This is a genomic window from Streptomyces sp. NPDC001970 (assembly GCF_053594115.1).
The window spans coordinates 1-47,489 of the sequence record NZ_JBSFDW010000051.1 but is presented as its reverse complement, the minus strand read 5'-3'; the positions used below and the strand labels follow the sequence as shown (position 1 = coordinate 47,489).

Sequence of the window (47,489 nt, the reverse complement as noted above, 5' to 3'; positions counted from 1 at the left end):
CTCACGCCGTTCCATCAGCCCCAGCACCGACGGCATCGCACCCTCCTCGATCAACAGCAAGCCGTCCGCTGCCTGCCCCTACCCCTCCGCGATCACGCCCCGCACACGAAGAAGCCCCTGCTCATCGAACAGGGACTCCCTTTGCCACAACGCACTCAAGGAGTCCGACAGGAAAGCAGTGAGGTGGGCGTGACGGCACGGGGCGGGGGCGCCGGTACGGGGGCCGTGACGCGGCACAGCGACGCGAGGAGCGGCAAGCACGGCTGATCGCCGCCGGGCTGGAGCTGTTCGGCACCACCGGCTACGCGGCCACGTCGGTGAAGAACATCTGCCGGGAGGCCGGGCTCACCGAGCGGTACTTCTACGAATCGCTGCGCGACCGGGAGGATCTGCTCGCCACGGTCTACGACGAGCTGATCCGCGGGGTCCAGGTGGCGACCTTCGCCGCAGCCGACCAGGCCGGTCCGGAGCTCGAAGCGCAGGTCCGCGCCGGCCTGGACGTATTCGTCCGCACATTGACCGACGATCCGCGCAAGGCCCGCATCGTGCTTATCGAGGTGGTCGGAGTCGGCCCCCGCCTCGAACAGCGCCGCCACGCGGTCATGCACGAGTTCGCCGACTTCATCGCCGCCGTCGCGCTCCGGCACATGGGGACACGGACGACGCCGAAACTGCCCATGCTGGCGATCGCACTCGTCGGCGGCGTCAACGAACTCCTGGTCGACTGGACGCTCGGCCGCCAGCAAGGCAGCGTCGAGGAGATCGTGGATCTGTGCACCCTGCTGATCGTCGCCGCATACGACGCAGTGGCCCGTCAAGCCTGAGCACGCCACCCCCGGCGTTCATCGCGACGGGGCCGGGAGGAGGCCAAGGACACCGCGCCGTCGCCGGGCCGAGTTGGCCGTGGCCGAGCAGGAATGGATGGAGTGGGCCATCCGCCCGCTCGCGGTCGGCGAGGTGCCGGCCCCCGATGAGACCGGGCAATGCCACGCCCAAGCAGTCCGGACCTCGCCGGGCATCGAGGAGCAGGCCGGAAACACGTCGGCGCGGCGAAGGCGCACGTGCCGGTGTGGCACGAGGGGCTCGCCTGAGGAGCGCCGTCGGCATCCTGCAGGCCCTCGCCGATCGGGCCCGGCTCGGCCAGTGTCGACGGTCAGCCAATTTCCCGCCCCGAACGTCACGTAATGGGCCATGAGGACGCTGACGTCGCAATCGTCGTGGACATGGGGACGGTGACCGTGCGTCGAGATCCCCAGGGCGCCAGAGGTTCGGTGGCCGCCCGATAGCCAGAGCGTCGTTCAGGCTGGTCAGGGCTGTCCAGGGTGGCTGTGAGGCCAGCGCGGAGCGCCGCCGAAGGCGCCCTTGACTGGCCGGATCAGCCGCACACTCAGCAGTCGGGCGGCCCGTCACGACCCCAGCCCAGGTGGGGAATTACGCGACGCTGATCATGCAGATCGTGGGGAATTGCATGACCGCTGACAGCCAAGGCCCGGCGATCTGTCAGGAGATGGCCGACTACCTTGCTGCAGCGCAGCCGTCGGCCCACATCCGCGTGATGCGCCAGTGCCGCTCGCGCAGCCGGGCCAGCACGTCCGACCCGGTGCGCGACGAAGGCCCGGATCGCACTGGAGCACCACCCCCAAGCCGTGCCGGCGGACGCCGCGGCCGCACAGCGAAGGCGGCACGCCATGCCCGACCTCGCCCCGGAGCAGCGGCTCCAGAAACACAAGACCCAGCGCGACTGGCTCCGTTCTCAGCTGCAGCAGACCGAGAACACCATCCAGCAGCTCGAGCGGCAGGTACTAAGTTGGTGGCCCCGCGTGCGGCGTGAGGAAGGTCAGGAGTGTCATCAGATGTGCTCAGGGCAGCCTGTACTCGGTGCGCTCGGGGTCGGGGCGAACGATCACCCCTTCGTCCGTCAGATCACGCAGGGCCCGTCGCGCCTCCTTTTCTGCGGCCTGCTGACTGGTCGGCTCGTAGCCGGCTACGCGCAGCGCCAAGGCGGCACGCGGCGGGTCCCACGTGCCGCCCAGGGCTCGTATTACTGCAGCCAAGGCTTGCTTGTGCGTCAGGGGCTTGCCCATCATCCGGTCCTTCCCGCGGGGGTGGTACGCGAAGACACGTTGCCTGGACGGCAGAGGTAGTCGGTCGCCGGGCGACGTACCGTCGAGCGTTCGCGAACGACGAGAGCCGCTGGGCTGCTGTCTTCCGGACTCCGGTCACTGCAATAGCGTCCGGTGCGATTGTCGGCAGTCCATGGCCGGGGAAGCAAGAGAAGGGGCGTTGGAGCCTTGGTGCTCGCTAGCAGCGTTGTGCTGACTGGATGCGAGACGCAGAGCGGCACGGGAAGCCGGACCAATGAGCCCGCGCCTCCCTTGGCCACTCAGCATGGCAAGCCGCTGTCGAGACCGAGAGCGGTGTGCCGATGACGACGAAGATTCTGCGCCCGCATCAGCGAGAAGCTGTCGATGCCATCGTCCGGGCGTTGGACGCGCAGGCCGGTACCGGCCTGACGGAGCGCGGCCTGCGCACCCAGGTCGTGATGGCCACCGGTAGCGGAAAGACACTGGTGGCGCAGCGCACCGCGGAGGAACTGCGCGCAGCACGGGTGCTGGTGCTGGTGCCCTCGCTGGACCTTTTGACGCAGACCGCTGCGGCGTGGCGAGACGGTGGCCGGACAGGGCCGAGGGTCGGGGTGTCCTCGCTGCGTGGCGACGAGGCCGGCTTCCCGAATACCACTGACGCCGAAGAGCTGGCGCTGTGGTGCCGGGATTTGGAGAAGGTGACCGTGTTCGCCACGTACGCGTCGCTGGGCCTGGGTACCCTCGAGCGCGCCCACCGGGCGGGACTTGCGGCCTGGTCGCTGATCTGTGTGGACGAAGCGCACCGGACGTCCGGCACGATCGGGAAACCATGGTCGGTGGTGCACGACAACCTGCGGGTGCCGGCCGACCGCCGCCTCTACATGACGGCCACGCCCCGGCTGTGGCAGCTCGGCGAGGACAACGGGGTTGTGCGGCCTGGTGAGCTGGTGGCCTCCATGGACGACGATGCGGACGGCGTGTTCGGGGCCCGCTGTCACACCCTGTCCCTGTCGGATGCGATCGATCGGCGTATCTGTGCCCCGTACCAGGTCGTGGTGGTGGAGGTGACCGATCCGGCCTACCAGTCGGCGGTACTGCGGGGCGTGGACGCCACCTCGGAGGAGATGCGCGGGGCGCGGCTCGCCGCGCTGCAGACCGCGCTGGTCAAAGCAGCCGCCGAGCAGGACCTTGCGCGCACGCTCGTCTTCCACCACCGCATCGTCGAAGCCGAGGCGTTTGCGGCCGGTCTGCCGCAGGTGGCGGCGAAGCTGCACGCAAGCGAGCCGGAGCTGTACCCGCAGACCATCTGGGCCGACTGGCTGTCCGGCGACCACAAGCCGCGATACCGCCGACGGGTGCTGGACGAGTTCGCCTCCCGCACCGCCAATGATGGCACGGTGGTGGAGAAGTCGTTCCTCAGCTCGGCGAAGGTCCTCGGCGAGGGCGTCGACACGAAGAGCTGCGACTCCGTGTTCTTCGCCGACGTGCGCGGCTCCATGCCCGATCTCGTGCAGGCCGTCGGCCGCGCCCTGCGCATGCACCCCGACGAGGACAAACTCGCCTCCCTGGTCGTGCCCGTACTGCTCGCCCCGGGCGAGACACCGGAGACGATGATCACCTCCAAGTCGTACGACGGCCTGGCCCGCCTCTTGGAAGCGCTGCGTGCACACGATGCCCGCGTCCTGGAGACCCTCGCCCAGTCTCAGGCGCCGAGCCGCTACACACCCGTCGACGAGCGGTCCGAACCCAAGCCAGGCACAGGGGAGGTCAGCGGCCTGGCCGCCGGCCTGTTGCGGTTCTCCACCCCCAGGGACCCCGCTCAGCTGGCCGCGTTCGTCGAGCTGCGCGTCATCAATCCCGAGCAGGAGCACTGGCGGCGGGGCATCGACGCCGCCCTCGCCTACGCCCGAGCCCACGGCGACCTGCGTGTTCCCTATGGCTTCGCGATGCCCGACAGCGACGACTGGCCGGGGGGCCTGGCCGGCTTCCCGCTCGGCCGGTGGATCGCCGAAGCCCGCCGCGCCAACGGCCAAGGACGACTCGATGAGGACCGCATCGAGCAGCTGCACCGGCTCGGCATGGTCTGGTCACACTTCGACACCGCCTTCGCCGAAGGCCTCGCCGCCGCCCGAGCATGGGCCGGCGAACACGGTCACCTGCTGGCCCCCGTGGATGCCACCTGGGACGGCTACCCGGTCGGGGTGTGGTTGAAGAACCAGCGGGCCGCCGCACGCCGCGCCGACCTCGACACGCAGCGCCGCGAAGAAGACCTGCTGCCGGAGGTGAACGACAAGGGCGCGCTCGCCGCATTCAGTGACGAACGGCGCGAGGCGCTTGAGGAGATCGATCCGTCTTGGTGTCCGGCCTGGCCGGTTGCCTGGCAGCGCCGCTTCCACCTCACCCGGGTCCACCTGCAGGCCAGGCGGGCACTTCCGCTCGCGCCTGGCGAGACTGTCGTGCAGGGCGAAGACCTCGGGCAGTGGGTCCAGGCGCAGCGCACGGGCTGGGACAGTCTCAGCACGGTCCAGCAGTGGATGTGTGAGCAGGTTCTTTGGATCGAACCGGCCGGTGAGGACGAGAAGCCGAAGCCGCATACAAGCCAGGCGGAGAAGTGGGCCATGCATCTCGCTGCGGCCCGGCAGTTCTTCGAGCGCGAGGGACACCTGCGGGTGCCGAGGAAGCATGTCGAGACGATCACCGTCGGCGGGAGCGACAGCAAGGACCAAGACCAGCGGGAACTGCGGCTGGGTGCGTGGGTGAGCAACCAGCGGTCCCGGGCCGCCACGCTGAAACCGGAGCGGATCGAACAACTGTCCCAGCTCGGGATGCGCTGGGCGTAGTTGCCGGCGGCCACACCGCGGGGCCCTCCAAGGCGCCCGACGCTGGGAAGGCGCACGCGACTGCCGCCTGTCGGTATTCCGCTGGATCACGCGCTACAACACCCGCAGACGGCACAAGAGAAACTGCCAGCTCAGCCCCGTCGCCTACGAGACACAGCACGCAGCTACACTCACACTTGCCGCATAAGAACACGAACTGGTGTCCACTTCTCGGGTGGAACCCCCGCCCTCGACTGGGACAACGCCTGGCGCCTCGACACCGGCAGATCGGATCACCTGGACCGCGAGGTGATCGACGTCTCGGTCCGCTTTGCGGCGCGGATCCCTGTCCGGCCGGTGCGACTGATCGCTGAAGGTTGCGGTCTTCCACGGGCCGAGGTCGAGAGACTGATCAAGGAGGGGAAACTCGTTTCGGCAGTCCGGCTGAGCGGCAGGCTCTCCGGCGACTTCGGCTTCACGCTCAAGCGCTGAGCCCTCCCCGGGACCAGGGGCCTGTCCGGCAAGATCCGCCGGACAGGCCCTACTGGGACCAGCCGCCGACGCCGTCCAGACGCCTCGACCCGATGGCACACCGGGTATCCGGTGACGGCGGCGCGGTGACCGCAACCGGATGGATCGTTTGTTCGTCCGCAGTGTTGAAGCCGAACCCACAGCATCGAGAGGCGGCTATGTCGCAGCCCCCGGAATCCCTCGTCGAGTACTGCTTCATCATCACCTTCAGCCACCGTGAACGGGATCTGATGACCTTTTCCGGCACCTACACACCCGTGCTGGGCATGAGCAGGCATGACGTCTTTAGCACGATCCGCGCCGATCACCAGCGGCAGCTGCCTTCGCATTTTCAGAGCCATTGCCAGGTGACGTTCTTCTCACTGGAACGCAATGAGCTGACGTGACCGGTGGTCCGCCGGACGGAAGTGGGTCCCCAGCGGCCCGTAGGTGGCGGCCTGTTCCATAAAGTTCAAGCTGGCGAGATTTGCCTACTTGCGGCTTTACGACAGGGTGGGTGGACAGTGCCGACGCCGACCAATGGCGCCAGGAAGTGCAGCAGATCCTCCAGGACCTCGACACTGGGTCTGTTCCATAAAGTTCAGTACTGGCCAACACGTTCCGGCAGGACGGGGGTTGGGGGACATCCGTGTCAGATCGCGCGTCTGTATGCTCAATGACGGAGTTAACGCAATTGTTGGCCCGATATCCGTGTCACCGGGGATCGGGCGGTGTGGTTCTGCGGGGCGGACGTCACCGTCAAGGGCCTTCGTGAGGTTGGTCCGTGGAGAGGTTGTTCGCTGCCGCGGCCTCTCTGCGGCGGGCGTCGATGACATCGGCTCGGATGCGGTCCTCGATGGCGGCGGCTCGAGTGTTGGCGCCGATGGCCTCGTAGAAATCGCCCACCATGATCAAGGGGGTGTAAAGGCCTTTCAGCGCCTGGGCTTCGAGCCAGTCGTTGCCGAGCTCCTGGGAGATTGCGACGGCCCGGAAGAGGGCGTCGATGACCTCGTAGGCCCGGGCCACCGGCCCGTCGTCTTTACGCACGTGCAGCGCAAAGACGAAGCCGAGGTTGGTCAGCACCCGGGCTTCGTTAAAGCCGTCGCCCAGCTCGCGGTAGACGGCGGCGGCCCCGGTGAGCCTGCCCCGTCCTCGCCGCCGGGGTACGTATAGGCCATGCCGGTCAGCCCCGCGCGGAGGGCGTACCGGGACCGGGGTCGGTCGGCGGGGTGGTGGTGACGGAGATCCCGGAGAAGTCCCGGCCCTGCAGCACCGGCCCGTGGAAGGTACCTCCGCTGATCTCGCTGTGCACCTCGCCGTCGCCGGTGCGCACCAGCCTCGCCTGCTCGTGCCACCGCTCCAGGTCGGCGCGGAAGTCCGCGTCCACCGCAGCCCGCACCGCCAGCGCGGTACTCAGCACCTGCGCGCACGCCCGATCGGCCGGCGCCCGCTCCAGCTCCGCCAGCTCCACCTCCCCCATCGCGGAAGCATCCTCGGCGTCCTGGCCGCCCCGGACGGGCGCCGCACCAAAGTACTCAGCCCCGCCCACCCCTGCCGACCGATCTCACCGCCGGCGCCACCCGCCAACGCCGCCAGCAGCCCCACCGATACCGGATCCAGCCCGCACCACCCTCCCCACCTACACGCCGACCGGAATAGACACGCATACGAGGAACCACATTCCGGCCACACGGCAAACCCGAACTGCCGCCCACCACCACAGGCCACAAACCGTGGCTCCTGCACGCCTCGCGCCGCACGACGCCGGGGTGGCCCTCCTCCAGGTGAAGAGCTTTGGAGGAGAAGACAGCTCGATGGACTCCCCCGGGCGCGTGGTGCTCGACGTGACCCTCTGGAAGTAGGACTGACGGACGCCGACGAGGAGGCCCAGCCCCCTTCCCCGGGGCACACCGGCAGTGCCGGTCCCGCCTACGGGCCGAAGGATGTCGGGCCAGGGCGCCTCAGCGAGGGAAGCAGGCCGGAGTGTTCGACGTCAGCTCACATGTCCGGTTATCCCCGCTCGAAATCTTGTACCAGCGGAAGGCCGGCACGGTCTGGTAGGTCCCGTTGATGTTGTAAATCCGGTAGGTCGATTCAACCATCAGGGCGTCGGTGTCCCAGTTCGTCCCATTGATCTGATCGTCCGCACGACCGGACGGCAGCCAGTAGGTGCGGCACCAATAGGTGGTGCCGTTGGTGGCCGCGCACCGCTCTGGCAGGTTCGGTCCCGAGAATGTTGCGATCTTGACGGTGTAGCTCGAGGGAAGCCGGTTAGTGACGTCTCCGTCAAAGACACCGGCGGAGGCGGATTGCGCGGGTGCCACCACCGATGTTGTGACGGCCGCCCCCAGGGCGAGGGCCAGGACCAGGCGCAGACGTGTCGTGCCGTCAGCCCCGCTGGTGCGGACCGGCCGGCGTGTATTGCTCGGCCTGCTGCCAGCTCGCGGGGATGCCAAGCGCGGTGGGGGCGTCCGCGATCCCCGCGCCCAGGCGGGGGTCGGCGCCGGGCAGGGGCTGGCAGGCGGTGCGCAGCAGCAGGTACAGCAGGTCGGCGCGGGCCGCGGTCCGCGGCACCGCCTGGGTGCGCAGATGGTCGTGGTGGGCGAGCAGCAGCGCCGCCAGTCCGGTGACGTGGGCGGCGGCGATCGCCGTGCCGTCCACCGCGGCATAGCCGTCACCGAGTGCGGTGGCGATGACCGCCGTGCCGGGCGCGACCAGGTCCACTCCCGGACCGGTGGGGGTGAACGGGGCCGGGTAGGGGCCGGGCCACGGCGGCTGCACCCAGGTGAGCGGGCTGCTCACGGGATAGGTGCCGGTGTGCGCGATCGCCCCCACCGCCAGCACCCCCGGCAGGGTAGCCAGCTGAGTGAGGGGGCCGGCGGTGTCTCCCGCCGGGGCGATGACCGTGGTGCCGGCGGCGTGCGCATCGGCGAGTTTCCAGGCGGCCAGCTGGGACTGTACGGGATAGGCGAGGCTGATCTGGGCGATGTCGATGTCGTGGGTGATGCAGTAGTCGACCGCCTCGAGCAGGTCGCTGAGGTGCCCGCCGGGGAACAGCTTCAGCGCATGCACCTCGGCCTCCGCCGCGATCCCGGCGATGCCGGCGTTGTTGTCCGCCGCGGCGATGATGCCGGCGCACCACGTGCCGTGCCCGGTCACATCGAGGCCCCAGGTGCCGTTGCCGGCGCCGGTGAAGTCGTGCCCGTGCTGGACGGTGTCCTTCAAATCGGGGTGGGCGGTGTTCACCCCCGAATCGAGCAGCGCGATCTTGATGCCGTGGCCGCGGTAGGTCGGCGGGATCTGGTTGAGCCGCATTGCCTGTGCACCCCAGCCTGTGAGCGCCTTGCCGGGGAAGCCCTCGAAGGTGTCCGACAGGGCCTGCACCGTAACTACCGCCTCGCCGTTGTCGGCGGGTTGGGGGGTGCCGGTGCGGGCCGGCCAGTAGTCGGCCACCGGGCGGACGTAGAGCGCCTGGAGCGTTTCGGGGGTGTCTGCGGCCAGGGTCATGGTGACGCGTCCGTCCGGGCCGGTGACTCCGTGGACCGGGCCGCCGGTGCCGATGGCCCACACGTGCGCGCCGGCCACCGCGTCCCCGTCACTGCCCACCACCCGCAGGGTGAGATGTTCGGGCTCCTCCAGGGTGACCGCCAGCATCGGGTCCAGTACCGGCACCGGGCCGACACCCACCGGCGGGGTGGGGGTGTAGGAAAGCGGCTGGTCGATCTCCACGACCACCTGCGGGTTCCCGGCCAGGGCGCGGGCCCGCTCCTGGGGCATCTTCACGACCGCGACCGGGGGGCAGGCCGGGTGCGGATCCGCGATCGCCCCCAACCCGCGGGAACGGGACGGCCGCACCTGCGCCACGGGTTCCACATCGGGGTCCTCCTCCAGCAGCTTGAACAGCGCGGAGGCCTCAATCGGCGGCACCCCAACGGCAAGCAGCCCCAGCGGCCGGGGCGCCACCAGATAGCGGCCCCACCCCGCCCGCGCACCCCGACCCTGGTACCCCAGCGCCTGCGCCTCCCTGCCCATCCGTCCGGCTGGCTCACCTGCCCCGCCCGCAGCCGCCGCCGACTGCCCGGCCTCACCCGCCGCGCCCTGCGCACGCGGGGTCTTCCCGCCCTTGCCGTTGCCCGGCTTCACACCGTTGCCGCCCTGCTCACTCATTCAGCCAACCGCCATCTCAACGTAAAGCGTCGTCGTACGCCCCGGATCTTCAGTGGCTGGCCGGGGAGCGGGCGTCCATGAGCTCCCCGGCCAGCGAACCCGCCGCGCGTTTGCCTCGCCCCGCCGCGGCATCCGGCCAGGCAGGCCCGCCTTCCCACACGGGAGGGAGAACGAGCGCTACCCGGCCGGGTGTCTCACATGCCCAGAGGCGACAGCTGCCCGTACTGCGGCTGCTGCCCGAACATCCCCTGGCCCGGGAACTGGCCGAACTGGCCCTGCGGCTGCATGCCCGGGAACTGGCCGAACTGCTGCTGGCCCTGCTGGCCCTGGCCCTGCTGGCCCTGCTGGCCCTGCTGCACCAGCGTCAGGATCGCAATAGGCAGCGCCTGCTGCACGGACTGCTCCACAGCGCTCCGCACGCCCTGGAGCAGGGTGTGGTGCAGCGCGACAGCCAGGTACGGGTGCGCCTGGTGGGCCAAGCCCTGCTGCTGCAGCTGCTGCTGGACCTGCTGCAGCTGCTGCAGCGTCTGCTGCAGGCGCTGCGCCACCTGCTGGCTCGCCTGCTGGCAAGCCTGCTGGATCGACTGCTGGACCACCTGCGCGATCTGCTGCTGCGGCTGGCCGATCTGGCCCCAGGGCTGCTGCTGGCCGAACAGCTGCTGCTGGTTGTAGGGCTGCTGGGTCTGCGGCTGGCTGATCTGCTGGGGGGTGTAGACGGACATGCTGAACTCCTCCTTGAGCCTGGCGGATGCACACGATGAACGGCGCGCCGAGAAGCCCGGCCGCCGCCACCGAGCAGCAAACCACCAATCGACCAAGAACACATTCCGGGACATACCGCCAAGCGGGGAGCCGCGTAGTGGACGCGTTGACGATCGCGGCAGTCAGGGCATCCGCTCTGCTCACAGACGTGTCGACCAGACAGGAGGAGTGGGTGGCCGCAGCAGGCCGCCGGGCGCAGACTGGAACCATGAGCGTGGACCCCTCCTGAGGCGCTCATGACGTTCTGCCTCTGCTGGCCCCGATGCTCGCGGTGATCGGACCACCGCCCAGGCCGGAGACCGAGGCCGAGTACGCCCACGAAACACTCTTCGGCGGTGCCCGGGTCATCGCCCATCTGCCCGGGGACGGAAGCCTGCGGCTTCTGTCCCAGGCCGGGATGGACGTCACCGCCCAGTACCCCGAACTCGAGGCGCTGTCCGGCCTGCTGCCCGGACCACAGGCGGTCCTCGACGGAGAGATCATCACCCTCGACAGCGTGGGGCGGCCGTCGGTGGAGCGGTTGCAGCAACGGATGAGCCTGCACCACTCCGAGGCGGTCACCCACGCCCTGGAAGACCCGCCCGTCCGGCTGATGATCTACGACAGCCTCCACCTCGGCGAACCGACCGTGCAGCTTCCCCACACCGCCCGCCGCGACCTCCTCGACGACCTCCCTGACTGGTGCCGGCATCACGGTGCCCGCGGCCTGGCCCGCACTCGCCGCCCAGGCCATGGAACGGAGCGCCAGCGAGGGCTTCGACGGCGTCGTCGCCAACACCCAGCCCCTACCTGCCCAGCCGCCGCACCCGCGACTGGATCAAGATCAAGCACCTGGGGGCGTCGGGGAAGTAGCCCACGGGGTTTGCCGGCCCCATGACGCCGGTGGTGGATGGTCAGGTCGCGTCCCGGCCCGGCGGCGCCAGGCCGCCGGGCGGAACGTGAGTGCTCAGCGCGAGACCGTCTGCGCGTCGTGCTGCCACGACAGGATCCGGTCGTCGTACGGCTGGGCCGCATCAGGCCGGAAGACGATCGGCTTCGACTCCGCACGGCTGCGCCGCCTCGACCCGTTCGGGCCGAGGTTTCCCGCCCGGATGTTCCCGCGCAACGTGGCGTAGGCGTCCACGACCTTCTTCACCACCCGGACAGCCGGTTGGGCCGCAAGCCCGAACTCCGCCTTGAGTCGGGCATAGACCAGCTTTTGCAACTCGTTACGGGACGTGGCGCCGCGCTCGTACGCCACCACCCGCCACCTCGGGCGACGGCAACAGCTTCACCTGCACCACGACCTTCACCCCATCAACCTAACCGCCACCACTGGCAGCTACCGAAAGCACAGGTCACGACAGACACGGAGGAACTCCGCCGCTTCGCGGCTCCGCTCCAAGGACCCATTCCTCCCCGGCCTGAAGGCCGGGGCCTCCTGGGAGAAATCAGGTGAAGTCACGGCGGGAATCCAAGCCGCACCAGCGGCGACTGTGCGGTGCTCCGGGAGCGCGCCTCGAAGCTGTGTCCGCGCCGTCGTGAACCACAGGCCCGGATGGTTTGCGACCGATCCATTGACCAGGACCAACACCCCACTTACTCGTGACTGAGGCCGGCAGAGGAAGACCGGCGTCCTGGCGTCCACGCTCACCGCAAGGAAAGATTTTATTGGACGCTTAGAGTACGACGCGTAGGGTGGCGGCCTATGACTACTGAGAGCACCAAGGTCATCACCAACAACCCCGAAGAGGAGCAAGAAGAGACCACGGATTCTGTACAACCCGGGAAGTCCTCCCTCGACAAGGCCGCAGAGGAGAAGGGGGCGGACGTCGGCACCTACGACGACACGAATGACACCGACCCCCTGGACAACTCGGCCGGCATAGCCACCACCGGCGGTTTCGCGGCGGGTGCAGCCGCCGTCGTGAGCGCCGGGCTGGGGCTCTGTTCCCTCACCGGCACCCCCCTCAGCGACATGCTTCGCTCCCGCAAGGAGCTGATCGGCCAGATCGAGGCCAGCACCGGCGGTGGTGTCGACCAGATCGAGGCCTTCTACGGCGCCCCCTGGCACACTGCGGCCCTCTTGAACGGCATCTTCGCCCTGGCCGCCGTTGTCATCGGCGGGGTGCTGCTGGCCATGCACGCCGGGCGGGCCAGCACGCGCCCATGGGTGAAGGCCGTCGCCCTGGGCGGCGTCGTTCTCGGCGCGATCGGGCTGCTCATAGCCGGCGGCATGTACCTCGATCTGTTCGCAAGCACTCCCGAACTGCCCACTTCCCCACGTACCAACTGAGTCCACTGCTCCAGGGCTGCGCTCCATCGCCTGTGACGGGTAGTACGACCGGTCGAGCAAAGACAGTGACTGCGACCGGACGGCATTGACCTTGAACCTGGGCCTGTTGACTACGAGCCGGCCGGAGAGACGTGCTGCGTGCACAGGGGGCGACGACGAGCAGGGTATGGCACCTGCTGCCACAGACCTGGTGGGGGCCTTGTGAGGTGCTCCTGATGTGCTGTGCGCGGATTCCCGGGATCAGAGGACGAAGCAGGTGTCGAAGATCTCGGTGGGCTCTACGGGGGTGAATCCGCGCTGGGCGCACCACTGGCGGTGCTGCTCGGATTCGGCGACGGCCCGGCCGAGGAGTTCGGCCTGGCGGGCGCCGGAGATGCTGGGCTTGACGGTGGCCCGGTAGCCGCCGAAGTGGGCGACCGAGCTCCAATGTGGGCTGATCGCGGGGGCGCTCCTCGTCCAGGCCCTCGTACGCGCCGGCGGCGTGGACGATGCGGCCGCCTGCGAGGGTCGGCAGGGACTCGATGTGCGGGATGTCCTGCTCCGGCACGGTGAAGAAGTCGTCGGAGAGGACGGCCAGGTCGCCGTAGTAGCCCGGGGCGCAGGATGCCCTGCCGTTCCTCCTGGATCGGCGGGTCTTTGACCCGGGTGTCAGGGAGGCGGAGAGTCAATGACCCAGCCAAGCGCCGCAGTCGGGATTGGCGTGGGCTGGCCCACCGACGGCCCGGCCAACCGGCTGCAGTGCTGCCCACCCCGGCTGCAGTGCTGCCCACTCAGGCGCGGACGATCGCCAGCACTTCGTCTCGCAACCGGGCGACCACGTCCGCGTCCGCGGCCTCCACATTGAGCCGCAGCAGCGGTTCGGTGTTGGAGGGGCGCAGGTTGAACCACCAGTCGCCGGCGCTGATCGTCAGCCCGTCGAGCTCGTCGGCGACCGCTCCGTCCCGGTCGGCGAAGACCTCGCGCACGGCGGCGATCGCGCCCTCCTGGTCAGGGACGACGCTGTTGATCTCGCCCGAGGCCGCGTAGCGCTGGTACTCCGCCACCAGAGCGGACAACGGGCCCGGCTGGCCGCCGAGGGCGGCGATGACGTGCAGGGCCGCCAGCATGCCGGTGTCGGCGAACCAGAAGTCACGGAAGTAATAGTGCGCCGAGTGCTCACCGCCGAACACCGCGCCGGTGCGGGCCATTTCGGCCTTGATGAACGAGTGGCCCACCCGGGTGCGGACCGGGGTGCCGCCGTGTTCGCGGACCACGTCGGCCACCGCCCGCGAGGTGATCAGGTTGTGGATGACAGTACTTCCTGGACGGTCGTCCAGCAGCCGGGACGCGATCAGCGCGGTGATGGTGGACGGGGAGACCGGCTCTCCCCGCTCGTCGACCACGAAGCAGCGGTCGGCGTCGCCGTCGAAGGCCAGCCCGAGGTCCGCCCCGGTCTCCCGCACCTTCCGCTGCAGGTCGACGATGTTCTTCGGGTCGAGTGGATTGGCCTCGTGGTGGGGGAACGTGCCGTCCAGCTCGAAGTACATCGGGACCACGTCCACCGGCAGGTCGCGGAAGACCGCGGGCGTCGTGAGCCCGCCCATGCCGTTGCCCGCGTCCACCACAATCTTCAGTGGGCGGACGGACGAGAGGTCGACCAGCCCCAGGAGGTGGGCGGCATACTCCCCGAGTGTGTCCCGCTGCGTGACGGTACCGTGGCCAAGTCCGGCCTCTGGCTGCGGCTCGCCCGCGGACCAGCGCTCCACGAGCTCGCGGATCTCCCGCAGCCCGGTCTCCTCTCCCACCGGCGCCGCACCCGCACGGCACATCTTGATGCCGTTGTACTGGGCCGGATTGTGGCTGGCGGTGAACATCGCACCGGGCCGCTGCAGCTTTCCACTGGCGAAGTACAGCCCGTCGGTGGAGGTCAGGCCGATCGCGGTCACGTCGGCGCCGCGCTCGGCGGCGCCGTCCGCGAAGGCGCGCGCAAGGCCCGGGGAGCTGGGGCGCATGTCGTGCCCGATGACGATCGCGTCCGCACCGGTCACCTCGACGAAGGCCGCGCCGAACAGCCTGGCGAGGTTCTCGTCGAGCTGGTCGGGGACGGTGCCGCGGACGTCGTAGGCCTTCACCAGGCCGGAGAGGTCGACGCTGGGCCTGTCGTTCATTGGTTGCACTCCTTGAAGATCATCCAAACGGCCGTGTCCTGGGGGACCGTCCGTCCTTCCAGTGGCGCGCTGGACAGCAGCACCTGGGCATCGTCCTTGAGCGGCAGAGGCTCGGTGCCGAAGTTGACCACGCAGCGCAGCCCCGCACCGCGTTCGAAGCCGAACCACTCGCCGCTGTCGGGACCGTCCAGCTTCAGGGCGGCATCCGAGGCCGGGTGGCCGCGCCGTAGCCCCAGCGCCCTTCGGTACAGCGCGAGCATGGAGTCGCCGTCATCCTCCTGGGCCCGGGCGGTGAGCCCGGCCCAGTCGGCGGGCTGGGGGAACCAGCAGTCCTGCGGGGCGGCGGTGCTGAAGCCGTACGGGGCGGCGTCGCCCTCCCAGGGCAGCGGCACCCGGCAGCCGTCCCGCCCACGCTCCCGGTGTCCCGAGCGCTCCCACAGCGGGTCGCGCAGCCGGTCGTCGGGGAGTTCGACCTGCGGCAGCCCGAGCTCCTCGCCCTGGTAGACGTAGGCCGCTCCCGGCAGCGCAAGCATCAGCAGCGCCGCGGCCCGGGCACGCCGCTCACCGGCCCGGCCGCCGCCGTAGCGGGTGACCGGCCGAACTGCGTCATGGCTGGAGAGCACCCAGGTGACCGGGGCTCCCACCACCTGCATGGAGGCGACGGACTGCTCGACCACCTCGCGCATCGCCGCCCCGTCCCACGGGCACTCAAGGAAGGCAAAGTTGAAGGTCTGCTGCATTTCGCCGGGACTCACGTACCGGCCCAGCCGCTCACGGTCGAAGATTGCGGCCTCGGCAACCATCACCCGTTCCCCCGGGGGCACCGAACCGGCGGGCGCCGGATGGCTGTCCAGCAGGGCGCGCCAGTCGCGGAACAGCGGGTGCAGTTCATCCTGGTCGTAGTAGGGCATCAGGTGGTTGCGATGGATGTCCTTGTGCTGGCCGGGGCCCGCGTCGGGCAGGCCGTCTGCCTTGAACAGCGTGTGGGCGACATCCACCCGGAAACCGTCGACGCCTCGGTCCAACCAGTGCTTCAGGATCCGCTCGAAGTCGGCGACCACCTCGGGGTCGCGCCAGTTCAGGTCGGGCTGCTCCGGCGCGTGCAGGTGCAGGTACCACTCGGTCCGGCGACCGTCCCGTGCGGTGACCCTGGTCCAGGCGGGGCCGCCGAACGCCGACTGCCAGTCGTTCGGGGGCCGTTCACCGTCGTCGCCGCGGCCCGGCCGGAAGATGTAGCGCTCTCTGGCCCGCGAGCCCGGCTCGGCGGCGACTGCCTCCCGGAACCACGGGTGTCGGTCGGAGGTGTGGTTGGGGACCAGGTCCACCAGAACCTTGATGCCCAGCGCGTGGGCCCGCTGCACCAGGGCGCCGAAGTCGGCCGGGGTACCGAGGTCGGGTGCGACACCGGTGTGGTCGGCGATGTCGTAGCCGCCGTCCGCCAGCGGCGAGGGGTAGAACGGCGTGATCCACACTGCGTCCACGCCGAGGCGCCGCAGGTGGTCCAGCCGTGCCGTGGCACCGGGCAGGTCCCCGACGCCGTCCCCGTCGCCGTCGGCGAAGGAGCGCGGGTAGATCTCGTAGCACACCGCGTCCCGCCACCACGGAACGTCCGGCGCACCGGCGCCGCCGGTGCCCGGCCCGGCAAGGGCCGGGCCGGGGACGGGGGTAACGCCGCCGGGGAGTCGGTGCGCGGTCACCCGGACCCCTCCCCGCCCGACCGAGCCGGGACGATGACGGGCAGGGTGCGACCGGTCTGCGCGGAGCGGGTTGCCGCTTCCGCCACCGCGACGGCGGCCAGTCCAGCGCGGGCGTCGGCCACCGGGGTACCGCCGTGCGCCGCGCAGTGCAGCAGATCGGTGAAGGCGGCGCGCACGCTCTCGGCGTAGACGTAGGGCTTGCGCGGCTCGCCTCCCAGGTCCACGACGACGTCGACCCGGTGCGGGACACTGCGCCGGATGCCGCGGCCGGAGGCCGGAGGGTCCGAGCCGGCGTCACGGGACACCGACACCGTGATCCGCTCGTCCCCGTACGGACGCAGCCCGGGTACCGCCAGGAGGTCGCCGGCCCGCTCTGGCAGCTGCTCCCAGCGGGCGGCCCCCGTCTCGTCGGTCCATGCGGTGAGGGTCGCGTAGGTCGGTATCCAGCCGGTGACCCGGGCTTCGGCGAAGCCGTAGTCCAGGCGCATCAGCTGCCGCTCCGCACGGTGGGCGTGGGTGAAGGAGTGCGTGTGGGTGGCCACGGCCCCGCCGGGATGAACGGCGGTGGCCACCACGATGTCCACCGGCCGGCCGGCCGCCCCCACCGCGGTGCCCTGCACCTCGACGGGGTCGCTGCCCATCAGGGCGCTCGCCGCGTCGAAGAAGTGCACGCCGTGTTCGACGTGGATGCCGCCGCTGTGCGCCGGGTCCCAGAACCAGTGGTCCGGGCCCAGGTCCTCGTCGGAGGCGTCGTTCTCGAAGGCGAACCGCCGCAGCGGGTCCAGCAGGCCCTCCGCGCCGAGCCGCTGGAGCAGCCGCAGGATCGGGTTGTAGCGCAGCACGTGGTCGACGACGAGCACGCCGGGTGCCCGGTCGGCATCCTCCTTGACGCGCGCGGCGTCGGCGAGGGTCACGGCGATGGGCTTCTCGCAGAAGACGTGCTTGCCCGCGCGCAGAGCGGCCACGGCCGCGTCCGCGTGGGCGCCCGGCGGGGTGGCCAGGGCCACCACGTCGACACCCGGGAATGCGATGGCCTCCTCGACGGTCGTGAGGACCGCCGCGCCGTGCCGCTCGGCCAGGGCGCGGGCGCGGTCACCGTCCGGGTCGGCGCATGCGAGGACCCGCAGACCGGGGATGTCGCGCACCGCGTCCAGCACATAGGCGCCGAAGCCGCCGCAGCCGATCAGCGCCAGCCCGAAGCCCGTCCCGGGTACGGCGGTCACTCGGCCCGGTCCAGGCGGGCCACGCCGATGTGGGCGTCGGCCATGCCGTAGAAGACGTACCGCACGCCGTCGATCTCCTCGATGGCGGTCGGGAACACCACGTTGGGCACGGTGCCGGAGCGCTCCTCCTCGGTCTCCGGAGCCATCAGCGGCTCGGTGGTACGCGAGAGCACCGTGGCCGGGTCCGCGGGGTCGAGGATCATCGCGCCGGCCGCGTAGCTGACCGTCTGCACCTGGGCGAAAGGGTCCTCGATATGGCCGGAGACACCGTGGTGGATGAGCAGCCACCCCTCCTCGACCCGGATCGGGGCGGGGCCGGCACCGATCTTGAGCTCCTCCCAGGGGTGCTCGGAGAGCGCGACCAGGCGGTGGTGGCGCGGCCGGGTCAGCGCGCGGATGTCGTGCTTGACCTCGTCGACCGGGACATAAGAGATCCAGATGCCCGGACGCTCGTCGGTCACGCCCGCGGGCAGGTGCACGCCCTCACCCGGACGGAACCAGCCCAGGTCCCACATCGGGCGGTGCAGCATGGCGAAGTACAGTTCGCCGTCCGGGCCCGGCACGGGCTCGGGGAAGTGCACGACGTCCTTGTTGGGGAAGAGGTTGAGGTCGGTGTCCAGGTCGGCCTGGTACTCGAACTGGATCGGGCCGAGGCGCTCCCAGTTCACCAGGTCCTCGGAGACGGCGAGCGCCGGCTTGGGGCCGAGCGGGCCGTACGCCACGTAGGACATCACGTGCCGGCCGAGGGCCTCGATCCAGGTGATGCGGGGGTCCTCCACGCCGGCGTTGTTCTTCCCGCGCTCCCAGCCCGCGTCGGGGGCGAGGACCACGCCGCGGCGCTCGACACCGGTGGGCATGCCGTTCTCGACGACGACCTCGGCGAGCCCGACGCGGGAGACGTTGCCCTCCGCGACCAGGCGCGGCAGCAGGTGCAGCGTCCCGTCCGGCGTCCGGCCGGAGGCGGGGTTGAGCACGCCCTCGACCTCATTGGCCTCGCCGTCCAGGGGGGACATGACGACGCCGACCCTGGTGAGGCGATAGCGGATCGGGTTGGTGGTGCTGTGGGTCACAGGGTTCAGCCCTTCGTGGCGGAATCGATGTCAGTGGAGGAGAAGCGGCTCTGGAAGGCGATGTAGAGCGCCACCGCGGGAGCCGCCAGCACACACGCCCCGGCCAGGATGGCGCCGAACGGGTTGGCGGCGGCCGAGGAGACGGTGCTGATGTAGTTGGCCAGGGAGACGGCCAGTGGCTGCATGTCCTGCTGCTTGGTCACCAGGAACGGCCAGAGGAACTCGTTCCACGGCCCGGTGAAGCTCAGCAGCACCACCGAGACGAGGGCGGGCCGGCAGAGCGGCACCGCGATGCGGAACAGGATCTGCAGCTCCGACGCCCCGTCCATGCGGGCCGCCTCGAACATGGCGGGCGGCAGTTGCAGGAAGAACTGCCGGAAGATGAAGACGGCGCTGGTGTTGATCGCGAACGGCAGGATCATGCCCAGGTACGAGTCTGCCAGGCCGTAGTTGCGGACGATCAGCACGTACAGCGGGATCATCAGCAGCTGGAAGGGGACGACCTGCACCAGCAACACCAGGGCGAAGGTGGAGCTCCGGCCCCGGAAGTGCAGGCGCGCCAGTGCGTAGCCGGCGAGGAGGCCGAAGAAGGTGGTGCAGATGATGACACCACCGGTGAAGATCCCGGAGTTCACCAGCGAGCGCCCCAGCGAGATGGCTGAGTTGATTGCGGCGTAGTTGTGCAGGCTCAGGTTGCCCGGGTTGGGGAAGGCCCCCGTCGGGCTGGAGTCGGGCTCCGTCTGCAGGGAGCCGATGATCATGTAGTAGAAGGGGAAGAGGAAAGCGAACGCTCCGATGAGCAGCGCGATCTTCGACCAGATCGACCCGGACGCCGGTCCCGCGGTATCCGCCTTGCGCCGGTGCTTCGGCCCGGACGAGGCTGTGACGTCGGCGTTCATCTCAGTCCCTCTCTATGAAGCGCCGGTAGGCGAGTGATACGGCCGTGATCAGCACGACGAGGATCACGCCGATGGCGGCGGCCTCGTCGGGGTGCCCCTGCTGCAGACCCCGCTGGTACATCAGCAGGACGGGCGAGGTGGTGGCACCGTCGGGCCCGCCACCGCTGGTGAGCAGGTAGGGCTCGGTGAACAGGTTGGCCCCTGTGACGGTGGCCAGGACCAGGACCAGGAGCGTGGCGGGACGCACCGCGGGAATCGTGATCGACCGGAACATCCGGAACTTCCCCGCTCCGTCGAGTGCTGCCGACTCGTACAGCTCGTTGGGCACGTTCTGCAGTGCCGTCAGGTACAGCACCACGAAGAAGCCCAGTTGCTTCCAGGCGACGAAGACCGCGACGGTCGGCATCGCCAGATGGGAGTTCACCAGCCACGAGGGGTCCGGTGCGAGCGGTCCGAGGGCCTGGTTCACCAGTCCGTTGGTGTTGAACAGGAAGATCCACACGCCCACGACCGCGACGCTGGCCGTGACATAGGGGATGTAGTAGGCCGTCCGGAAGAACGAACGGAAACGCAGCTTCCTGTTGAGTGCGCTGGCGAGGAGCAGCGAGGACACCACGGTCAGTGGCACGTTGATGACGAGGAATACGGCGATGTTGAGGAAGGAACGCCACACCTCGGGATCGGAGAGCACCGTGGTGTAGTTGTCAAACCCCACGAAGGGCCGGTCCACCTGTGCACCGGGGGCAGTGAAGAAGTAGTCGTGGAAGGACAACCACACGGCGAAGCCGAGCGGATACACGAAGACCGCGGCCAGGTAGATCAGGTACGGCGAGACGAACAGCATGCCGATGGGCTGGTGTCCGCCGAGCCGCAGCCGCCAGAGCTGTCTCCGCTCCGTTGTGCCCCTCCCGGCCCCGGGCTTGCCGCGCCCGGGGCCGTGGGTGTCATGGTGTGTAGAGGACATGGCCGCGGATCACTGGCCCTCTGCCATCTTGTCGACCTTGCCGGCCGCTTCCTTCAGGGTGCCGGTGAGGTCCCCCTTGCCGAAGATGACGGACTTGGTGTACGCGTCGCGGAACGTCTGCCAAATTTCGACCGAGTTCGGCACGTTCGGGGACTCGATCGTGTGGGCGGCCTGCTCTGCGAAGACCTCGTACTCCTTGTGCGCGGAGAAGTAGGACGGGAAGGCGGCCGTCAGGTCCGTGCGCATCGGCATCTGGCCGGTCGCCTCGAGGAGCTTGCCGTCCTGCTCCTTGCCGGTGGCGAACTTCATGACGTCCCAGGCGGTCCCCCGGTTGTTGCAGGAGGTGTACATGCCGATGGACTTCTCGTCGCTGAAGGTGCCCTTGGCGGCCGCACCGTCGGCCGTCGGCACCGGGACGGCGCCCCACTCCACCTTGTCGCCGTAGACGGCGACCGCCCACGGACCGACGATGGCCATCGCGGACTTGCCCTCACCGAAGGCGTCGCCGTTGAACATCTCCTTGGGGACCAGGCCCTCGGAATACATGGTCTTCCACAGCTCGGCGGCCTTGATGCCCTCGGGCGAGGCGAATTGGGCCTTGCCGTCCTCGACCAACTGCTTGCCGGTCTGGGCCGCGAACAGCGGGTAGAAGTCGAACCAGGACTGGTAGAACTCGGAGGTCGGCGCGGGCCAGATGGCGGCCTTGGCGCCGCTGCTCTCCACCAGCTTGCGCGAGGTCTTCAGGAAGTCCTGGTAGCTCGCCAGCTTGGGGTTCTCGGCGTCCAGCCCGGCCTTCTTGAAGAGCTCCTTGTTGTAGAAGATCATCACCGGGTTGCTCTTCCACGGCATCTGGTAGTACTTGCCGTCCGGGGACGCGTACTGGGTGAGCCGGTCGCCGACACGGGACTCCAGGTACTGCTTGGCGTCGGGGAACTCGTCGAGCGCGACCAGCCCGCCCTGCTTCTGGAAGCCGGGCACGGCCGCCGGTGCGGTGTTGAGGACCAGGCACGGCGCGTTACCCGCAGTGATCGCCGCGCCGATGACCTCCTCGGAGCTCTTGCCGGCGGGTATCTCCTGCGCCGTCACCTTCTCATCGGGGTGGGCGGCGTTCCAGGCGGCCACCATGCTTTTTCCCCAAGCGACTTCCTGCGCGTTGTTGGAGTACCAGATCGTGATGGGTCCACGGGCGTCGTTGGAGGCGCTACCGGAGCCCGATCCGCCGCCGCACGCGGCGAGCGTCAGGGCGGCCACGGGCAGCAATGCGATAAGAGCCTTCTTCATTGGAGGTTCCGTTCTCACTGGGTGGGATCAGTTGGCAGTGCCGACGTCGCTGGGCTTGCGTCGGCCGCGTTTCTCAAGGAGGGAAAGTCTGGGTACCACCGTCGCCGGCGGTCATCGGCCCCCACGGGTGGGTGCGGGGCCGGTCGAGCCGCGCAGTACCAGCGTGGCCGGGTCCAGTTCGACGTCTGCGGTGGTGCCCTGTTCGATGACCTCCACGAGCGCCAGCGCGGCGGCCCTGCCCCAACTGGCCGGGTTGGCGCGGCAGGTCGTCAGCGGCGGGCGGGTCCAGGAGGCGAGGGGCACGTCATCGAAACCGACCATCGAGAGGTCGTCGGGAAGCAGCAGACCGGCCTCCTGGGCGACGGCTATTCCGGCAGTGGCCGACAGGTCATTGGCGTACACGATGGCAGTGGGCGGAGTGGCCCGGGCGAGAAGCACCTGGGTCGCCCGGGCTCCGCCCTCGGCGGTGAAGCCTCCGGGCAGTACCGGCCCGGACGGCAGACCCGCTTCGGCGAGCGCGTCGGCCCACGCCTGACGGCGGCGCCGAGCGTGCACGAACTCTTCCGGGCCGGCCACGTACGCGATGTCGCGGTGACCCAGTTCCACCAGGTGGTGCACGGCGTGGCGGACCGCCGGGCGGTCGTCCAGATTCACCGTCGGCAGATGGGAGCCACCCTCGACGGCGCCCACCACGACCGCGGGCAGACCCAGTTCGTCCACCAGCGCCGGCCGGAGATCGTCCACGCGCAGGTCCGTGAGGAACACGCCGTCGACCCGCCGGTCGGCCGCCAGCCGGCGGTAGGTCTCCATTTCGTCTCCGGGGCGGCTGATCTGCAGCATCAGGCCGTCCCCGGTCTCCGAGATCACCGACTCGATGCCCGCCATGAACGCCGGAAAGAACGGATCGGTGCCGATGAGGTCGGGTTCGCGGGTCAGGACGAGCCCCACGGCCCGTGCCCGGCCGGTGGACAGCGCCCGCGCACTGCGGCTCGGGGTCCAACCCAGTTCCTCGGCGGCCGCGCGGACGCGCTCCTGCGTGGCGCGGGCCACACCGGGTCGGTCGTTGAGGACGAAGGAAACAGTCGCGCGGGACACCCCGGCCAACTGCGCCACATCCGCAATCGTGAGACGACGGGCCATGCGCGACTCCAGTTTCTGTCGACGGAAGAACCTGCGACTGCTCCCCGGTTCGACGGCGTCCCGGCACGTGGGAGAAGCGCTTGTACAGCACTGCCTTCCGTACCGGAGCGGGATGCCCCCAGGCCATGGCGCCGCTGGTGGCGAACAGATGACCAGGACTTGAACCGGTTTAAACGAAGCTTGAACTCAATCTGGCAGCGAGTCAAGCGCCGCTTCACTGTTGCAGTTTTGACGCTATATGCCGATTTGTCAGGTTTTATGGACGCCGTCCCGCATGAGCCCGCGGGGCGCCCGTGTCTGGCGCAAACCCCACTCCGCACCTGCGCCACCCGATGCGCCTTGGCACGGGCGCGCCGCGGCTCGGCGGTGTTCAGGCGGCTCACACCGCCCGTGAACGGGGGTACCACGGCCAAGTCCCGGCGTGCGGTACGGCAGTCTCTGGCCATCAGAGCCTGCCGGGCCGGTGGTCGGCGGCGGCTGCCGGTTGATGACGTTGATGAGGTGAGAGGAATTCACGACGGAGGTGAGGAATATCCGGGCGTCGAGCTGGTCCTCGTCGTCGTGCTGGGCGGTATTCGCCCGGCCCTCGCCCGAGACATCGGCGGACGCGTCGGCGATGCGGGTGCGTGCCCTGTTCCGTCAGTTGCGCAGTTCCAGGGCGGCGCGCTCAGCACCGGTGAAGAGGTTGGCTCCCGCCGGATTGCGATCAGGCGAAGGCCGACCGAGCTCTCCCCGGCGCGCGCAGCCTCCTTGGTGTGCCCATCTATGGATAAGTCACAGCCTTTGATGTGGCTGGCGCCGCACTTCATCAGTTCCTGTGTCGTGTTCAGCGGCCTAAAGTTCGACACCACCTTGCCCGCTGAATCGATGTGCCTCTGGAATGTGGCCGCGAAGGAGTTGCCGAAGTGATTGAGACGGGCATCAAAGCGATCTCCTGTTCCCGTGATGGGGATTACACACCATTGACAAAACAGCTCGGCAAGATGTGACAGGGAGACGAGTGAGTTTGCGTTTCTTGGCTGTGAGTCTACTGATGGGTCGTCCAGTGCGCGGCCGCCGCGGCCCAGATCACCGGGTGGAGTTCGGACGGCGCGAACCCTGGGACTCCGGACTCCGCGGCGGCCTCGGTCTCGTTGATCATCATGTACAGGCGGCCCCGGAACCATCGCCGCGTGCGGACATCCTGAGGCGCGATGAGTGCTCCGTACCGCGGAGCGGCGCACACCGAGTTGGCGCGCGCGGCGCTCCTGGCGGATGAGGACCTTCCGCTGCTACTCCTGTCGAACGGCGGGCGCCGAGGCGGTGGCGTCTATTGCATACAGTATTCTGGTCTGCTCATGCGACTGACGAAGTCCACAGACCTGGCACTCCCCATGATCATGCGGTTGGCGGTAACCGGTACGGAACTCACCACCGGACGGCGGTGCCGGGCATGACGATTTATGGCGATGACACGACAATAAGGCAGATTCTCACCGCTGCCGGAGACACCTGGGCCGTGGTGGGCCTGTCCGACAACCCCGAACGGGCCGCTTACCGCGTGGCCGAGAAGCTGCAGCGCATCGGCAAGAGAGTCGTGCCCGTGCACCCAAAGGCCGAGACGGTGCACGGTGAGCAGGGCTACGCTTCCCTCGCGGAAATCCCTTTCCCGGTGGATGTGGTGGACGTGTTCGTCAACTCCGACCTCGCCGGAGGCATCGCCGACCAGGCTGTGGCGATCGGCGCCAAGGCGGTCTGGTTCCAGCTGGGCGTCATGGACCAGGCCGCCTACGACAGGACTCGCGAGGCCGGCCTGCTCATGGTGATGAACCTTTCCCCGGGACGGGAGATACCCCGGCTGGGGCTGGGCTGACGCTCCCCAGCCTGTGGGGGCTCGAAATGTCGTCGTTGCAGGTCACGCGGCGTATCGATCCTCGTTGACGATGCCGCCGAAAACCCTGGTGCGGAGCAGGCTTCGGTCGTCGAGGTCGTGCACGATTGCGTGCTGCTCGGTCGCACTGGGCGGTAGCTGTTGCCGGGATCGGTGCAGCCGGTGTCCGTTGTAGTGGTGGCTGCGCCACCGGGAACGGATGGCGCGTCTACGGACCACCGCGGCCGATCCCCGGCCTGGCACCGCGAAATGATCACCGCGAGCAGTCCGGCTGACAGCGCGAGCCCGACATCTGTGCTGCCGGAACGACGAACTCACGGACCCTGCAACCAGGCCAGCGCCTGCGCCGCAAACCGATGGAGCCCTGAGAGATCATGAGCGAATGACCCGCCTACTGACTCGAAGTGACTTGCAGGCCGTGCTGGAGCCGGTGTCTTGCATAGCTGCGCTGCGCGACGGCTTCCGCGCCGCCCTCTCCCCGATAGCCGGGCAACGGATACGTACTGACCTGCCATTTCCCGGAACGGCCACGGCTCTGATCCCTGGGCTACTGCCTGGCATCGAGGCGTACACCGTGAAGGTCAACGCCAAATTCCCGGGAGCCCGACCAGCTCTGCGCGGAGTTGTCTGCCTTCACAGCGGTCACAACGGTGAGCTCCTCGCGCTGATGGATTCCGCCACCATCACCGCATGGCGCACTGGCCTGGCTGCGGCCCTGGGAACCCACCTTCTCGCCGGCCCCGCACCTACGGAAGGCTCAGTACTCGGAGTGATCGGCGCAGGCGCACAGGCCGAGCTCATGGTGCGTGGCCTGAGTACCCTGCGACGGCATCGCGAGATCGTCGTTCACGACTCAGATCCGGATCGCGCCAACGCCTTCGCCTCACACCACAACGGCCGCCTCCTGACATCTGCCACACAGGTCACCGCGGCCGCTGACATCGTCCTGCTCGCCACCTGGTCACGCTCACCGCTGCTCCGGCTGGCGGATACGCGGCCAGGGCAGCACGTCACAAGCCTGGGAGCCGACGAACCCGGCAAACAGGAACTCTCTGCCGACTTGCTGGAATCTGCACTCCTGGTCGTCGACGACCGAGAACTCGCCGCGACCATGGGCGCTCTGTCGGCCGCCGGCCTTGCAGCCTCGGCTGCTCAGGCCACACTCAGCGAGGTTCTGCGTGGCGACCATCCAGGACGTACCAGCGCGACGGACCGCTCCGTCTACGCCCCTGTCGGACTTCCCTGGCAAGACCTTGCTCTGGCGTGGGTTGCCTACCAGCAGGCAGAACAGCATGACATTGGACAGAAGATCGACCTGCTCTCCTGACGCCTACACGGCCAGAGTCGAACATCAGGTGCGCCAGAGCCGGCATGCAACGACACCGATATCCTCCCCGAAACACAACGTCGGCGTGACAACGACCAGCACACCCACCACCAGCCGACACAGGCCACGCGGAGCAGCACTGGGCGCGGGATTCCACCTCCACGCCCACGCCACGATGGGCACAACCCACGCCAGACACCACGTCTTGCATGCGATCGCTTAGCTGATCAGAGACGCTTCAACACGATCTAGCACGGAACCCGGGGGCGTCACGCCCGGGAGGAAGCGCTTCTCTCGATTGTCCTGGCCCGTGCAGGATCACGGGTCTGCACCGTTGTCCTTGGCCAGGACGCTTCTGGTTCTCGATGTACTCCTTGATGACGGCGAGGGGTGCGCCGCCGCAGGAGGCAGCGAAGTAGGACGGGGACCAGAAGTGTTCGCCCCACAGGTACTTGCGGATGTGTGCGGGGACTCCTGGCGGAGCCTGCGGGCGGAGACGCCCTTGAGGCTGCCTACCAGCCGGGACAAAGCGACCTTCGGCGGGTAGTGCACGAGCAGATGGACGTGATCGGTCTCACCGGATAACCGGAGGAGGCCCCGGCCTTCAGGCAGGGGAGGAATTCGGCTTCCCGCGTAGCGGGGCAGAGGTAGCCGAATCGCCGCCGGGCGATTCGGCGTCCACCACGGAAGCGCTGAGGGCGACCTCGATGAAGTGCAGGATCTCAGCGTTGAGGGACCGCCGGTCCGCAGTCGCCCGGACGACGAGACGGGCATGAAGGTCTTCGGTCATTCGTAGGTTCAGCTTGATCATGAGACAACTGTAGGGCCATGATGGGGCCATGACGACGATGCAGACAGCCGAGGACGCCGGGTATGCCCGGTGGACGTTCCGGCTTCGCGTGTCGTCCACGGCCTACACCGCCTTGATGCGCGAGTGGGACCGGTGCCGCTGGGTCTGGAACGAGTGCGTTGCCAAGTCCAAGACCATCCATCTGCACAACAAGGCCACCGGCGAGAAGCGGACGTGCGGTCCGGCGCAGCTCGACAAGATGCTGACTGAGGCCCGCACCAAGGCCCCGTGGCTCCGCGAAGGCTCCAGCGTCCCGCAGCAGCAGCTCATACGCGACTTCGGCAAGTCCCGCGCCAAGGCGCAGAAAGACATCAAAGACCGGCTGCCCATGCACCGCCGGGCCGGGATGCCGAAGTACAAGAAGAAGCGCGGAGCGCTGCCGAGCCTCAACTACACCAAGCGTGGGTTCCGTCTCAAGGACGGACGGCTGCACCTGGCGGGCGGCATCGCCCTGACCATGGTGTGGTCGCGGAACTTGCCTGCTCACCCGTCGTCGGTGCGTGTCTATCAGGACAGTCTCGGGCACTGGTACTGCTCGTTCGTTGTTCCCGCCGAGGTGCAGCCGCTTGCGGAGACCGGCCGTGTGATCGGCGTGGACTGGGGCGTGAAGGAGATCGCGACCACCACGTCCGACGCGCACGACTTGCCGCACGCCGAGTACGGCAAGAAGGGCGCCGCGAAGCTGACCCGCTACCAGCGGATGATGTCCCGCCGTGAACCGGCGAAGGGCCAGCGCGGGTCGAAGGGCTACAAGGCGGCGAAGAAGCAGGTCGCGAAGCTGCACAAGAAGGTCGCACGCCAGCGGCAGGACACTGCCCGCAAGTGGGCCAAGCGCGTGGTCCGCGACCACGACGCGCTTGCGGTCGAGGACTTCAAGCCGAAGTTCCTCGCGAAATCCACCATGGCCAGGAAAGCCGCCGACGCCGCCATCGGCGCAACCAAGACGGCCCTGATCGAGATGGGCCGCAAGCACGGACGCACCGTGCACCTGGTACACCCCGCGCACACCACGATGGACTGCGCGCACTGCGATGCGAGAGCCAAGCACGCACTGCCGCTGGGGATGCGCACCTACACCTGCACGCGATGCGGAGTCTCCTCTCCGAGAGACAAGAACTCCGCCCGCGTGATGCTCATCCGGGCTGGTCTCAACCCGGCTGGTGCTGAGGGCGGAAGACTCGGCGGGACGCTGTCCCGTCAAGCAGCCTGAGCCAGAAATCCCCACATCAACCCTGGAGGGTGAGGAATCCCCTCCCTTCAGGGAGGGGAGGATTCAAGTATCCGGCGTAGTTCCGTCGGCGTAGAGGTAAACAACCGCCGAATGGGTCGCCTGATACGAGCTTATCGTGACGGTGAGCTGAGGCGCTGCCGCGGCGGTGCCCGCACCAGTGCTGAGGGAGAGACCGACCGTCACGGCGGTCGCCGCCAGCAGGGTGGCTATCCGGTTCCTCATGTTGGCCATCAAAGTCCTTCCGCATCAGAGCGATGAAAGTAGGGCGTGATCTTAGACCCCCGTGGTCACCGTGACGACACCTGCCCCCGCCGGAGGTACTGGTCTTCTCCGCGCACGAGCAGTGACTCAAACCGGGAACGGCTGGACGGCTCCGCCCTCCGCCCTCCTCATGGGGAAAGGTGACCGGGAGGGTGGGGAATTACGTGACGCCCAACCCGCGCGGCATGGGAAATACTTGATCGTCGACAACCAGCAGACGGTGTCGATCTGGACCACCGCCGGGCGCATCAAGAACGTCCGGTTCGCCTGTTCCCCGGACGCACTCAAGACCCTTCAGCAGCACCGAAAAGGCGAATCCGACCTCATCGAACGCGACGGTGCCTTCTACCTGATCGCCGTCTGCGAAGTACCCGAGGCCGAGCAGTACGAGCCGGCCGCCTTCATCGGCGTGGACCTCGGCATCGCCGACATCGCCACCACATCCACCGGCTACCAGGCCGGGGGGCGCGGCCTGAGCCGGCACCGCAAGCGGCAGCTCGACCTGCGGCGCAAGCTCCAGAAGAAGGGCACCAAGTCCGCCAAGCGACGACTCAAGGCCCGTGCCTGCAAAGAGCTGCGGCACGCCAAGAACACCAACCACGTCATCGCCAAGACGATCGTGACCGAGGCTGAACGCACCTCGGCTGGGATCTCCCTGGAAGAACTCAAGGGAATCCGGCAGAGGGTACGGCTCCGCAAGCCCCAACGGGTCGCACTCCACTCCTGGGCCTTCGCCCAGCTCGGGGACTTCATCGTCTACAAAGCCAAGCCGGCCGGCGTGCCCGTGGTCTTCGTCGATCCCGCCTACACCTCGCAGCAGTGCTGCGAGTGCGGCCACATCGACAAGAAGAACCGGGCAAGCCAGGCCCTGTTCACCTGCCGGAACTGCGGGGTCGTTGCCCACGCAGACCGGAATGCCTCCCGCAACATCGCCCGCAAGGGCGAGGCTGCGTGGACTGCGGGGCGTGAGTCACACGTCCCTGCCACCCCATAGGGGTGTCTGGACGGAGGAGTCCACCCAGCAGCCAGCTGGGCACTACCTCCAAGCCTGGCCCTATAGGGCCAGGTCAAGTTGACTTCGGCACTGCCATGACGAGGGCGAAGCGGGCGGCCGGGTCGGTCCACCAGTGGCGGACGGTGAAGCCGCCCTCCTTGAGTTCGGCGGTGAGAGCGTCGCGGCGGAACTTGCACGACAGTTCGGTGCGCAGGTCCTCGCCTGCGGCCAAGTCGAGGGTGAGATCAAGGTCGGGGATCTTGACGGTCTGGGCGGTGCGGGAGCGCAGCCTCATCTCGATGCGCTCGAATTCGGGATTCCACAGAGCGATGTGATCGAAGAGGTCGGGGTCGAAGTCGGCGCCGAGCTCGCGGTTGAGGACGTGCAGCACGTTCTTGTTGAAGTCGGCGGTGACGCCGGCCGCGTCGTCATAGGCACGGACCAGGATCTCGGGGTCTTTGACGAGGTCGGCGCCGAGCAGAAGTACGTCGTCGCTGCTCAGCGCGTGCGCCAGGGTCCGGTAGAAGGTGCCGCGCTGCTCGGCGTCGAAGTTGCCGATGGTGCTGCCGAGGAATGCCAGCAGGCGCGGGCCGGGTTCGTCGGACAGAGCGAGGCCGGTTTCGAAGTCGGCCACGGTGGCGGAGACGGTGAGCCCCGGGTAGTCGCGGCGGATGGCGCGGCCTGCCTCTTCCAGGGCGGAGGCGCTGACGTCCAGGGGCGCGTAGCGGCGCAGGGTGCCAGTGGCGGTGAGGGCATCGAGCAGCAGCCTGGTCTTGCGGGAGGAGCCGGAGCCCAGCTCGATCAGGGTGGCGGCCCGGGTCAGTGCGGCGATCTCCGGGGCACGGCGGGTGAGAATTTCCTGTTCGACCCGAGTGGGGTAGTACTCCGGCAGCCGAGTGATCTGCTCGAACAGCTCGCTGCCCCGCTTGTCGTAGAACCACTTGGGCGGCAGTGTGCGCGGCGCACTGCTCAGGCCCTCGCGCGCGTCGGCATGGAGCCTCGAGGTGAAGTAGTCGGCGGGCAGCTGGTCGTCGAGGATGAAATCGCCGTCGGTCATCAGCTGTGATTCCTTGTGGTGCGGGCGTGGGGTGTGCAGTGGGAGGATCCGGACGCTGGCCGTGGTGGCCAGGAGCAGGGAGCGGTCGGGGACTTCCCGCCAGTCACCGGGCGTGTCGTCGGGCTCGGAGGCGACGAGCGCCGTGGCGGGTCCCGTGCGGTACCACAGGGTGTCGCCCCAGGCGGTGGCGGCGATCGTGTGGCCGTCCGTGAGCAGGAAGTTCAGCCGAGCGGTGGGCCTGGCCGCGGCGACCTGACGGACCACTGCGGCCAGGGCGCCGGCGGGCGGTTCGCCCTGTCGCAGGCGTCGCACGATCATGGCCCACAGCAGGGCCGAGTCGCTGTGTGCGTCCAGCGCCAGCATCTCGGCGGGGGTGAGGCCGGTGGGCAGTCGTGTCCAGTCGGGGACGGCGCCGTTGTGGCTGAACAGCCAGCGGCCGTCGCGGAAGGGCGCGGCTGCCGTCTCGTCCTGGGTGGTGCCCTCGGTGGCCGAGCGGACGGCGGCCAGCACCGCGTGGCTGCGGATTGTCCCTGTCAGCTCGGGGAGGTTCGCGTCGGCCCAGATGGGCACCGCCCGCCGGTAGCGGGCGGGCCGGGGGAAACCGGCGTCGCCCTCGGAGGTGTCCGCCTCGTCCGGGTACCAGCCGACGCCGAATCCGTCGGCGTTGACCGTCCCGTGGCGCTGTCTGGCCGGCTGCCAGGACTGCTCGTACAGGCTGTGCGGGGGTTCGGTGAGCAGCCGCGCGAGTGTTACGGGCGGGCCTACGTAGGCGAGGTGGCGGCACATCAGTCGCGTCCGTTCTCGGAGGCGTCTCGGGCGGTGCGGAAGCCGGCGAAGATCTGCCGCCGGATCGGGTAGTCCCAGTTGCGGAAGGTGCTCCGGCAGGCGACCGGGGCGACGGAGAAGGCGCCGCCGCGCAGCACCTTGTATTCGGGGCCGAAGAAGACCTCGGAGTACTCCTTGTAGGGGAAGGCGGTGAAGTGGGGGTAGGGGGTGAAGTCCGAGGCCGTCCACTCCCAGACGTCGCCGATCAGCTGCCGGGCGCCGCTGGGTGCGGCCCCGGCCGGGTAGCTGCCGACCGGGGCCGGCTGGAGGTGTCGCTGCCCAAGGTTGGCGTGCTCGGGGCCGGGCTCCGCGTCGCCCCAGGGATAGCGTCGGGAGCGGCCCGTCGCGGGGTCGTGCCGTGCCGCCTTCTCCCACTCCGCCTCGGTCGGCAGCCGCCTCCCCGCCCAGCGGGCGTATGCGTCGGCTTCGTACCAGCACACGTGCAGTACGGGTTCGTCGGCGGGGACTTCCTCGATGATCCCGAACCGGCGGCGCAGCCACCGCCCGTGCTCCCGGTGCCAGAACAAGGGCGCCTCGAGCTCGGTCTCCTGGACGTGCTGCCACCCCTCGGGCGTCCACCACTGGGGGTTGCGGTAGCCGTCGGCCGCGATGAACTCCTGGTAGGCGGCGTTGGTGACGGGCACTGTGTCCAGCCAGAAGGCGGGGACGTCCACGGTGTGGTGCGGGCGTTCATTGTCCAGGGCCCACGGCTCGGTGCTGGTGCCCATGGTGAACGGGCCGCCGGGGACCAGCACTTCGCGGGGCAGCCGGGCGGCGTCGGCGGGTGCGCGGGGCGGTGCGGGCGCGTGCAGGACGGGTGCGCCCTGGCGTAGATGGAGAGTGGCGAGCATGGTCTCGTCGTGCTGCTGTTCGTGCTGGGCGAGCATGCCGAACACGAATCCGTCGGCGAGCAGCGGATCGGGGTTGTCGGGTGAGGTGTCCACGCCTGCCAGCACGTCCCAGGTTTCGGTGCGCACCGCGTCCAAGTAGTCGCGAGCGGCGGCCGGGTCGAGCAGGGGCAGGGCCGGGCGGTCGGCACGGGGGTGCTGGAAGGCGTCGTAGAGCGGGTCGAGGTCGGGGCGCAGGCCGGGGCGACGGCCGGCCGTGCGCACCAGCCACAGGTCTTCCTGGTTGGCGATGTGGGCGAGGTCCCATACCAGGGGGGACATCAGCCGTGAGTGCTGGGCGGTGAGGTCCTTGTCGGTGAGCGGGTCGGTGAGGCTCAGGGTCCGGCGCCGGGCGGTCTCCAGCGCGGTGCGAGCGGCGGCGGACGGGGTCCCGGCCGGTCGTACGGCTGTCCCCTCGGCCGGGCAAGCGGGTGCGTCTGGGGATGGTGCGGCAGTGGGGTGGGATGTGGCCCCGTTTCGGGCCGTACTGGAGTCGGTGTGAGAGTTCGTCACGGCATGCCTTTTCGGAGGGTCAGGTGCGGCGGAGCGCGTCCAGTTGGTCATGGGCGGGGCATCGGCCACGTTCTGGGTAGCGCTCGGCGAAATCGGCCAGCGCCTGCCGCAGGACCGCGGAGGCCCCGGGGCGCGCCAGGGCGCTGTCGGCCGCGGCGAAGCAGGCGCGGGCCGCCTTGGCGAGGTCCGGGTCGGCCAGGCCGATGCGAGCCGCCCGCTGCCAGATGTCGTCGGAGGGGACGGGCCGTATGTCCTGGCAGAGCGGCTCCGTTGCCGCGTAGGCGGCATCGGCGGCAGCGGGGTCGTTGAGCAGGGTCGCGGCCAGCACGGTCGGCACGATCCAGTCGTCGCCGTTCTGTGCGTCGGTCATCCGCAGTTCGAGCCAGCCGCGCGGTCTGACCGGCGGGAACAGGGTGCTGAGGTGGTAGTCCAGGTCGGCCAGGGCCGGCCGCCGCAGTCCTGGTGTGCCGCGCAGCCAGTCACGGAAGGTCAGATCCGGGGGCGCGGTCCAGTCGCCGTTGTCGTCGCCCGGTATGCACATCACCTTCGCGTCGAGCGCGTAGCGGGTCCAGGAGACGCGGGGGTCGGCGTGGTAGCGGGGCTGGTGGGTGCGGCCGGCGTCCATCCGGGACCAGACGGCCTGCCGCGTGGACAGCCATCCGCTGGGCCGGCCGTCCACGATCGGGGAGTTGGCGAAGGCGGCTACCAGGACGGGGCCGACACGGTGGGCGAGTTCCCAGCGGTAGCGATAGCCGGAGAAACTGTGGGACTCGTCCCCGCCGTCCAGGTTGATCTGGACGGCGGCGGTACGCCGCATCATGACGCGGCCCGAGGGGCCCTCGCGGTCGAAGAACCTCTCCATGGCCCGGTAGCGGGGATGGTCGAGTATGCGAGGCGGTTCGCGGTACGGGTCGAGACCCTGGCCGACCAGTATCAGGCCGGCCCTCTCGACGGCCTCGCGCAGTACGGTGAGATCCGCGGCCATCGCCTCGACGCACGCGGTGAGGGACAGGGCCGCAGGAGAGCTCAGCTCCACCTGCCCACCCGGCTCACGGGTGATCCTGCTGCCTCCGGATAGGGCGCCCGCGACTTCGGCCGGCGCGAGGGCAGCGTTCAACCGGTCGACGGATACCGGCAGTCCAGGGTCGCGGAAGTCCTGGAGCAGCCACTCCGTCTCCACCCCGGTCCGCTCGGGCGGGCCGGTCTTGAAACACACACCGTGCACATACGCTTCCGCCTCCTCCTCTGTCAGTCCACTCGTCACGGTCTCTGTTCCTCTCGCACAGGCTGATGCGGTTCGGATGTATGGGAGGTCGGCATGCGAACGCTGAGGGCAGTCGGCACGGCAGACTCGAACTCGCCGTCCGGCGCGGCGCACGGGATACGCAGGGTTGGAGCGAGGTGAGCGACGGCATGCCCGCCGGCCTGCGGCTTCGCCTTCTCGGCTGCCACAGGCCATTTCTCCAGGCTCAGACGTTTCCGCAGACAGTGGGACTCCCGGGTGCGGTCCCGGAACCTGACCGCAGTCAGGTTCCGGGACGCACCTCAGATGGACGGTCTTCCCGTCGCCCGCCCTCCGAGGGGCGAGGCGTCAGACCCGGACCGTCTTGAGGGCGCGGGCCCAGGACTCCAGCTGGTCGAACAGGGTGGTCGCGGCAGCGTCGTGCTGCTCGCCCGGCTTGAAGACGGAGAAGTTCTCGAAGTCGGTGAACAGCGAGAAAGACAGCTGCTGACGCACGTGGGCCAGCTGCAGTTCGCTGGCCACGGCCCGCAGGTGCTCGATGGCCCGAGCGCCGCCGAGAGAACCGTAGGAGACGAAGGCGGCGGCCTTGTTGTTCCACTCGCCGTACAGGTAGTCGATAGCGTTCTTGAGTACGCCGGAGGTGGAGTGGTTGTACTCGGGGGTCACGAAGATGTACCCGTCGAACTCGGCGATCTTGGCCGCCCAGGCCTTGGTGTGCTCACCCTGGTACTGACCCATGGCCGGCGGAATGGCCTCGTCCAGGTGGGGCAGCGGGTAGTCGGCAAGGTCGACCAGCTCGTACTCGACGCCGGTGCGGGCGCCGGACCGGTCCACCACCCAGTCCGCGACAACCTTGCCGTTGCGGCCGGGCCGGGTGCTGCCGAGGATGACGGCGATCTTCAGGTCACTCATGCGGTCTTCTCCTTGATGGGCCGCCGATGCGAGGCCGGCCACTTCACTTGAATTTTCATGTCACATCTTAGGACAGGGACACATGAACATTCAAGTGTGAGCCGCGACTCGTGAACGTTCATGCCAGATAGACTCCGGGCATGCCTGAACAGCCTCCGCACCCGAACGATCAGCGCCGCTGGCTGACCCCGGCGGAGCTGGAGACATGGCAGCAGTTCGGCCGGATGCTGCACAGACTGCCCGCCGCCCTGGAAGCGCAGCTGCAGCAGGACGCGAACCTCAGTTACATCGAGTACTACGTCCTCGCCGGACTGTCCGACCAGCCGGGACGCCGCATGCGCATGAGCGACCTGGCCGTCCTCGCCAACTCCGAGCAGTCCCGTCTCTCCCACATGATCAGCAGGCTGGAGCGCCGGGGTTTCGTCCGCCGCGAACCCGACCCCACCAACGGCCGCTACACCCACGCGATCCTGACCGACGCCGGCTACGCCCATCTCGCCGAAGCCGCCCCAGGGCACGTGGCCCGGGTACGCGACCTCGTCTACGACGTGCTCGACCCCGCCGAACTGGACAGTCTGCGCACCGCCGCCGAGAAGATCAGCGAGAGGATCGACCGCCGGGAGCAGCAGGCCTGCCCCAGCAAGGACACCGCCCAGCGGCTTCCACACCGTGACGCCACCCGGTGACGGACCCCGATGCGAGCGACGCCGGGCATCCGGCGTCCCGCATCGACCGGGACAACGGCTGCCACGGTGGCGATGCCCTTCCCCGTCCGGGCGTGGCGGAGCCGAGAGCCGATGCCGGATCAATGGCCTGCAATGATCGTTCGGCATCGAACCCGACACAGGCACGGTCTACTACGTCCTTCCACAGGGCGAGGCATGGACTCCTCCGTCGACCTGTGGCTGCTTCCCCTGCACACTACGGCCCGCGCGTCAGCGAGTCCGAGATCCTCAGCGATCCGGATGACCGCGAGGACGAAGCCCTGGCTGAGCCCAGCATGCTCGCTGACGAACTCAAGAAGATCGATCCACCTGCCTTCGACGGCTACATCGGGTTCATCCGGGCCGAGTTCCTCGGCTGCTTGGCTCTGGGTAGTCGCTCGCGGCCGCCACGACGCCCAAGCGATCACTCACCGTGCCCGACGCGTCAAGCGGCTCGTGATACGCGACACCGCAACATGCGAGCCCACCAGTCTCAACCCCCGACCCATGACACGGCATCCGACCCTGCCGCGCCGCAACACCGCCGGCTCACCGACGAGGAGCAGTGCGTCTGGCGCTCGTACCTGCACGCCACCACCCTGCTCGAGGACCACCTCGACCGCCAGATGCAGCGCGACGCGGGGATGCCGCACGTCTACTACTACGGTCTCCTCGTCCAGCACGTCGAGGCCCCGGGCCACCCGGGGACCGAGCCGGCCAGGAACGCGAAGATCATGCGCTCCCGCCTCTCGCACGCGATCGCCCGGCTGGAGAAGAGCGGCTGGGTGTGCCGCGAGGACTGCTCCTTCGACAAGCGGGGCCAGTTCGCGGTGCTGACCGACGAGGGTGTGGCGGTGCTGCGGCGCACCGCGCCGGGCCATATGACCGCCGTGCGCCAGACGCTGTTCGAGCGGCTGACCCCAGAGCAGCAGAAGACCCTCGGCGAGATCATGGAGATCGTCGCCGAGGTTCTTCAGCCGAACGAAGCGGGTGCGGAGCTCACTCAGGGAGCCTGGGCCCGGGATGCGCGTCCACGACTCAGGGGGACCCGGTGCCTCAGTGGGCGATCACCGGCACCGCCACCTCGTCCTCGACGCTCTCGCTGCCCGCGTGGCCGGCGTTGACCAGGGTCACGACGATCAGCGCGGCGAGCACCAGCATGCCGACGGCGAACCAGATGGCGTTGGTGTAGCCGTGCACCGTTCCCTGCAGCTGGACCAGCTGCTGCTGCGGCTTCGTCGCGGCGCCGGTGATGTGGTCCTTGACGTACGAGGTCGTCGCGGAGGTGGCGACCGTGTTCAGCAGGGCAGTACCGATCGCGCCGCCCACCTGCTGCGAGGTGTTGACCATCGCGGAGGCGACACCGGCGTCCCGGGGCTCGACGCCCAGGGTAGCCAGGGACATGGCGGGATTGAACGTCGTACCCATGCCGAGACCGAGCAGCACCAGCGCCGGCAGGACGGTCGAGGCGTACGACGAGCCGGTCTCCAGCTGCACCAGCAGGAACATGCCGACCGCGGCCACCAGAAAGCCGGGGCCCATCAGGAACCGGGGCGGGACGCGGGTCATCAGACGCGTGCCGATCTGGGTCGAACCGACCATCATGCCCGCGACCATCGGCAGGAAGGAGAACCCGCTCTTGATCGGCGAGTAGCCCTTCACGACCTGCAGGTAGTAGGTCAGGAACAGGAAGGAGCCGAACATCGCGATGACCGCGATGCCGAGGGAGAGGTAGACGCCGCCGCGGTTGCGGTCGGTGACCACGCGCAGGGGCATCAGCGGGGCCTTGACCTTGGCCTCGGTGAGGACGAAGGCGAGCAGCAGGACCACCGACGCGACGAACAGGGAGATGGTCGTGGTGTCGCCCCAGCCGTCGGACTCGGCGCGGGTGAAGCCGTAGACCAGCGAGACCAGGCCCAGGGTGGACAGGACCACGCCGGGGCTGTCGAGCGGGGAACGGTTGCGGCCGCCCTCGGGCTCACGGACGACGAAGTAGGCGCCGGCCGCCGCGACGATCGCGAACGGGATGTTGACGAAGAACGTCCAGCGCCAGTCCAGGTACTCGGTGAGCACACCGCCGAGGATGAAGCCGACAGCGCCGCCGCCACCGGCGATCGCGCCGTAAATGCCGAACGCCTTCGCGCGCTCCTTGGCGTCCGTGAACATCACGGCGAGCAGGGAGAGCGCGGCCGGGGCGAGCAGGGCGCCGAAGACGCCCTGGAGGGCGCGGGCGCCGTACATCATCGCGCCGTTGGTCGCCGCGCCGCCGAGCGCGGAGGCGGCGGCGAAGCCGATCAGGCCTATGACAAAGGCGCGCTTGCGGCCCCACAGGTCGGCCACCCGGCCGCCGAACAGGAGCAGACCGCCGAAGGCCAGGGCGTAGGCCGTGACGACCCACTGCCGGTTGCCGTCGGAGATGCCCAGGTCCTGCTGGGCGGAGGGCAGGGCAATGTTCACGATGGTGGCGTCGAGGACGACCATCAGCTGGGCGAGCGCGATGAAGACAAGCGCTTTCCAGCGGTTGGCGTGCGCGTCGCCGGGAGCCTTGGAGGCTGTTCGAGGCATGGAGCTATCCACTTCGGGACTTCGTAGGAAAAGAGGCTGGCTGAAGGTGACTGAGGGCGTGAGGGAACGGCTCGTCCACGTCGACGGCCGACGGCTTCGTCGCGAGTGACGACCCCGGCACGGCGCCGAACCCATCGGCCGGGTCGGGTCGGGTCACATCGGTGCTCGCGCGGTGCTCGTCCGGCCTGAACCGGTCGGTCCGGTCAGGTCTGGCTCGGTGCAGGTCAGGCTTGGCGCAGGTCCTCCATGGTCACGGCCACCCCCGGCAGGACGGATGGGGCCGGAGCCCGCAGCCCGTCCAGGAACTGCTGAAGATCACGGTGCACGAAGCGGTCGACGCTCAAGCGGGCCGTGCCGGCCGGGGGCCGGCTGAGCTGGGTCACGGCGACCAACAGGTCACCGACGCCGACATCGGTGCGCAGCAGACCGGCCGCCTTGGCCCGGTCCATGAGCTCCCCGACGATCCGCTCGGCTCGTTCCCGAGCGGCCTCCAGGTCGGGGTGATGCTCGTCGAAGGTGCTGGAGACCATCGGGCACAGGGCACTGATCCGCTCGTCGGCGGCAACGTGCGCGAAACGCTCCAGCATCGCCGCTCTCCGCGAGGGTCTCCTCCGCCGCCCGCACCGTGCGATCCATGACCGAACTGCGGAAAACCCACGGCAGTCACACAGGACGCCCTTTCACTTGAACCTTCATGTCACACCCTAGGGCAACGACACATGAAGATTCAAGTGTGAGCTCCGACTCACGAACGTTCACGCCAGACAGACGCTGACCCCGGCGGAGCTGGCCCCCGGCATCGGTGAAACGCAACTGGGGGCCGGGATGCGGGCGTTCCTTCCCGGACGCCGGCACAGACCGCGGACCGGCTCGGCGCCGACCTCGACCAGGCTGCGATCTCCGGTCGAGCGGACTCTGGGCTGGCTGATGAACCACCGCCGCCTGGCCCGCGGCGGCCGGGCCCATCTGCTCGCTCGGTTCGGCCGGGTACTCGGCGTTCGCCATCTTCGCGACGAGTCGCGGAGCGGCACGTCGGGGAACGAGCGTGCGGCCGGTCCGGCGCCAGGGCCCTTCACCTGACTTGTTCATGCAGCTGTTGGCAGCGATGACGGCGGCTGTTCCACCGAGGCTGGCCAGCGGGACGGGAACTCCCGGACCAGAAATGTGCCCAGGGCGACATCCGGTCCCAGCCGTAGATGTAGATGGCTACGAAGATGGCCTCAAGGAAGAAGAACAGGCCCTCGATCGCGAACGGGAAGCCGAGGCAGCCCCGTAGTTCTTCATCAAGCCGGCCAGAGGGTGCCCAGCTCGAAGGAGAGGACCGTGCCCGTGATCGCGCCGACGGCGAACAGGACAGCGGCAACCTTCGACCATCTCCGCGCGAGCAGAAGAGCCTCTGCATCTCCCTTGCGCAGCCCTCGGAAATGCACGATGAGCATGAACGTCGTCAGGGCAACACCAAAGGGCACGACTCCAGGTTGAAGTCGCCCGGAACGCCGAATAGATGACCGACGCCGACTTCTTTCAGACGACGCGTCAGGAAGTCACCGATCGGCATGTTGGTGGGGTTCTTCATTTCAAGTCCATTCCTGCGTGGCATGCCCTGTTCCTGCGCAACCGCACGATTCGCAAGACGAGGGGTATGAGGCTCGTTCTTAACCTCCCGCCGGAGGACGGGGCGCTCGTGGCCGCCGACGGGAGCTGTGGCCTTGTCGCTCGGTCAGCGCTCGAGGATTTCCACCGGCCGCGGACCGGTCGCTGTCGTCCCGGCTCTGAGGTATTCGGTGAGGTCGTCCAGCGACTCTGCCCGGTGTACCTCAAGCTCGTAGCCGCGTGCGATGTCCAGCACGCCAAGGCCGGAGATGTCGAGGTAGGAGCCCTCCGGGACGTGCAGCAAAGTGCCCAGGTGAAGGCCGACGGATCCCTATCAGGACGCCGCCTTGCTGGCCCGTGCGGGGGTGCTTCCCTACATGCCGGCCCCGCTCACTGCACGCTGCCACCGCGATCCTCGAATGCACGAGCTGGTACACGGCCGCTTGGCCACGGCCCTGACCAGGAGAACACTCCACATGTGGGCTCAGAAACACCGAAGGATCCCCGAACGTTACCCAGCGGTGGGCTCCCAGGCCCGAGCCATGCCGCTACTTGTCGTCTTGGTGTAGGCGCGAGCGTTGTCGGACGAGCCCACACGTCGCTCACTCCCCCGGGGCCTGGCCACGCGGATCGACCGTGCCGTCCCCCGGTGGGTGCGACTGGTCGGTGAGGGCGTGCAGGGCCAGCTCGATCCTGATCTCCTCGCTGTCCAGCCCCGCCTGCAGTCGGCGCAGGACGATGTCGTCGATGCTGCGCTCGTCCCGCAGACGGATCAGGGCGCTGCGCTTGACGCCGATCAGGGCGAGGCGGAGTTCGAGTCCCGCGCGCATGCCGGGATCGGTGGTTTCGGTCGCCCGCGCGTCCTCGGCGGCGTATTGGCGCAGTTCGCCCAGGATGGCGTCGGCGGTCTCCGGCGGTGTATCCAGGCGGCCGGCGTGGTCGGGAAGGGCCTCCAGCGCCGCGGCGGCGATCTGGCGATGGGCGCGGCGTTCCTCTGCGGTCTCGTCGGGATCGCCGCGAAGTCCGGACCAGCGGACCACCGCGGGCATGGTCGTCCCCTGGAGGACCAGCGTGACCAGGATGACGGTCACGGCGGCGAAGACCAGCAGACCGTGTCCCTCGAGTGGCCGGCCTGCGGCCGTGGTGGCCGGAACGGCGAGGGCGGCCGCCAGCGACACGGCCCCGCGCACCCCGCTCCAGGCGACGGGGAACCTTTGCCGGGCGCCAGAGCGCAGCGTGCGCTGGACCGGGCGGCGGTCGACGGCGCGGATGAGGTACGGCACCGAGTACAGCCACAGCAGGCGCGTGGCGATCACCACGCCGCTGACCAGCAAGGCGGTGACCACCGCATGTCCCAGGGAGACGGAGCTGATCGCGCTCACGATGGCGGGTGTCTGGATGCCCACCAGGACGAACAGGGCACTGTTGAGAATGAACGTGCTCACCTCCCAGAAGCCGATGATCTGCACGCGCGCGCCCGCGCCGATCACCCTGGGGCCGAGCTGACTGAGGATGAGACCACAGGTGACCACCGCCAGGACACCGGAAACGCCCACGGCCTGCGCGGGCAGATAGGCGGCGAACGGGGTGAGCACAGCCAGGGCGCTCTCCACCGTGCGGTCGTTCAACCGTCTGCGCAGCGCCACCACGACGGCGCCGCAGGCGGCGCCGATCGCGACCCCTCCCGCGTAGGTCAGCAGGAAGCGCGCGACCGTGCCCCACCAGCTAAACGCCTGTCCCTCCACGAGGACACCGACCACCACCGCGAAGAGGGCGAGCGCGGTGCCGTCGTTGATCAGGCTCTCCGCCCGCAGGATGGTCCGGACCCGCCGGGGCAGGCCCCTGGCGACCGCAGCCACGGCGATGGCGTCGGTGGGAGCGACGACGGCGCCCAGGACGAAGGCGAGCGGCCAGGACAGGCCCAGCCCGTGCCCCACCGCAGCCACGGCGGCGGCCGTGGCCAGCACCAGTCCGGTGCCGAGCAGCATGATGCCGCGCACGTTCGTCCGGATCTCGCGGAGCGAGGTGGTCAGCGATTGCCAGTAGAGGAGGGGAGGCAGGAACAGCAGCAGGACGACCTCGGGAGGCAGGACCAGCGTGCGGAAGTCCGGGATGAGACCGAGCAGGCAGCCGCCCGCCACCAGCATGACCGGCTCGTTCCAGCGCAGGCGGCGAGCCAGCCACGTCATGGCCACCACAGCCGCGAGGATCACCACGGTGACTTCCAGGCCATGCATTCGGCACCGCCTTCCTTATGGGGCGGGCACCCCTCTTCCTGGTGCTCCTCGGAGCCGTGGCGCAGCCCTGGCCCGGGCACGCCGCAGAGGTGCGCGGTTCAGCCCTGGGCCCGGCGGATGGCGGCCCTGGCCTCCTCCTCGGCGAAGCCTCCCCAGTCCCCGCCCGGCTGCCAGGTGCCGAGCGCGATGCGGGACACCTTCAGGCCGGACCTGCCTAACGTCGTCGTGTGCACAGCTACCTCCTTAGGCCAGATTGAGTCTTTCCAATCCCACGCGATCAGTAGCCGCGTTCTCCAGCAGTGCATGCCTGGTGACCAGCCGATACATCGCAGGACCAAGTAGAAGATCGACAGCGGCGTTCGGGCCGACGCCCGCCCCCAGTTGGCCTCGATCGACGCTACGGTCCTAGATGTATTGATCATGGTGCTTGCTCCCGTTCGCCAGTCACGACGTGGGAGGCCGGGTCCATGCGGCGTCGGAAGCCGAGAGCCGACGGGCGGACACGGCGGTGCCGACGAGCAGGAGCAGTGCAAGGCCCAAGGCTGCGGACAGGGCGACGTGCAGGAGGAGAAGGCCGCCGATGAGGGCACCGAGGAGCATCGCCAGGACGGAGAGGACACGACGGCCGGGCCGCGGTCCTGTGCCGCCTGCCGTCCTGGAGTCGGCGGCGAGTCCGGTGAGGGTCAGGGTGAGGACGGTCGTGGTGAGGTCCGGGACGCCGAGGCGCCGGGCGACCGCGTTCTGCACGCCCATGCCCAGGGCGAGGAGCACGATGAGCACGTACTGGACACCTGAAGTCACCTTGTTGTCGGTGGTCGCAGCCACGACCACCGTCATGGCCACCAACAGCACCTGTGCCGCGGTGGCGAGGGTGAGCAGCCGTCCGCGGTGGGTGCCCAGTTGGGCGTGCAGCCGACCTCCGGCGAGCGCACCACCGAGAAAGGCGCCCAGGGCGGTGACGGAGGCGAGGGCCGACAGCCCCGAGGCGCCGGCCAGTGCGAACCCGAGGAACACGACGTTGCCGGTCATGTTGGCGACGAAGACGTGGCCGAGTCCCAGATAGCTCACCGCGTCGACCAGCCCTGTCACCACCGTGAGTGTGAGCATCAGCGGCGGGAGCGGGCCATGAGGGTCGTCCCGCGGCGGGACGAGCGTATGCACGGCATCAGTCAGCAGTCTGCGCATGCGGTGCCTTCCTCAACGGGCCTCGGTGAACGACGGCCCGCAGGCGGACTACGGCGGCGGCTTCCTCAGGTAGTCGACGGCGGCGAGGTCTTCGTCCTCGTGCCCGGCTGCGACGGTTGCCTCCAGGCGGTCTCGGACGGCCCGGAGCAGCGGGCTGGGGGCGGCGGCCGCCGCGGCCAGGTCGATGTCCTTCAGGGCGAGTTGCACCGCGAATCCGGGCGCATAGGAGCCGTCGTCCATGACGCCTACTTTCTGCAACTCGTACGGCATGGCGAGCGGGCCCGCCTCAAGCACCCGGACAAACGTCGCGTGGTCGACGCCGAGAGCGTCGCACAGCGCAAGGACATCGCTCATGGCAACCGTCGAGGCAGCCATCCAGGCGTTGACCGCAAGCTTGACGGCACTGCCCTCGGTCCCCGTCCCGACATGCAGCACGGACGAGCCAAGATCGTCGAGCACGGGTCGCGCCCGCACAAGGACATCCTCGGAGCCGGCAACCAGCCAGACCAGCTTCCCCTGCAAAGCGGGAGCGGTGCTTCCCGAAACCGGTGCGTCGAGGTACGCAACACCGTGATCACGAGCGAGACCGGCCAGGGCAGCGGCGCTCCGTGGCCCTACCGTGCTCGCCTGCACCCAGACGGCATCGTTGTCGAGCCGACCGACGGCATTCGACATGACCTGTGCGACCGCATCGCCGTCACGGAGCACAGTGAGGACGACGGACGCGCCGGAGACCGCATCGCCCACCGCGCTCACTGCCGTGACCCCGGCAGCGTATTCCGCCACCGCACGGGCTCTCTCCTCCGTACGGTTCCACAGCCTTACCTGGTGGCCCGTATCTCCGAGCCGCGTCGCCATCGCAGCGCCGAGTGCGCCTGCTCCGAGAACAGCGACGGTGGAAGCGTGAGCCATGGAGAACCCCTTACCTGTTTCCCCTTACCCATGTTCCACCGGCAAGCCGAGTCTTTCCCGGCAAAGGAGCGCAAGCGCCTTCACGAGTAGCAAGTCGGTGATCGGTCAAGTACCAGATGGGGCGACTGGAGGATCGACGGCACCCTTTGATCCAGGCGCTGCGGCGAAGTAGCGACCAGCTTCGGCGGCCTCCGCCGACGGGTCGAGCAGGCGCCGGATCCGGTCCTGAAGCCGCCACTGCGAGGGCAGCACTTCGGGCGGGCCGGCGTCAGCCGGTTCGTCCAGGCGGTGACCGCAGCCCCGGCGAGGTAGGGCGGAGATCCCTTGTTCGGCGTTGCGGCATTGAGCCGGGTGCGGCGGCTTTGCTGGATCCGTGATCAAACACGTGTGCCAGCCGATGCGGCGCAGGACGCCGGCGCGCGGCGGCGCCCATGTGCCGGTGGCGCCGCTGAGCATCACGCTGCTCGCCCGGGACAAGAAGGGGTGGGCGGGGTTGTGCCGGCTGGTGTCGGCGGCTCACGTCGATACCTCTGCCACGGACGGGCTGCCGGTGGCGGACTGGGCGGCGCTGCGTGCGCATGCCGTCCGAGGGCTGACCGTGCTTCTGGGCCCGGTGTCCGAGCCGGTGCGCGCGCTCGCGGCCGGCCGGCCTGATGTGGCCGAGCAGCTGCTGGTCCCGTGGCGGGAGCTGTTCGGGTCGTCGCTGCGGCTGGAGGTCGTCTACCAGGGGCTGGACGGGACGGGGCCGGGGTCGCTGCGGCTTGCCGCGCGCACCCTGCAGCTGGCCGACCGGCTCGGTGTGGCGGTGGTGCTGTCGAACGCGGTTCGCTACGCCGATCCCGGGCAGCACCGGCTTGCGGATGTGCTGGATGCGGCGCGGTTGCTGCGCCCGATCGACTTCCGCCGTCGCGACGAGCTCGATCCGGGCGAGCGGTGGCTGAAGGGCCCGGAGGCGATGGCCGCGGCCGCGGTCCGGATCGCCGAGGCCGTTGGGGCCGGCCCGGAGCGGGCGGGACAGCTGCTCGAGCAGACGGTTCGTACGGGCGCGGAGTGACGGCTGGACCCGGCGGCCGATCTGGGGCTGGGCGCAGCGCACTTCCCCGAGCCGGAGGTCGTCGGCGCGGACGGCGGGCCGGGGCATGCGGCGCGGCTGTTGCGGGAGCGCTGCGAGGCCGGCCTCGTACGCCGCGGCCTGGACCGCGACGTCGCGGCGCGGGAGCGGCTGGATCAGGAACTCGCGGTGATCGGGCGGCTGGAGTACGACACGTACTTCCTCACCGTCGCGCAGGTGGTGGCGGATGTGCGGGAGATAAAAATCCGGGTCGCCGCCCGCGGCTCGGGGGCAGGGTCGATGGTCAACCACTGCCTGTTCATCGCCACCGCCAACCCACTCGATCATGGCTTGCTCATGGAACGCTTCCTCAGCGTGCGCCGGGCGTCGCTGCCGGACATCGACATCGACGTCGAGTCCGCGCGACGGCTCGAGGTCTACCGGCGGATCTTCGACCGGTTCGGCCACGAGCGGGTCGCGGTCACCGGCATGCCCGAGACCTACCGGGCCCGGCACGCGCTGCGCGACACCGGGCTCGCGCTGGGAATCGCGCCCCAGGACGTGGACCGGATCGCAAAATCGTTCCCCCACATCCGGGCGATGGACATCCGTGCCGCGTTGGCCGAGCTGCCCGAGCTGCGCCGGCTCGCTGCCGAAGCCGACCGCTTCGGGCCGCTGTTCGAGCTCACCGAGGGCCTGGACGCGCTGCCACACGGCATGGCGGTGCACCCGTGCGGAGTGCTCCTCACCAACACCAGCCTGCTGGACCGGCTGCCGGTGCAGCCCACCCCCGGCAGGCAGTTCCCGATGGTGCAAGCAGCCAAAGAGGAGGTCGAACAGCTCGGCCTGATCAAGCTCGACGTGCTGGGGGTGCGGATGCAGTCAGCGATGGCCCACGCCGTGAACGAGATCGAGCGCACCACCAGTCGGCGCATCGACCTGGACGACCCCACCCAGGTGCCGCTGGACGACTTCTTCGCGTTCAAAATGATCCAGGCCTCCGACACGATCGGGATGTTCCAGCTCGAGAGCCCGGGCCAGCAGGACCTGCTCGGCCGGCTCCAGCCCCGCGGGACGTCATCGCCGACATCAGCCTGTTCCGGCCCGGCCCCGTCGCCGGCGGCATGCCCGAGCAGTACATCGCCGCCCGCCACGGAAACCCGCCGCCCTTCCCGCACCCCGACCTCGAGCCGGCGCTCGCCGACACGTACGGGGTGGTGATCTGGCACGAGCAGATCATCGAGATGATCTCCATCCTGACCGGCTGCGACCGGGCACTCGCCGAGATCGCCCGCCGCGCCCTCGGCGACGAAGAGCGCATGCCGCGCCTGCGGGCCTGGTTCATGCAGCAGGCCGGTTCCCGCGGCTACACACCCGACGTGCTTGAGCAGGTGTGGGAGACGATCGAGGCCTTCGGCGCGAACGGCTTCTGCCGCGCGCACGCGGTTGCCTTCGCCGTCCCCGCCCTGCAATCCGCCTGGCTGAAGGCCCACCACCCGGCCGCCCTGTACGCCGGCTTGCTCGAGCACGACCCGGGCATGTGGCCCAAGCGCGTCCTGGTCGCCGACGCCCGCCGCCACGACGTTCCCGTCCTGCCGGTCGACGTCGACCGCTCCCGCGCCACGTACGTGATCGAGAAGGTCGCGGACGGCAGGTTCGGGGTGCGGCTGTCCCTGTCCGGGATCAAGGCCATCAGCGAGGACCAGGTCGCCCGGCTTGTGGCCGACCAGCCGTACAAGTCGCTGCAGGACCTGTGGCATCGGGCCCGCCCGTCCCGCCCCACGGCCGAGCGGCTGGCCTCCATCGGCGCGTTCGACACGCTCGCCGGCCCGCTCACCCGCCGCGACCTGCTGCTGCACATCCACGAGCTCCACCAGCACACCCGCAGCCGCACCACGGGTGCCGGGCAGCTGCCGATCGACAACGGCCAGGAGTACGTAGCCGAGCCCGCCGGTCTGCCCGAGATGACCGGCCGCGAGGCCCTCGGCGCCGAGCTCGAGGTCCTCGGCATCGACGTCTCCCGGCACCTGATGGAGCACCACCACCGGCTCCTGCGCGAGATCGGCGCCACCGACGCCGCCCATCTCAAGGCGCTGCACACGGGCCAGAGCGTGCTTGTGACTGGGATCGGTAGTTGGCACTAGGGCCTGTGTTAGGTCGTGATCAATCTTGCCGATCCGGATCCGCCTGGAAGGCGGATCCGGTAGGAAGACGAGCGTGACGCGCAGACAACT

Annotated in this window: 40 protein-coding genes and 7 pseudogenes; 15 read left to right on the top strand and 32 right to left on the bottom strand. The window is 69.1% G+C overall.

Features of this window, described 5'->3' with window-relative positions; translation table 11 throughout:
• Positions 1 to 263: 263 nt before the first annotated feature.
• On the top strand, positions 264 to 824 hold the full coding sequence (locus ACWCP0_RS37865; RefSeq protein WP_451083286.1) for a TetR/AcrR family transcriptional regulator: 561 nt from the start codon (positions 264 to 266) through the stop codon (positions 822 to 824).
• A 1,035-nt stretch (positions 825 to 1,859) separates the two neighbouring features.
• Here the strand turns inward: ACWCP0_RS37865 and ACWCP0_RS37860 are convergent.
• Positions 1,860 to 2,084: a hypothetical protein gene (locus tag ACWCP0_RS37860; RefSeq protein WP_451083281.1), complete on the bottom strand. Its 225-nt coding sequence runs from the start codon at positions 2,082 to 2,084 to the stop codon at positions 1,860 to 1,862.
• Positions 2,085 to 2,425: 341 nt separating this feature from the next.
• Between ACWCP0_RS37860 and ACWCP0_RS37855 the strand changes: the two genes are divergently transcribed.
• From ACWCP0_RS37855 to ACWCP0_RS37845, 3 genes are all read left to right on the top strand, one after another.
• Entirely contained in the window at positions 2,426 to 4,924 is a 2,499-nt protein-coding gene (locus tag ACWCP0_RS37855; protein ID WP_451083280.1) for a Helicase associated domain protein, read from the top strand.
• The gene (locus ACWCP0_RS37850) at positions 4,925 to 5,395 is read left to right on the top strand and encodes a DUF1062 domain-containing protein (RefSeq protein WP_451083279.1); all 471 of its coding nucleotides are present in this window, start codon (positions 4,925 to 4,927) and stop codon (positions 5,393 to 5,395) included.
• A 92-nt stretch (positions 5,396 to 5,487) separates the two neighbouring features.
• Positions 5,488 to 5,820, top strand: coding sequence for a hypothetical protein (locus ACWCP0_RS37845; protein WP_451083278.1), 333 nt, complete (start codon positions 5,488 to 5,490; stop codon positions 5,818 to 5,820).
• Positions 5,821 to 6,172: 352 nt separating this feature from the next.
• Here ACWCP0_RS37845 and ACWCP0_RS37840 read toward each other — a convergent pair whose 3' ends face one another.
• Positions 6,173 to 6,496 (bottom strand): hypothetical protein, encoded by a 324-nt coding sequence (locus ACWCP0_RS37840; protein ID WP_451083277.1) that lies wholly within the window; start codon positions 6,494 to 6,496, stop codon positions 6,173 to 6,175.
• Positions 6,497 to 6,596: 100 nt separating this feature from the next.
• Positions 6,597 to 6,893: a hypothetical protein gene (locus ACWCP0_RS37835; RefSeq protein WP_451083276.1), complete on the bottom strand. Its 297-nt coding sequence runs from the start codon at positions 6,891 to 6,893 to the stop codon at positions 6,597 to 6,599.
• A gap of 253 nt (positions 6,894 to 7,146) precedes the next feature.
• Here ACWCP0_RS37835 and ACWCP0_RS37830 point away from each other — a divergent pair, with 253 nt between their 5' ends.
• Positions 7,147 to 7,275, top strand: coding sequence for a hypothetical protein (locus tag ACWCP0_RS37830; protein ID WP_451083275.1), 129 nt, complete (start codon positions 7,147 to 7,149; stop codon positions 7,273 to 7,275).
• A 99-nt stretch (positions 7,276 to 7,374) separates the two neighbouring features.
• Here ACWCP0_RS37830 and ACWCP0_RS37825 read toward each other — a convergent pair whose 3' ends face one another.
• The 3 genes from ACWCP0_RS37825 to ACWCP0_RS37815 form a co-directional block, all read right to left on the bottom strand.
• Complete coding sequence (locus ACWCP0_RS37825) at positions 7,375 to 7,737, bottom strand: hypothetical protein (protein ID WP_451083274.1); 363 nt, start codon at positions 7,735 to 7,737, stop codon at positions 7,375 to 7,377.
• 64 nt (positions 7,738 to 7,801) lie between these two features.
• Positions 7,802 to 9,580 carry a S8 family serine peptidase gene (locus tag ACWCP0_RS37820; protein WP_451083273.1) on the bottom strand — a complete coding sequence of 593 codons (1,779 nt, stop codon included), beginning with the start codon at positions 9,578 to 9,580 and terminating at the stop codon, positions 7,802 to 7,804.
• 194 nt (positions 9,581 to 9,774) lie between these two features.
• Positions 9,775 to 10,302 carry a hypothetical protein gene (locus tag ACWCP0_RS37815; protein WP_451083272.1) on the bottom strand — a complete coding sequence of 176 codons (528 nt, stop codon included), beginning with the start codon at positions 10,300 to 10,302 and terminating at the stop codon, positions 9,775 to 9,777.
• Positions 10,303 to 10,604: 302 nt separating this feature from the next.
• Between ACWCP0_RS37815 and ACWCP0_RS37810 the strand changes: the two genes are divergently transcribed.
• On the top strand, positions 10,605 to 11,219 hold the full coding sequence (locus tag ACWCP0_RS37810; protein ID WP_451083271.1) for an ATP-dependent DNA ligase: 615 nt from the start codon (positions 10,605 to 10,607) through the stop codon (positions 11,217 to 11,219).
• A gap of 75 nt (positions 11,220 to 11,294) precedes the next feature.
• Here the strand turns inward: ACWCP0_RS37810 and ACWCP0_RS37805 are convergent.
• Positions 11,295 to 11,607: pseudogene (locus tag ACWCP0_RS37805) on the bottom strand (RNA-guided endonuclease TnpB family protein); the annotation flags it as partial.
• 422 nt (positions 11,608 to 12,029) lie between these two features.
• On the opposite strand from ACWCP0_RS37805, the gene ACWCP0_RS37800 reads away from it, so the two are divergent.
• Entirely contained in the window at positions 12,030 to 12,617 is a 588-nt protein-coding gene (locus ACWCP0_RS37800) for a hypothetical protein (RefSeq protein ID WP_451083270.1), read from the top strand.
• A 770-nt stretch (positions 12,618 to 13,387) separates the two neighbouring features.
• Here the strand turns inward: ACWCP0_RS37800 and ACWCP0_RS37795 are convergent.
• From ACWCP0_RS37795 to ACWCP0_RS37760, 8 genes are all read right to left on the bottom strand, one after another.
• Entirely contained in the window at positions 13,388 to 14,764 is a 1,377-nt protein-coding gene (locus ACWCP0_RS37795) for a phosphomannomutase/phosphoglucomutase (RefSeq protein WP_451083269.1), read from the bottom strand.
• Entirely contained in the window at positions 14,761 to 16,350 is a 1,590-nt protein-coding gene (locus ACWCP0_RS37790) for a glycoside hydrolase family 13 protein (protein WP_451083285.1), read from the bottom strand. The genes ACWCP0_RS37795 and ACWCP0_RS37790 overlap by 4 nt, the downstream gene beginning before the upstream one ends.
• Positions 16,351 to 16,457: 107 nt before the next feature.
• Positions 16,458 to 17,684: a Gfo/Idh/MocA family protein gene (locus ACWCP0_RS37785; protein WP_451083268.1), complete on the bottom strand. Its 1,227-nt coding sequence runs from the start codon at positions 17,682 to 17,684 to the stop codon at positions 16,458 to 16,460.
• Positions 17,681 to 18,754, bottom strand: a complete 1,074-nt coding sequence (locus ACWCP0_RS37780) for a glycoside hydrolase family 130 protein (RefSeq protein ID WP_451083267.1) — start codon at positions 18,752 to 18,754, stop codon at positions 17,681 to 17,683. Before ACWCP0_RS37780 ends, ACWCP0_RS37785 begins: the two co-directional genes overlap by 4 nt.
• Before the next feature lie 5 nt (positions 18,755 to 18,759).
• A complete protein-coding gene (locus tag ACWCP0_RS37775; protein WP_351231295.1) occupies positions 18,760 to 19,653 on the bottom strand; it encodes a carbohydrate ABC transporter permease in 894 nt (297 codons plus the stop codon).
• A 1-nt stretch (position 19,654) separates the two neighbouring features.
• Complete coding sequence (locus tag ACWCP0_RS37770; protein ID WP_451083266.1) at positions 19,655 to 20,617, bottom strand: carbohydrate ABC transporter permease; 963 nt, start codon at positions 20,615 to 20,617, stop codon at positions 19,655 to 19,657.
• Between the two features lie 9 nt (positions 20,618 to 20,626).
• Positions 20,627 to 21,898, bottom strand: coding sequence for an extracellular solute-binding protein (locus ACWCP0_RS37765; RefSeq protein ID WP_451083265.1), 1,272 nt, complete (start codon positions 21,896 to 21,898; stop codon positions 20,627 to 20,629).
• A 111-nt stretch (positions 21,899 to 22,009) separates the two neighbouring features.
• Complete coding sequence (locus ACWCP0_RS37760) at positions 22,010 to 23,038, bottom strand: LacI family DNA-binding transcriptional regulator (RefSeq protein ID WP_451083264.1); 1,029 nt, start codon at positions 23,036 to 23,038, stop codon at positions 22,010 to 22,012.
• Positions 23,039 to 23,539: 501 nt separating this feature from the next.
• Between ACWCP0_RS37760 and ACWCP0_RS37755 the strand changes: the two genes are divergently transcribed.
• The 3 genes from ACWCP0_RS37755 to ACWCP0_RS37745 all read left to right on the top strand — a co-directional run bounded on the left by ACWCP0_RS37755 (position 23,540) and on the right by ACWCP0_RS37745 (position 26,235).
• Entirely contained in the window at positions 23,540 to 23,947 is a 408-nt protein-coding gene (locus ACWCP0_RS37755; protein ID WP_451083263.1) for a hypothetical protein, read from the top strand.
• A gap of 529 nt (positions 23,948 to 24,476) precedes the next feature.
• Positions 24,477 to 24,890 (top strand): CoA-binding protein, encoded by a 414-nt coding sequence (locus ACWCP0_RS37750; protein ID WP_451083284.1) that lies wholly within the window; start codon positions 24,477 to 24,479, stop codon positions 24,888 to 24,890.
• A gap of 400 nt (positions 24,891 to 25,290) precedes the next feature.
• Positions 25,291 to 26,235 (top strand): ornithine cyclodeaminase family protein, encoded by a 945-nt coding sequence (locus ACWCP0_RS37745; protein ID WP_451083262.1) that lies wholly within the window; start codon positions 25,291 to 25,293, stop codon positions 26,233 to 26,235.
• Between the two features lie 346 nt (positions 26,236 to 26,581).
• On the opposite strand, the pseudogene tnpA reads toward ACWCP0_RS37745, so the two are convergent.
• Together tnpA and ACWCP0_RS37735 are read right to left on the bottom strand one after the other, a co-directional pair.
• A pseudogene (gene tnpA, locus ACWCP0_RS37740) lies at positions 26,582 to 26,829 on the bottom strand (IS200/IS605 family transposase); the annotation flags it as partial.
• A gap of 10 nt (positions 26,830 to 26,839) precedes the next feature.
• Positions 26,840 to 27,046, bottom strand: coding sequence for a toxin-antitoxin system HicB family antitoxin (locus ACWCP0_RS37735; protein ID WP_451083261.1), 207 nt, complete (start codon positions 27,044 to 27,046; stop codon positions 26,840 to 26,842).
• Positions 27,047 to 27,074: 28 nt separating this feature from the next.
• Here ACWCP0_RS37735 and ACWCP0_RS37730 point away from each other — a divergent pair, with 28 nt between their 5' ends.
• Together ACWCP0_RS37730 and ACWCP0_RS37725 are read left to right on the top strand one after the other, a co-directional pair.
• Positions 27,075 to 28,295: an RNA-guided endonuclease InsQ/TnpB family protein gene (locus ACWCP0_RS37730; protein WP_451083260.1), complete on the top strand. Its 1,221-nt coding sequence runs from the start codon at positions 27,075 to 27,077 to the stop codon at positions 28,293 to 28,295.
• 496 nt (positions 28,296 to 28,791) lie between these two features.
• Positions 28,792 to 29,571, top strand: a pseudogene (locus tag ACWCP0_RS37725) (RNA-guided endonuclease InsQ/TnpB family protein); the annotation flags it as partial.
• A gap of 73 nt (positions 29,572 to 29,644) precedes the next feature.
• On the opposite strand, the gene egtD reads toward ACWCP0_RS37725, so the two are convergent.
• The 5 genes and pseudogenes from egtD to ACWCP0_RS37700 all read right to left on the bottom strand — a co-directional run bounded on the left by egtD (position 29,645) and on the right by ACWCP0_RS37700 (position 35,008).
• A complete protein-coding gene (egtD, locus tag ACWCP0_RS37720; protein WP_451083283.1) occupies positions 29,645 to 30,628 on the bottom strand; it encodes an L-histidine N(alpha)-methyltransferase in 984 nt (327 codons plus the stop codon).
• 96 nt (positions 30,629 to 30,724) lie between these two features.
• A pseudogene (egtC, locus tag ACWCP0_RS37715) lies at positions 30,725 to 31,414 on the bottom strand (ergothioneine biosynthesis protein EgtC); the annotation flags it as partial.
• Positions 31,414 to 32,703: an ergothioneine biosynthesis protein EgtB gene (gene egtB / locus ACWCP0_RS37710; RefSeq protein WP_451083282.1), complete on the bottom strand. Its 1,290-nt coding sequence runs from the start codon at positions 32,701 to 32,703 to the stop codon at positions 31,414 to 31,416. The gene egtB and the pseudogene egtC, both read right to left, overlap by 1 nt.
• 169 nt (positions 32,704 to 32,872) lie before the next feature.
• Positions 32,873 to 34,117: an ergothioneine biosynthesis glutamate--cysteine ligase EgtA gene (gene egtA / locus ACWCP0_RS37705; RefSeq protein WP_451083259.1), complete on the bottom strand. Its 1,245-nt coding sequence runs from the start codon at positions 34,115 to 34,117 to the stop codon at positions 32,873 to 32,875.
• A gap of 327 nt (positions 34,118 to 34,444) precedes the next feature.
• A complete protein-coding gene (locus ACWCP0_RS37700) occupies positions 34,445 to 35,008 on the bottom strand; it encodes an NADPH-dependent FMN reductase (protein WP_385426642.1) in 564 nt (187 codons plus the stop codon).
• A gap of 140 nt (positions 35,009 to 35,148) precedes the next feature.
• Here ACWCP0_RS37700 and ACWCP0_RS37695 point away from each other — a divergent pair, with 140 nt between their 5' ends.
• Together ACWCP0_RS37695 and ACWCP0_RS37690 are read left to right on the top strand one after the other, a co-directional pair.
• A complete protein-coding gene (locus tag ACWCP0_RS37695) occupies positions 35,149 to 35,694 on the top strand; it encodes a MarR family winged helix-turn-helix transcriptional regulator (RefSeq protein WP_451083258.1) in 546 nt (181 codons plus the stop codon).
• A gap of 494 nt (positions 35,695 to 36,188) precedes the next feature.
• Positions 36,189 to 36,713, top strand: a pseudogene (locus ACWCP0_RS37690) (MarR family winged helix-turn-helix transcriptional regulator); the annotation flags it as partial.
• A 55-nt stretch (positions 36,714 to 36,768) separates the two neighbouring features.
• On the opposite strand, the gene ACWCP0_RS37685 reads toward ACWCP0_RS37690, so the two are convergent.
• The 10 genes and pseudogenes from ACWCP0_RS37685 to ACWCP0_RS37640 all read right to left on the bottom strand — a co-directional run bounded on the left by ACWCP0_RS37685 (position 36,769) and on the right by ACWCP0_RS37640 (position 44,204).
• The gene (locus ACWCP0_RS37685) at positions 36,769 to 38,277 is read right to left on the bottom strand and encodes an MFS transporter (RefSeq protein ID WP_451083257.1); all 1,509 of its coding nucleotides are present in this window, start codon (positions 38,275 to 38,277) and stop codon (positions 36,769 to 36,771) included.
• A 224-nt stretch (positions 38,278 to 38,501) separates the two neighbouring features.
• A pseudogene (locus ACWCP0_RS37680) lies at positions 38,502 to 38,919 on the bottom strand (SbtR family transcriptional regulator); the annotation flags it as partial.
• 430 nt (positions 38,920 to 39,349) lie between these two features.
• Complete coding sequence (locus ACWCP0_RS37675; RefSeq protein ID WP_451083256.1) at positions 39,350 to 39,640, bottom strand: cytochrome ubiquinol oxidase subunit I; 291 nt, start codon at positions 39,638 to 39,640, stop codon at positions 39,350 to 39,352.
• The gene (locus tag ACWCP0_RS37670; RefSeq protein ID WP_451083255.1) at positions 39,561 to 39,746 is read right to left on the bottom strand and encodes a cytochrome ubiquinol oxidase subunit I; all 186 of its coding nucleotides are present in this window, start codon (positions 39,744 to 39,746) and stop codon (positions 39,561 to 39,563) included. Before ACWCP0_RS37670 ends, ACWCP0_RS37675 begins: the two co-directional genes overlap by 80 nt.
• On the bottom strand, positions 39,725 to 39,853 hold the full coding sequence (locus ACWCP0_RS37665) for a hypothetical protein (RefSeq protein ID WP_451083254.1): 129 nt from the start codon (positions 39,851 to 39,853) through the stop codon (positions 39,725 to 39,727). The genes ACWCP0_RS37670 and ACWCP0_RS37665 overlap by 22 nt, the downstream gene beginning before the upstream one ends.
• Before the next feature lie 144 nt (positions 39,854 to 39,997).
• Complete coding sequence (locus ACWCP0_RS37660; RefSeq protein WP_451083253.1) at positions 39,998 to 40,174, bottom strand: hypothetical protein; 177 nt, start codon at positions 40,172 to 40,174, stop codon at positions 39,998 to 40,000.
• Positions 40,175 to 40,472: 298 nt separating this feature from the next.
• Positions 40,473 to 42,107 carry a Na+/H+ antiporter gene (locus tag ACWCP0_RS37655; protein WP_451083252.1) on the bottom strand — a complete coding sequence of 545 codons (1,635 nt, stop codon included), beginning with the start codon at positions 42,105 to 42,107 and terminating at the stop codon, positions 40,473 to 40,475.
• Positions 42,108 to 42,205: 98 nt separating this feature from the next.
• Positions 42,206 to 42,340 (bottom strand): hypothetical protein, encoded by a 135-nt coding sequence (locus tag ACWCP0_RS37650; RefSeq protein WP_451083251.1) that lies wholly within the window; start codon positions 42,338 to 42,340, stop codon positions 42,206 to 42,208.
• Between the two features lie 211 nt (positions 42,341 to 42,551).
• Entirely contained in the window at positions 42,552 to 43,292 is a 741-nt protein-coding gene (locus ACWCP0_RS37645) for a YoaK family protein (protein ID WP_451083250.1), read from the bottom strand.
• 48 nt (positions 43,293 to 43,340) lie between these two features.
• Positions 43,341 to 44,204 (bottom strand): NAD(P)-dependent oxidoreductase, encoded by an 864-nt coding sequence (locus tag ACWCP0_RS37640; RefSeq protein ID WP_451083249.1) that lies wholly within the window; start codon positions 44,202 to 44,204, stop codon positions 43,341 to 43,343.
• Between the two features lie 400 nt (positions 44,205 to 44,604).
• Between ACWCP0_RS37640 and dnaE the strand changes: the two are divergent.
• Positions 44,605 to 47,384 (top strand): annotated as a pseudogene (dnaE, locus tag ACWCP0_RS37635) (DNA polymerase III subunit alpha); the annotation flags it as partial.
• Positions 47,385 to 47,489: the final 105 nt, after the last annotated feature.

Coding starts and splice junctions, on each gene's coding strand:
- ACWCP0_RS37640 (WP_451083249.1), bottom strand. CDS start 44,204: ATGGCTCACGCTTCCACCGTCGCTGTTCTCGGAGCAGGCGCACTCGGC.
- ACWCP0_RS37730 (WP_451083260.1), top strand. CDS start 27,075: ATGACGACGATGCAGACAGCCGAGGACGCCGGGTATGCCCGGTGGACG.
- egtD (WP_451083283.1), bottom strand. CDS start 30,628: ATGACCGACGGCGATTTCATCCTCGACGACCAGCTGCCCGCCGACTAC.
- ACWCP0_RS37810 (WP_451083271.1), top strand. CDS start 10,605: ATGCTCGCGGTGATCGGACCACCGCCCAGGCCGGAGACCGAGGCCGAG.
- ACWCP0_RS37765 (WP_451083265.1), bottom strand. CDS start 21,898: ATGAAGAAGGCTCTTATCGCATTGCTGCCCGTGGCCGCCCTGACGCTC.
- ACWCP0_RS37760 (WP_451083264.1), bottom strand. CDS start 23,038: ATGGCCCGTCGTCTCACGATTGCGGATGTGGCGCAGTTGGCCGGGGTG.
- ACWCP0_RS37855 (WP_451083280.1), top strand. CDS start 2,426: ATGACGACGAAGATTCTGCGCCCGCATCAGCGAGAAGCTGTCGATGCC.
- ACWCP0_RS37795 (WP_451083269.1), bottom strand. CDS start 14,764: ATGAACGACAGGCCCAGCGTCGACCTCTCCGGCCTGGTGAAGGCCTAC.
- ACWCP0_RS37835 (WP_451083276.1), bottom strand. CDS start 6,893: ATGGGGGAGGTGGAGCTGGCGGAGCTGGAGCGGGCGCCGGCCGATCGG.
- ACWCP0_RS37645 (WP_451083250.1), bottom strand. CDS start 43,292: ATGCGCAGACTGCTGACTGATGCCGTGCATACGCTCGTCCCGCCGCGG.
- ACWCP0_RS37800 (WP_451083270.1), top strand. CDS start 12,030: ATGACTACTGAGAGCACCAAGGTCATCACCAACAACCCCGAAGAGGAG.
- ACWCP0_RS37700 (WP_385426642.1), bottom strand. CDS start 35,008: ATGAGTGACCTGAAGATCGCCGTCATCCTCGGCAGCACCCGGCCCGGC.
- ACWCP0_RS37770 (WP_451083266.1), bottom strand. CDS start 20,617: ATGTCCTCTACACACCATGACACCCACGGCCCCGGGCGCGGCAAGCCC.
- ACWCP0_RS37775 (WP_351231295.1), bottom strand. CDS start 19,653: ATGAACGCCGACGTCACAGCCTCGTCCGGGCCGAAGCACCGGCGCAAG.
- ACWCP0_RS37735 (WP_451083261.1), bottom strand. CDS start 27,046: ATGATCAAGCTGAACCTACGAATGACCGAAGACCTTCATGCCCGTCTC.
- ACWCP0_RS37815 (WP_451083272.1), bottom strand. CDS start 10,302: ATGTCCGTCTACACCCCCCAGCAGATCAGCCAGCCGCAGACCCAGCAG.
- ACWCP0_RS37745 (WP_451083262.1), top strand. CDS start 25,291: ATGACCCGCCTACTGACTCGAAGTGACTTGCAGGCCGTGCTGGAGCCG.
- ACWCP0_RS37665 (WP_451083254.1), bottom strand. CDS start 39,853: ATGAAGAACCCCACCAACATGCCGATCGGTGACTTCCTGACGCGTCGT.
- ACWCP0_RS37860 (WP_451083281.1), bottom strand. CDS start 2,084: ATGGGCAAGCCCCTGACGCACAAGCAAGCCTTGGCTGCAGTAATACGA.
- ACWCP0_RS37685 (WP_451083257.1), bottom strand. CDS start 38,277: ATGCCTCGAACAGCCTCCAAGGCTCCCGGCGACGCGCACGCCAACCGC.
- ACWCP0_RS37820 (WP_451083273.1), bottom strand. CDS start 9,580: ATGAGTGAGCAGGGCGGCAACGGTGTGAAGCCGGGCAACGGCAAGGGC.
- ACWCP0_RS37655 (WP_451083252.1), bottom strand. CDS start 42,107: ATGCATGGCCTGGAAGTCACCGTGGTGATCCTCGCGGCTGTGGTGGCC.
- ACWCP0_RS37695 (WP_451083258.1), top strand. CDS start 35,149: ATGCCTGAACAGCCTCCGCACCCGAACGATCAGCGCCGCTGGCTGACC.
- ACWCP0_RS37845 (WP_451083278.1), top strand. CDS start 5,488: ATGGCACACCGGGTATCCGGTGACGGCGGCGCGGTGACCGCAACCGGA.